The sequence below is a fragment of the Serratia quinivorans genome (assembly GCF_052113645.1).
In the GTDB taxonomy this organism is placed as follows: Bacteria; Pseudomonadota; Gammaproteobacteria; order Enterobacterales; family Enterobacteriaceae; genus Serratia; species Serratia quinivorans_B.
This window is the reverse complement of record NZ_JBIEIU010000011.1, coordinates 113,301-170,971: the sequence shown is the minus strand read 5'-3', so window position 1 is coordinate 170,971 and position 57,671 is coordinate 113,301. Positions and strand designations below refer to the sequence as shown.

51 protein-coding genes (1 of these 51 only partly in view) are annotated in these 57,671 nt (G+C 54.7%); 23 read left to right on the top strand and 28 right to left on the bottom strand.

Translation table 11 applies throughout. The features are described 5' to 3' along the window. Positions 1-90 precede the first annotated feature (90 nt). The gene (uspB, locus tag ACGS9J_RS19725) at positions 91-426 is read left to right on the top strand and encodes a universal stress protein UspB (protein ID WP_020837437.1); all 336 of its coding nucleotides are present in this window, start codon (positions 91-93) and stop codon (positions 424-426) included. 74 nt (positions 427-500) lie between these two features. Here the strand turns inward: uspB and pitA are convergent, their stop codons facing one another. Further along, entirely contained in the window at positions 501-2,003 is a 1,503-nt protein-coding gene (gene pitA / locus ACGS9J_RS19720) for an inorganic phosphate transporter PitA (RefSeq protein WP_442232472.1), read from the bottom strand. A 301-nt stretch (positions 2,004-2,304) separates the two neighbouring features. On the opposite strand from pitA, the gene ACGS9J_RS19715 reads away from it, so the two are divergent. Then, positions 2,305-3,507 (top strand): NAD(P)/FAD-dependent oxidoreductase, encoded by a 1,203-nt coding sequence (locus ACGS9J_RS19715; RefSeq protein WP_442232471.1) that lies wholly within the window; start codon positions 2,305-2,307, stop codon positions 3,505-3,507. A 102-nt stretch (positions 3,508-3,609) separates the two neighbouring features. Here the strand turns inward: ACGS9J_RS19715 and ACGS9J_RS19710 are convergent, their stop codons facing one another. Together ACGS9J_RS19710 and ACGS9J_RS19705 are read right to left on the bottom strand one after the other, a co-directional pair. Further along, positions 3,610-4,740, bottom strand: coding sequence for an ABC transporter substrate-binding protein (locus tag ACGS9J_RS19710; protein WP_442232528.1), 1,131 nt, complete (start codon positions 4,738-4,740; stop codon positions 3,610-3,612). A 224-nt stretch (positions 4,741-4,964) separates the two neighbouring features. Continuing rightward, a complete protein-coding gene (locus ACGS9J_RS19705; protein WP_442232470.1) occupies positions 4,965-6,170 on the bottom strand; it encodes an aldose 1-epimerase family protein in 1,206 nt (401 codons plus the stop codon). A gap of 642 nt (positions 6,171-6,812) precedes the next feature. On the opposite strand from ACGS9J_RS19705, the gene ACGS9J_RS19700 reads away from it, so the two are divergent. From ACGS9J_RS19700 to ACGS9J_RS19690, 3 genes are all read left to right on the top strand, one after another. Beyond that, positions 6,813-7,331, top strand: coding sequence for a hypothetical protein (locus tag ACGS9J_RS19700; RefSeq protein WP_442232469.1), 519 nt, complete (start codon positions 6,813-6,815; stop codon positions 7,329-7,331). A 9-nt stretch (positions 7,332-7,340) separates the two neighbouring features. Then, a complete protein-coding gene (locus tag ACGS9J_RS19695) occupies positions 7,341-7,781 on the top strand; it encodes a DUF421 domain-containing protein (protein WP_442232468.1) in 441 nt (146 codons plus the stop codon). Positions 7,782-7,961: 180 nt separating this feature from the next. Next, positions 7,962-8,453, top strand: coding sequence for a YciE/YciF ferroxidase family protein (locus ACGS9J_RS19690; protein WP_442232467.1), 492 nt, complete (start codon positions 7,962-7,964; stop codon positions 8,451-8,453). 448 nt (positions 8,454-8,901) lie between these two features. Here the strand turns inward: ACGS9J_RS19690 and ACGS9J_RS19685 are convergent, their stop codons facing one another. From ACGS9J_RS19685 to katE, 4 genes are all read right to left on the bottom strand, one after another. Then, positions 8,902-9,756 (bottom strand): SDR family oxidoreductase, encoded by an 855-nt coding sequence (locus tag ACGS9J_RS19685; protein WP_442232466.1) that lies wholly within the window; start codon positions 9,754-9,756, stop codon positions 8,902-8,904. A gap of 48 nt (positions 9,757-9,804) precedes the next feature. Further along, a complete protein-coding gene (locus tag ACGS9J_RS19680; protein WP_442232465.1) occupies positions 9,805-10,098 on the bottom strand; it encodes a hypothetical protein in 294 nt (97 codons plus the stop codon). Positions 10,099-10,177: 79 nt separating this feature from the next. Continuing rightward, positions 10,178-10,306 (bottom strand): hypothetical protein, encoded by a 129-nt coding sequence (locus ACGS9J_RS19675; protein ID WP_442232464.1) that lies wholly within the window; start codon positions 10,304-10,306, stop codon positions 10,178-10,180. A gap of 108 nt (positions 10,307-10,414) precedes the next feature. Continuing rightward, positions 10,415-12,691, bottom strand: coding sequence for a catalase HPII (katE, locus tag ACGS9J_RS19670; protein WP_442232463.1), 2,277 nt, complete (start codon positions 12,689-12,691; stop codon positions 10,415-10,417). 505 nt (positions 12,692-13,196) lie between these two features. On the opposite strand from katE, the gene ACGS9J_RS19665 reads away from it, so the two are divergent. Both ACGS9J_RS19665 and ACGS9J_RS19660 read left to right on the top strand, forming a co-directional pair. Next, positions 13,197-14,351 (top strand): YbdK family carboxylate-amine ligase, encoded by a 1,155-nt coding sequence (locus ACGS9J_RS19665; RefSeq protein ID WP_442232462.1) that lies wholly within the window; start codon positions 13,197-13,199, stop codon positions 14,349-14,351. Further along, a complete protein-coding gene (locus ACGS9J_RS19660) occupies positions 14,348-14,533 on the top strand; it encodes a hypothetical protein (protein ID WP_442232461.1) in 186 nt (61 codons plus the stop codon). The genes ACGS9J_RS19665 and ACGS9J_RS19660 overlap by 4 nt, the downstream gene beginning before the upstream one ends. A 93-nt stretch (positions 14,534-14,626) precedes the next feature. Here the strand turns inward: ACGS9J_RS19660 and ACGS9J_RS19655 are convergent, their stop codons facing one another. Continuing rightward, positions 14,627-15,997, bottom strand: coding sequence for a cation:proton antiporter (locus ACGS9J_RS19655; RefSeq protein ID WP_442232460.1), 1,371 nt, complete (start codon positions 15,995-15,997; stop codon positions 14,627-14,629). Positions 15,998-16,139: 142 nt separating this feature from the next. Here ACGS9J_RS19655 and ACGS9J_RS19650 point away from each other — a divergent pair, with 142 nt between their 5' ends. Next, the gene (locus ACGS9J_RS19650; RefSeq protein ID WP_442232459.1) at positions 16,140-16,646 is read left to right on the top strand and encodes a nicotinamide-nucleotide amidohydrolase family protein; all 507 of its coding nucleotides are present in this window, start codon (positions 16,140-16,142) and stop codon (positions 16,644-16,646) included. Between the two features lie 14 nt (positions 16,647-16,660). Here the strand turns inward: ACGS9J_RS19650 and ACGS9J_RS19645 are convergent, their stop codons facing one another. From ACGS9J_RS19645 to ACGS9J_RS19580, 14 genes are all read right to left on the bottom strand, one after another. Next, positions 16,661-16,888 carry a hypothetical protein gene (locus tag ACGS9J_RS19645; protein ID WP_442232458.1) on the bottom strand — a complete coding sequence of 76 codons (228 nt, stop codon included), beginning with the start codon at positions 16,886-16,888 and terminating at the stop codon, positions 16,661-16,663. 317 nt (positions 16,889-17,205) lie between these two features. Further along, positions 17,206-17,616, bottom strand: a complete 411-nt coding sequence (locus ACGS9J_RS19640; RefSeq protein ID WP_442232457.1) for a VOC family protein — start codon at positions 17,614-17,616, stop codon at positions 17,206-17,208. A 78-nt stretch (positions 17,617-17,694) separates the two neighbouring features. Next, complete coding sequence (locus ACGS9J_RS19635; protein ID WP_442232456.1) at positions 17,695-19,893, bottom strand: virulence factor SrfC family protein; 2,199 nt, start codon at positions 19,891-19,893, stop codon at positions 17,695-17,697. After that, the gene (locus tag ACGS9J_RS19630; protein ID WP_442232527.1) at positions 19,890-22,835 is read right to left on the bottom strand and encodes a virulence factor SrfB; all 2,946 of its coding nucleotides are present in this window, start codon (positions 22,833-22,835) and stop codon (positions 19,890-19,892) included. The genes ACGS9J_RS19635 and ACGS9J_RS19630 overlap by 4 nt, the downstream gene beginning before the upstream one ends. Next, a complete protein-coding gene (locus ACGS9J_RS19625; RefSeq protein ID WP_442232455.1) occupies positions 22,835-24,049 on the bottom strand; it encodes an SrfA family protein in 1,215 nt (404 codons plus the stop codon). Before ACGS9J_RS19625 ends, ACGS9J_RS19630 begins: the two co-directional genes overlap by 1 nt. Positions 24,050-24,313: 264 nt before the next feature. Further along, entirely contained in the window at positions 24,314-24,925 is a 612-nt protein-coding gene (locus tag ACGS9J_RS19620; RefSeq protein WP_442232454.1) for a LuxR C-terminal-related transcriptional regulator, read from the bottom strand. Between the two features lie 2 nt (positions 24,926-24,927). Beyond that, complete coding sequence (locus tag ACGS9J_RS19615; RefSeq protein ID WP_442232453.1) at positions 24,928-26,562, bottom strand: Wzy polymerase domain-containing protein; 1,635 nt, start codon at positions 26,560-26,562, stop codon at positions 24,928-24,930. A gap of 24 nt (positions 26,563-26,586) precedes the next feature. Then, positions 26,587-27,126 (bottom strand): fimbrial protein, encoded by a 540-nt coding sequence (locus tag ACGS9J_RS19610; RefSeq protein WP_442232452.1) that lies wholly within the window; start codon positions 27,124-27,126, stop codon positions 26,587-26,589. Between the two features lie 18 nt (positions 27,127-27,144). Continuing rightward, positions 27,145-28,149 (bottom strand): fimbrial protein, encoded by a 1,005-nt coding sequence (locus tag ACGS9J_RS19605; protein ID WP_442232451.1) that lies wholly within the window; start codon positions 28,147-28,149, stop codon positions 27,145-27,147. Positions 28,150-28,163: 14 nt separating this feature from the next. After that, positions 28,164-28,778 carry a fimbrial protein gene (locus ACGS9J_RS19600; protein WP_442232450.1) on the bottom strand — a complete coding sequence of 205 codons (615 nt, stop codon included), beginning with the start codon at positions 28,776-28,778 and terminating at the stop codon, positions 28,164-28,166. An 11-nt stretch (positions 28,779-28,789) separates the two neighbouring features. Then, positions 28,790-29,515 (bottom strand): fimbrial biogenesis chaperone, encoded by a 726-nt coding sequence (locus ACGS9J_RS19595; RefSeq protein WP_442232526.1) that lies wholly within the window; start codon positions 29,513-29,515, stop codon positions 28,790-28,792. Positions 29,516-29,564: 49 nt separating this feature from the next. Beyond that, on the bottom strand, positions 29,565-32,066 hold the full coding sequence (locus tag ACGS9J_RS19590; protein WP_442232449.1) for a fimbria/pilus outer membrane usher protein: 2,502 nt from the start codon (positions 32,064-32,066) through the stop codon (positions 29,565-29,567). A gap of 98 nt (positions 32,067-32,164) precedes the next feature. Then, positions 32,165-32,716 carry a fimbrial protein gene (locus ACGS9J_RS19585; protein WP_442232448.1) on the bottom strand — a complete coding sequence of 184 codons (552 nt, stop codon included), beginning with the start codon at positions 32,714-32,716 and terminating at the stop codon, positions 32,165-32,167. An 88-nt stretch (positions 32,717-32,804) separates the two neighbouring features. Next, a complete protein-coding gene (locus ACGS9J_RS19580) occupies positions 32,805-33,335 on the bottom strand; it encodes a fimbrial protein (RefSeq protein WP_442232447.1) in 531 nt (176 codons plus the stop codon). A 764-nt stretch (positions 33,336-34,099) separates the two neighbouring features. Between ACGS9J_RS19580 and ACGS9J_RS19575 the strand changes: the two genes are divergently transcribed. The 5 genes from ACGS9J_RS19575 to fetB all read left to right on the top strand — a co-directional run bounded on the left by ACGS9J_RS19575 (position 34,100) and on the right by fetB (position 37,580). After that, positions 34,100-34,513: a hypothetical protein gene (locus ACGS9J_RS19575; protein WP_442232446.1), complete on the top strand. Its 414-nt coding sequence runs from the start codon at positions 34,100-34,102 to the stop codon at positions 34,511-34,513. 2 nt (positions 34,514-34,515) lie between these two features. Further along, positions 34,516-35,682 carry an FKBP-type peptidyl-prolyl cis-trans isomerase N-terminal domain-containing protein gene (locus ACGS9J_RS19570; RefSeq protein WP_442232445.1) on the top strand — a complete coding sequence of 389 codons (1,167 nt, stop codon included), beginning with the start codon at positions 34,516-34,518 and terminating at the stop codon, positions 35,680-35,682. 15 nt (positions 35,683-35,697) lie between these two features. After that, complete coding sequence (locus ACGS9J_RS19565) at positions 35,698-35,979, top strand: FaeA/PapI family transcriptional regulator (RefSeq protein WP_442232444.1); 282 nt, start codon at positions 35,698-35,700, stop codon at positions 35,977-35,979. A gap of 163 nt (positions 35,980-36,142) precedes the next feature. Then, positions 36,143-36,820 (top strand): iron efflux ABC transporter ATP-binding subunit FetA, encoded by a 678-nt coding sequence (fetA, locus tag ACGS9J_RS19560; RefSeq protein ID WP_442232443.1) that lies wholly within the window; start codon positions 36,143-36,145, stop codon positions 36,818-36,820. After that, a complete protein-coding gene (gene fetB, locus ACGS9J_RS19555) occupies positions 36,807-37,580 on the top strand; it encodes an iron efflux ABC transporter permease subunit FetB (protein ID WP_085119887.1) in 774 nt (257 codons plus the stop codon). Before fetA ends, fetB begins: the two co-directional genes overlap by 14 nt. A 79-nt stretch (positions 37,581-37,659) precedes the next feature. Here the strand turns inward: fetB and ACGS9J_RS19550 are convergent, their stop codons facing one another. Then, positions 37,660-38,496: a TIM barrel protein gene (locus ACGS9J_RS19550; RefSeq protein ID WP_442232442.1), complete on the bottom strand. Its 837-nt coding sequence runs from the start codon at positions 38,494-38,496 to the stop codon at positions 37,660-37,662. A gap of 47 nt (positions 38,497-38,543) precedes the next feature. Then, complete coding sequence (locus tag ACGS9J_RS19545; protein WP_442232441.1) at positions 38,544-39,971, bottom strand: sugar porter family MFS transporter; 1,428 nt, start codon at positions 39,969-39,971, stop codon at positions 38,544-38,546. Between the two features lie 567 nt (positions 39,972-40,538). Here ACGS9J_RS19545 and ACGS9J_RS19540 point away from each other — a divergent pair. Both ACGS9J_RS19540 and iolB read left to right on the top strand, forming a co-directional pair. After that, on the top strand, positions 40,539-42,044 hold the full coding sequence (locus ACGS9J_RS19540) for a CoA-acylating methylmalonate-semialdehyde dehydrogenase (RefSeq protein ID WP_442232440.1): 1,506 nt from the start codon (positions 40,539-40,541) through the stop codon (positions 42,042-42,044). 270 nt (positions 42,045-42,314) lie between these two features. Continuing rightward, entirely contained in the window at positions 42,315-43,136 is an 822-nt protein-coding gene (gene iolB / locus ACGS9J_RS19535; protein ID WP_442232525.1) for a 5-deoxy-glucuronate isomerase, read from the top strand. Between the two features lie 117 nt (positions 43,137-43,253). Here iolB and ACGS9J_RS19530 read toward each other — a convergent pair whose 3' ends face one another. Beyond that, a complete protein-coding gene (locus ACGS9J_RS19530) occupies positions 43,254-44,090 on the bottom strand; it encodes a MurR/RpiR family transcriptional regulator (RefSeq protein WP_442232439.1) in 837 nt (278 codons plus the stop codon). A 197-nt stretch (positions 44,091-44,287) separates the two neighbouring features. After that, complete coding sequence (locus ACGS9J_RS19525) at positions 44,288-46,216, bottom strand: bifunctional 5-dehydro-2-deoxygluconokinase/5-dehydro-2-deoxyphosphogluconate aldolase (RefSeq protein WP_442232438.1); 1,929 nt, start codon at positions 46,214-46,216, stop codon at positions 44,288-44,290. A 534-nt stretch (positions 46,217-46,750) separates the two neighbouring features. Between ACGS9J_RS19525 and iolD the strand changes: the two genes are divergently transcribed. From iolD to iolE, 4 genes are all read left to right on the top strand, one after another. Then, positions 46,751-48,691, top strand: a complete 1,941-nt coding sequence (gene iolD / locus ACGS9J_RS19520) for a 3D-(3,5/4)-trihydroxycyclohexane-1,2-dione acylhydrolase (decyclizing) (protein WP_442232437.1) — start codon at positions 46,751-46,753, stop codon at positions 48,689-48,691. 65 nt (positions 48,692-48,756) lie between these two features. Then, positions 48,757-49,770, top strand: a complete 1,014-nt coding sequence (locus tag ACGS9J_RS19515) for a Gfo/Idh/MocA family protein (RefSeq protein ID WP_442232436.1) — start codon at positions 48,757-48,759, stop codon at positions 49,768-49,770. Positions 49,771-49,809: 39 nt separating this feature from the next. Then, positions 49,810-50,694, top strand: a complete 885-nt coding sequence (locus ACGS9J_RS19510) for a sugar phosphate isomerase/epimerase family protein (RefSeq protein ID WP_135318397.1) — start codon at positions 49,810-49,812, stop codon at positions 50,692-50,694. A 60-nt stretch (positions 50,695-50,754) separates the two neighbouring features. Then, positions 50,755-51,651 carry a myo-inosose-2 dehydratase gene (iolE, locus tag ACGS9J_RS19505; RefSeq protein WP_442232435.1) on the top strand — a complete coding sequence of 299 codons (897 nt, stop codon included), beginning with the start codon at positions 50,755-50,757 and terminating at the stop codon, positions 51,649-51,651. A gap of 61 nt (positions 51,652-51,712) precedes the next feature. Here the strand turns inward: iolE and ACGS9J_RS19500 are convergent, their stop codons facing one another. Next, the gene (locus tag ACGS9J_RS19500) at positions 51,713-52,891 is read right to left on the bottom strand and encodes a P1 family peptidase (RefSeq protein WP_442232434.1); all 1,179 of its coding nucleotides are present in this window, start codon (positions 52,889-52,891) and stop codon (positions 51,713-51,715) included. After that, a complete protein-coding gene (locus ACGS9J_RS19495; protein WP_442232433.1) occupies positions 52,884-53,405 on the bottom strand; it encodes a GNAT family N-acetyltransferase in 522 nt (173 codons plus the stop codon). The genes ACGS9J_RS19500 and ACGS9J_RS19495 overlap by 8 nt, the downstream gene beginning before the upstream one ends. A 386-nt stretch (positions 53,406-53,791) precedes the next feature. Between ACGS9J_RS19495 and ACGS9J_RS19490 the strand changes: the two genes are divergently transcribed. From ACGS9J_RS19490 to gntK, 4 genes are all read left to right on the top strand, one after another. Beyond that, positions 53,792-54,487 (top strand): pirin family protein, encoded by a 696-nt coding sequence (locus ACGS9J_RS19490; RefSeq protein WP_442232432.1) that lies wholly within the window; start codon positions 53,792-53,794, stop codon positions 54,485-54,487. A 130-nt stretch (positions 54,488-54,617) separates the two neighbouring features. Continuing rightward, on the top strand, positions 54,618-55,613 hold the full coding sequence (gntR, locus tag ACGS9J_RS19485) for a gluconate operon transcriptional repressor GntR (protein ID WP_442232431.1): 996 nt from the start codon (positions 54,618-54,620) through the stop codon (positions 55,611-55,613). Positions 55,614-55,978: 365 nt separating this feature from the next. Next, positions 55,979-57,295 (top strand): gluconate transporter, encoded by a 1,317-nt coding sequence (gntT, locus tag ACGS9J_RS19480; protein ID WP_046372451.1) that lies wholly within the window; start codon positions 55,979-55,981, stop codon positions 57,293-57,295. Positions 57,296-57,468: 173 nt separating this feature from the next. Further along, on the top strand, positions 57,469-57,671 hold the 5' portion of the coding sequence (gene gntK / locus ACGS9J_RS19475; protein ID WP_442232430.1) for a gluconokinase. 325 nt of this gene lie beyond the right edge of the window; only the first 203 of its 528 coding nucleotides appear in the window; its start codon is at positions 57,469-57,471; the stop codon falls past the right edge of the window.

Below are 57,671 nucleotides of genomic sequence, written 5' to 3'. Positions count from 1 at the left end.
GAGCGGTAGGCTCCAGCAGTAATGGGTATAGAGGTAGGGCAGTTGGACCCGGCGGAGCGCCGCGGATAACAACGCCTTGAGGAGGCAATCATGATCAGTACCGTCGCGCTGTTTTGGGCTCTGTGTGTGGTGTGTGTGTTAAACATGGTGCGGTATTACTCTTCTCTGCGCGCGCTGTTGGTGGTTTTGCGCGGCTGTGACCCGCTGCTGTATCAATATGTCGATGGTGGTGGCTTCTTTACCGCTCATGGCCAGCCGAGCAAACAGATACGGCTGGTGCGCTATATCTTCTCGCAGCGTTATGTCGAGCATCATGATCCGGAGTTTATCCGCCGCTGTGAGCGGGTGCGCGGGCAGTTTATGTTGACCTCAGCCCTGTGCGGACTGGTGGTGATCAGCCTGGTGGCGCTGATGATTTGGTATTAAATCCGGCCCATTCTCCCTGCAACAGACAAAGAAAAGGCGGCCACCAGGGCCGCCTTTTCCGTCAGGCAAACAGCTTAGATCACCTTAAGCGCCAACCAGTACAGCGAACCGGAAAGCAGAATCGAGATTGGCAGGGTTAACACCCAGGCCAACAAGATATTCTTCACGGTTTTGCTTTGCACGCCGCCGCCGTCCACGATCATCGTCCCAGCGACCGCCGAAGAGAGTACGTGGGTGGTGGAAACCGGCATGCCGGTATAGCTGGCAACGCCAATCGACAAGGCGGCGGTCATCTGAGCCGACACACCCTGAGAGTAGGTCATGCCCTTCTTACCGATTTTCTCGCCGATGGTGGTCGCTACACGACGCCAGCCGACCATGGTACCGAGTGACAACGCCAGAGCAACCGCGACGATAATCCAGATCGGTGCATACTCAACGGTTTGCAGCAGATCCTGACGCAGGTTTTTCAGGAAACGTTGGTCCTGGGACGAGGTTTCCGGCAGCTTGGCGATCTTGTCTGCCGTATCCGTTACGCACATCAGCAGGCGGCGCAGGTGACTGCGCTGTTCTACCGTCAGTTGATCGTAACTTTGCAGATTGTTCAGCAAGCCCTGAGTCAGCTCAATCGCCGGCATGGCGCGAGCGCTGTCACAGTGGAACTCGATAGGTTTATCCGGTGAGACGTCCTCATCCGGGCTTGGCACCAGTGGCGTCAGAGAGACCACGTGCGCCAGGGCGTCGCTGTGCTGCTGGTAATACTGCTGCAGGTGGGTCACGGCATCACGCGTACGGGTGATGTCATAACCGGTTGCATTCATATTGACCACGAAGCCGGCCGGCGCAACGCCGATCAGCACCAGCATGATCAGGCCGATACCTTTCTGGCCATCGTTGGCGCCGTGCGAGAAGCTAACGCCGATAGCAGACAGGATCAGTGCGATACGGGTCCAGAACGGCGGCTTGCGTTTGCCGTCGACCTTTTCACGTTCCGCAGGGGTCATGTGCATACGCTGGCGTTTCTTGGTGCCACTCCAATAGCGGCGCAAGGCAAACACCATCAACCCGGCGACCATCATGCCGACCAGCGGCGAGATGAGCAATGACAGGAAAATACCGATCATTTTCGGGACGTTAAGCGCATCCACCACCGAAGTGTGGGTCATCAGTGCGTTGGTTAAACCCACACCAATAATTGCGCCAATCAGCGTATGAGAACTGGAGGCCGGCAGACCGAAATACCAGGTGCCGAGGTTCCAGATGATAGCTGCCAGCAGCATGGAGAACACCATGGCTAATCCGTGTGCTGAACTGACGTTCAACAACAGATCGGTTGGCAACAGGTGAACAATGGCGTAAGCAACACTCAAACCGCCGAGCATAACGCCAAGAAAGTTGAACAAGCCAGCCATCACAACCGCAAGTTGCGAACGCATGGCACGGGTATAGATTACAGTAGCAACCGCATTGGCCGTATCATGAAAGCCGTTGATGGCTTCATAAAACAACACGAACAACAATGCGAGAATTAACATCAGGCCGGTATGGAAATCCAGGCCAGCGAACAAATGCAGCATAAGCGTTACGCCAGTTTGTGGACATGAACGCCGCGCATTATCAGTGACAACCGGGGCTGGGGAAAAGGAAAATATGACGTTTTTTTGATTTCGATATGACGAAATGGTGGCGCTGGTATGACAAATACACGAAATATCAGCGCGTTATGCTTTTTGGCCTGTTGTAATATTTTCTTACTATGGCGTTGGCGGCGGCATGGCTTTACAATCTGCCGCCGTAAAGTTGTCGGTTACCGGCAGCGATACGGCGTAAAATGGCGGCCTTTTGTCGCGATTGTGGTTTTTATTCAGAGAGGCGCAGGTGGAACAGTTTGATGTCGTGGTAATAGGTGCGGGCGCAGCGGGCATGTTTTGTGCGGCGCAGGCAGGGCAACTCGGCTGCCGGGTGCTGCTGCTCGACAACGGCAAAAAACCGGGCCGCAAAATCCTGATGTCCGGCGGCGGGCGCTGTAACTTTACCAATATGTACACCGAACCGGCTGCCTACCTGTCGAATAATCCGCATTTTTGCAAATCGGCACTGGCGCGTTACACCCAGTGGGATTTTATCGATCTGATCAACCGTTACGGTATCGCCTACCACGAAAAAACCTTGGGGCAACTGTTCTGCGACGACTCGGCGCAGCAGGTGGTCGAACTGTTGGTGAAAGAGTGCGAACTGGGTCAGGTCACAACTCGCCTGCGCAGCGAAGTGCTCGGCGTGGAGAAAACTGCGGAAGGCTTCGAGCTGGCGCTGAATGGCGAGAAAGTAAGCGCTCGCTCACTTGTGGTGGCCAGCGGTGGACTGTCGATGCCGGGCCTAGGCGCGACCCCGTTCGGTTATAAGCTGGCGGAGCAGTTTGGCCTGAAAGTGTTGCCGACACGCGCCGCGCTGGTGCCTTTCACGCTGCATAAACCGCTGCTGGAGCATCTGCAGACCCTGTCTGGCGTCTCGGTGCCGGCGGTGATCACCGCAGAAAACGGCGTCAGCTTCCGTGAAAGCATTCTGTTTACCCATCGCGGCCTGTCCGGCCCGGCAGTATTGCAGCTTTCCAGTTACTGGCAGCCTGGCGAGTTTGTGAGTGTTAACTTACTGCCTACGCTTGATCTGGCGGGCTTCCTCAATGAGCAACGGCAGGCACACCCTAATCAAAGCCTGAAAAATACCCTGGCGCTGCACCTGCCGAAGCGCTTGGTGGAATGCCTGCAAACGCTGGGACAACTGCCGGAAGCCACACTCAAGCAACTGAACCCGACGCAGCAGGCGGCGCTGGTCGAAACCTTGCAGAACTGGCGGGTGCAACCCAACGGCACCGAAGGCTACCGCACGGCGGAAGTGACGCTCGGTGGCGTCGACACCAAAGAGTTGTCCTCCAAAACCATGGAGACGGCCAAGGTGCCGGGCCTGTACTTTATCGGCGAAGTGGTGGACGTGACAGGGTGGTTGGGCGGCTATAACTTCCAGTGGGCCTGGAGCTCGGCCTGGGCTTGCGCTCAGGCACTGGCGGCTGTGCAGGGACAATAAAGCTTGAAAAATCAGCACTGAATTACATCTATTTTGTCATTATATCAATAGTTTGATGGTTTCTATGCGTGGGGCGACGCTGGTCGCCCCGGTAAGCAATGCTTATGATTTTGCAGGCAGTGAGACCCAATAGCCTGGCTGATAAGGGAGCGGCAGAAACTTTTCGTGAAACTCGCGAAATGTGGCTTCGGGGTCCAGGTCTTTAAACAGTTCAGGATGCAACCATTTGGCCATGACCTGAATAGCGATGAACTGATAAGGGCTGTCGTAGAATTGATGCCAAATAGCGTGAGCGTTACCGTTATGCGCCACCGGTAGGGTTTTGAAAGCGGATCGCATCATCAGCGCTTGTAAACGCCCCTTGGCAATTTCGGTATCTGCCCCTGGACCGACACCGACCCATTTTCCAACGGTATTGTAGTTTTTCCAGTTGGCTCCGGTCACAATCACCACTTCCGGCTTGCTGGCGACAATCTGCTCCGGATTCAATGTGCCGAATGTGCCGGGGATCACATCCCTTGCGATGTTCTTGCCACCGCTCATTTCGACCATTAGCCCGAAGTTCTCATTACCGAAAGACATACAACACTCTTCCGAATAGCCGCCGGCGCGGTCAATCAACACGCTGGGACGATGTCCTTGATAATGGACTAATCGCGAGGTCACGATATCAATCTGTTGTTGTCGGAAACGGATGATCTGTTCCGCTCGTTCTGACTTCCCCAGAATTTGTCCCATAATGCGGATACTTTTCTCTGCGTTTTCAATTGGGCTTTCGCGAAAATCAATAAATACGACGGGGATACCTAACTTTTGTAATTTATCGATCAGTTGCCCTTCGTCGGTCGCTGCTTTGGATTCCAGATTCATGAGCACCAGATCGGGTTTCAGCGTCAGTGCCTGTTCGACATTAAAAGTGCCGTCTTTAGCCCCGCCAAAGGTGGGTAGTTGCTTAATTTGCGGGTACTTTTCTTCATAAGCTTTATAACCGTCATAATCTGCTTTATGGAAGTCATCCCGCCAGCCTGCTACCCGTTTGAAGGGAGCATCGGTATCAAAAGCCGCCAATAAATAGATTTGGCGCCCCTCACCGAGGATGATCCGTTGGGCCTCTTTTGCCAGAGTAACCTGGCGACCGCTGACATCAGTGACAACAATCGGTGCTGCTGAGACCGATTGAGAAATAAATACTGCTAACCCTAACAATCCCAGACAGGCGCGCCATGCTTTCATTATGTGTGCTCGATTATGAATGATAATGATAATTGTTATCTTGAAGGGCGCTACTATGGCGTAACTTTTTGCGTTTGAAAAGGCCGGCGTATCGGTAAAAAAGAGGAAAGCAACGATGCGCGCGGCCGGAATTTGCTGGCCCACAGGGGCTCACACTGAAGTGATTTGAATGCGGGTCAAATACTGCAGAAGCCGGCGTCCGGGCCGGCTGTCAGCCTTGCTCGTTACTCTACGGCAATCGGTTTCTCCACCAGTTTGACCTCATTGTGGCCTTGCAATGTCTTAATCTGGTCCTGATATTTCTTCACCTGTTCAGCATTTTTCAGCAAGGTGTAAGTCAGCTCAAAATCGGTGCTCTGGCCAGGTTGAAGCTGCTTGATTCGCCCCTGTTCCCGCTCAATCTTCACCGGATAGGCGTAATTGGTGCCCGGTTCGATGCCGGTGACGTAGCCCTGGCGTTCGGTGTCGGTGTTTTTCCATAGCGTCAACAAAGGTAGCTGATGCGTATCAAACCCTATTGCTACGCCACGATCCCCCCGTTTATTGTTCAGCATTGCCAGCGTTTTACCTTGAGCATCTGCGTACGGCACTATATTAAACACCATTTCGTCAAAGCCCTTGGTGGGGCCTTGATAGCGGTGCCAGTCTTTCAGCCCAGACTTGGCGTAATCATTAAAAGGTGAAATTTCCTTGATGGGGGCACTGAAAACGGCACCATCTTCCAACAGGGGTTTGCCAAAGTTACTGTGATATATGATTTGATAATCACGAGGATAATCTGCCAGGTTGGTCAAGCGATCGTGCAGGGTAAACGCCGCTTCACCAGGGATGTAGCGTAATTCTGTCCAGGTTTCCAGATTGCTTTTCTTAAAGGTATTTTCTTTCAGCAGTCCGCGGATCCGTATTTGATGCGGCGCTTTTTCATCGATCTCCACCACCACCTTGGAGGCCGGCGTGTTACCGGCACGTCCATGCAATGTATACAGAGTGCCATTTTCGACACCCGGATGACCGGTCCATTCGTAACCGCAACGTACCAACATTTCATTAAAGCCATCCAGCCAGCCCAAACCATTGCGGCTTTCAAGGTTGATATAGGCTGGGTTTACCACCTCGGTAACCGGCGAATCCCAGCCCAGGCGAACCCCCGATCCGTTCACATGCAGAATATCCATTCCTCGCGTAGGACTCAGTGCGATGGTCAGCCCAGGACTGGTCAGGGTGATTACCCTGGAACCTTCTTGCTTACCTCCGTGCAGCACCTGCTGCCGTAAGCTGAAATTGGCACCCGTGATGTTCAGCTTTTGGTTGTCGGTCTGCCAATTACCTTGTTCAATGCCTTTTTCATTGTCAGTCAGCACAATAGTCTGCGCAAAAGCGCCCCAGGAAATCAAAGAGATAGAAATTGAAACGGCAATCAGTGTTTTCATTAACCTGTCCTTTTAGTTAGCTGAAAGGTTTTAGCTAATCCTATGAAAAGATAGAGCCCTGTAGGAAAGGGGAATGTGAAACAGGTCACTTTGTTTTTAAGAGCTGGAGAAAAAACACCAATTTCATGATGAAGTTCTTATTTTTATGTTTCTATAAAAATATTTTCATCTGATTTTTGTGATGAATGTCGGTTTACTAAGTGCGGGTGCTGAAATGTGTCAGCCAGAGGTTGGGGGATATCGAAATGGATGGTCAAGGTGCTTTCTTTAGCGGCGATGCTGTTGTCGGCCCATGACTGACGAGGCAGTCAAGCCGCTGAACAGCAAGATTGATAACGCCGCGAAAACGTGACCGGTTTCAGAGGGAAACAACCAACAGGAAGACTGTTCTCCTCCACTCAACTATTTCCTTGCCTTGATGATGTTATAAAAATTCACTCCGGGCATAAATATTCAAAAATAATTATCTATAATAAAGTCATAACTGATTTTATAAATCCTGTTTACCTGTCCAGTAATGTATAAACCAAACTAATAAAATTAGTCATAATAGGCTATAGTTATAAAAATCAGTAATATTATTCTGCTTGCATCCCCGTTTTATCTTTTAATTTCATTGGTTTCCTGTGCGGTGAGGATATTATGAAAACAAATCCCAATAATGAGAAGGAAAGTCGCAACACGCCTGTTGTCGAGCACATAAGTTTCCTAAGGCTTTCCTGGGTTTTGGAGAAGGTGGGTTACCTTATAATGTTTACGATTGTCATACTGGCCTTGCTTGGTTTTTTTTCAAATGGAATTTTAAGTCATCAGGAAATTGTAAGTAAAAACAAAACCGTAAAAATAACCTACGAGGGGTTCGCTCGTAATGGTACGCAAACACAATGGAAAATCATGGCCAAAGATAACGGTGTAGAACCGCTGGTTATCAGTATCACGGACGAGTTCGACAATTTCTATGTCATAGAAAATGTCGTTCCACAATCGTTGCAGGTGAGCCATAAGGGGAAAGTGATCTACTTCACTGTGCCGGATGGTTTAAAGAATCAATGGCATACGCTTACTTTTGTTTTGCGCTCCAAGGAATGGGGAGGATTCAAGGCAACGGTAAATGGGGCTGAGACCGAGTCAGTCAATATTCAACAGTGGATATACCCATAAGGAGTTGATATGGAAATAGTAATACGTACGGCTGCGATTTATTTCGCATTATATATCGTCCTGAAAATCGCCGGAAATCGTACCTTGCTGCGTATGACATCTTTTGATTTCATTTTGTTGCTCATTATCAGTGAAGCCACGCAGCAAGCCATGTTGCCTGATGATCTGTCGGTAACCTCCGCGATTATTGCTATTGTGACGTTATTCTGCATCGACATTATTTTCTCTTTAATTAAATCCTATATACCGATTATCGATAAGTTTCTTGATGGTTCACCCGTTATCCTGGTCGAAAATGGGAAGCTGCTACTTTGGCGCCTCAAAAAAGTCCATTTAACCCCTGATGATATTATGGAAATTGCCAGGAATAAGCAGGGCATAGAGTGTGTAAGTCAGATTAAATTTGCCATAATGGAAAAAAATGGTGATGTTTCAATTATTAAAAATTGAATTATTACTATTTATGCCGGTGTTAGTGTTATTCAAACAATAATATTAAGAATTTTCTTAATATCAATTTATTTATGCTTTCTATAAGTAAAATAATATAGGTCTACTATAATTATAAATTGAACATGTCAGTATGTTCATTGCGTAGCATCACACTCAATTGTAAATAGGAGTGCAACTATGTCAATTAAGACTTTAAACGAGCTCTTTATTCATGCGCTTTCTGATGTGTATAGCGCCGAGAAACAATTAACCAGAGCATTACCCAAATTAGCTCGAGCTGCCGATCAGGAAGATCTGGCTAATGCTTTCAAAACTCATTTGGAAGAAACACAAGGGCAGATTGAAAGGCTGGATAAACTGGTTGAGGTTACCCCGGACGTCCGGATAAAACGTATAAAATGTTTGGCCATGGAAGGGTTGATCGAGGAAGGTCAGGAGATTATCGACGGGATAGTCTCAGGGCCGGTCAGGGACGCCGGGTTAATTGCCGCAGCGCAAAAAGTTGAGCATTATGAAATTGCTACTTATGGCACCTTGTGTGCTTTAGCCGAAAAGCTGGGTTATACAAAAGCTAAAAATCTTTTAGGTGAAACCCTGGAAGAGGAAAAAAGTACCGATAAGAAACTTACGCTGATTGCTGAGCAAAAGGTCAATAAGCAAGCGGCTTAACTTAATACCTTGGGCGTCATTTTTTGGCCGGCTTAAACCGGCCTTTTTTAACTTTTTAAATGAGGTGTTTTATGTTTAAGAGAAATAATAAACCAGCCAGAGATCCGGCTTCAAAAAGTGGGGTAAAAGGCCCAAGGCCTTATCAAGGCTATGTCATTGCGCTAATTATATTACTTATTGTTATTTTTTATAGCGTTATGTATTGGTAATATGCTCCATCGATAGTTCAGGTTATCGAAATGTAGCCTGCAAATTTTCACCAACAATATGGACCACAAACAAAGTAAATGTTGAACGAAAAGCGACTTCACATAAATATGTGTAGGGGTAGGAGTTAATTAAAATTCTATCGATATCGAAGATATTCACCGGTTATATTCCCAGTGAGATGAATTCCTCGCCGGAAAAATTGAGCCCGACAGAAGTTTATCGGGCCCTTAATGTTAGGTTATCCATTTACGATTATGCCACCATTTATATGTAAGGTCTGGCCTGTCATGTAGGATGAATCATTACACGCCAGATAGACATAAGCGGCCGCCAGTTCGCAAGGCTGACCCGGCCGTTTCATGGGGGTATCCTTACCGAACTCTGCGACTTTGTCGGCGCTGAATGTTGATGGAATCAGCGGCGTCCAAATAGGTCCCGGTGCGACAGCATTGACCCGAATCTGCCGTTCGCTGAGCTTGATGGCCAATGAACGGGTAAATGCAGCGATCGCGCCTTTGGTAGAAGAATAATCGATCAGTGCCGGGTTACCGTGATAAGCGGTGACTGAGGAGGTGTTGATAATGGCACCCTCAGCCGGCAAATGTTCCAAAGCCGCCAGTGATAACGCAACCATGCTGAAGAAATTGGTTTGGAAGGTTTTTTCCAACTGCTGTTCGGTGATCATTTCTGGTTCTTCAACGGGGTGTTGTTCCCCGGCGTTATTGACCAGAATGTCCAGTCGGCCGAAGGTTTCCACGGTTTTATTAATCACTTCTCGTACAAAAACGCGGTCCCGTAAATCGCCCTTCAACAACAGTATGTCGCCGCCATATTTCGCTGCACTTTGCTGAGTTTCTTTAGCGTCTTGATCCTCATCCAGATAAATGACGGCCACTTTTGCACCTTCTTTGACAAAGGCTATGGCGGCGGCCCGACCGATGCCGCTATCGCCACCGGTAATGATCGCTACCTTGCCAGTGAGTTTCCCACTGGCACGATAAAGTGGATCGTCATATTTAGGTTCGGGCGTCATGTCACTTTCCAATCCGGGTTGGCGATCCTGATGCTGTGCCGGTTGAGTTGTCTGTTCCATGTATCCTCCTGTTCAAGACTTGAAACTATTTAGGCAGAATTGCCCCATTTACTTCTGTTGCTGATAAGGGATATCGGCATCGCTTTGCTCTTGCTCGGTTTTTAGAATGATGACATTGCGCTGCTGATCGAACTTTTCCACCTGGCAGCGAACGACCTCATCATTGACTTCGAACAGGATCTCTTCCCACTCGCTTAAGCTTTTTAATTTTTGGCTGAGCTCAGGTTCCTGATCGCAATATATCAGGATGCTGCTTTTGCAACTGCCATCCATAGGATGAGGTGGAGGTAATAACTCAGCCCCGGTTACTTCAATGTTCTGGTGTTTCACTATGTCAGCCATAATATTTCCTCTGTCTAACGCAATGAATAATTTCTCGAATACAGGGAGAGCGCCGTAACTGTGGCGCTACAGACTCTGATTATTTTTTGCTTAAATACGTTTGAGTAATAGACGGAATATTATCCAGCAACCAGTCCGCCACTGCCTGTTCTTCCATCGCATGCGCATCGCGCAACCAGGCAATAAAGTTTTCTCGGAAGTCGCTCATATCTACTCCTCGATATTGACTGCATGGCGGTATCCGAATAAAGGCACTATTCGGGTATTTATAATCCTGATATAAAAATACCTGTTTCATCTATAAAGTTATTTTTTCCTATGCCGGAACGGTTGCGGCTTTGTCACTGCGGCTCCAAATACGGTGGCCGGCCAATGCTTCAATAAAGCGCTCCATCATGACTTTTTTGACCGCTGGTGCTTCGATAATCCCGTCTTCGGCAGCGGTTTGCTCCTGCCATAAGGTTTTTAATCGGCTGGCATCACCACTGAGGCCAATAACCTTCAAATGTTTGTAGGCTTCCAGAAGGTAATGTTTCGCTTCGCCGCTTTGTAACAAGGCCTCAGCCGCGCCACCGGGAACGATAACGGCATCGAGCGTTATTGATGGCGCCCCGGCAAAAGTGGCATCCACCGGTATGGCCGAACCATCGCTTCCCAGGATCTCGCCTTGGGTTTGTGCCAGCAACTTGGTATGAACGCCGCGTTTTTTGAGTTCCTTCAGAATTGCCAATACGTCCGACGCCAACACATTATCCGCCAGCAACACTGCGACGATGCGGCCTTTTACGCTGCCGCCTGGCAAGGCGTACAGGCTAAGGGCAGGGTCTCGCTCGACACCGTTAACCGGTTTGGGTGGCAATATGTTCAAGATTTCGGAGGAGAGCTTAATACCCAGGTTGACGGCCACTTGTCCCGCCAGGGTGGTATCGATATGTGCCAGATGCTCCACGACTCGCTGACGAATGTAAGGACGCGCAACCTTGCCGAGTTCAAAAGAGAAAGCATCCACAATGTGCTGTTGTTCCGTCGGCGTCTGGCTGAGCCAAAACAGCCTGGGTTGTGAGTAATACTCAAGGAAGGATTCGCTTCTTTCACGAACTTTGTGGGCGTCAACCCGTTCTGCGTAGCTGGAGAACCCGCCGCCACTCGGTGCTGCGGGAGTTTCCCTTGGCCAGTTATTATTCAGTGAATTGGGGCTATAGCTCGCTGGGTTGGTGTCAATTTCTTGACGATGCATACCGTCACGTTGCAAGTTGTGATAGGGACAGGTGGGGCGATTGATAGGGATTTCATGAAAGTTCGGGCCGCCCAATCGGCTGATTTGAGTATCGGTGTAAGAGAAAAGCCGCCCCTGCAGCAACGGATCGTTGGTGAAATCGATGCCTGGCACGATATGGCCCGGATGAAAGGCGGCCTGCTCGGTTTCGGCAAAAAAGTTATCAGGGTTGCGATTTAACACCATCCTGCCAACCAACTGCACCGGCACCAACTCTTCCGGGATCAGCTTTGTCGCATCCAACAGATCAAAATCAAATTTAAACTCGTCTTCTTCTGGGATCAGCTGCAGGCCAAGCTGGTACTCGGGAAAATCTCCAGCCTCAATAGCTTCCCATAAATCACGGCGATGGAAATCAGCATCTTTACCCGCCAATTTCTGGGCTTCATCCCACAGCAAGGAGGCTTTTCCCGCTACCGGCTTCCAATGGAAGCGGACGAAGGTGGCTTTCCCTTGTGCATTGATTAAGCGGAAGGTATGTATGCCAAAGCCTTCCATCGTCCTGTAACTGCGAGGGATCCCGCGGTCGGACATCGCCCAGATGACGTTGTGCAAGGTTTCAGGCTGCAAAGAAACATAATCCCAGAAGCTGTCGTGAGCCGTGGCCCCCTGCGGGATCTCATTGTGAGGCTCCGGTTTTACCGCATGGACAAAATCAGGAAACTTGACGGCATCCTGAATAAAAAAGACCGGGGTATTGTTACCGACTAAATCGAAAATGCCTTCATCCGTGTAAAACTTCGTGGCCCATCCGCGGATATCACGCACCGTATCGGCGGAGCCACGAGAGCCTTGTACGGTAGAGAAACGCACAAATACCGGCGTTTTTTGGCCTTCATGCTGCAAAAAGTTGGCCTTCGTGATCGAAGCCAGGCTTTTGTACAGCTCAAAATAGCCATGTGCTGCAGATCCTCGAGCATGCACGATCCTCTCAGGGATCCGTTCATGGTCAAAATGCGTTATTTTCTCACGCATTATAAAATCTTCTAATAACGTTGGGCCACGCGAACCCATTTTAAGCGAATTTTGATCATCGGATACTTTGGTACCTTGATTCGTCGTTAGCGGCTGATTATTGTCATATTTCCGGTTATGTTCGAGTTGGCGTATTTTCTCACTTATTGCGCCATTTTTTTTCATGCAGCCAGGCCCGGTGGGTTGTTTTCCCGGTGGCGTAGGCTTGCTGTCAGGTAAATGGGAATTGTCTTCTGGGGCAGTATCATGCAGATGTAAAGATTGCTTTAATAACAATGAATCCTCTTCATTTAATACGTTGGATGCATCTTTGTTTTTCGAGGGTTTGTTTTTGTTAATCATCAGCATAACCTCATGCAATAGGGTTTGAATAATGCATTAAATAACTCTGTGTATATCTAAAGTCTAGAGCAGATAATATGAATTTCCAGTCATTTGCTTATTGCTTTGTTTTTGCTGGAACTTTCAGCGATACTATTATATTCAATGTGGATTTGGTTTTTAACGCATTATCTCAATTCGCTTTATTGGTGGTTAACACTTTGCTTTAATTATTGAAATCTTCAATTTTGTCATTAATCCCGCGCGATGTTACTTACAGGTTAACTTAATATTTCAAATTGTGTGCATTGGTTTTTTTATATTATATTCGCGTACTTTTTCTTGAGAATAATATAATTGAAGCTAGAGTTTAATTTGTAAGGATTGGCTTTTATTTGACTGGGATGAAATGTGAAATGGTAGCCATTATAAATGGTAACCTATCTTTAAATTAACCCTCTGAGGAGGATAATTTAATTCAGGGTCTTTCTCACCCTATGCATCATTTAATTTGTGAGGTTATGCTATGTTAGAACTTCCTTTTAAATCCTCGCCGACGAACAGCATAGGTGTGGAACTTGAACTGCAACTGATTGATTTGACCAGCGGTGATCTGTCGGACAAAGGCCTGGAGATCATCAGTCAATATAATGATGAACGTCATGTCAAAAAAGAACTGACATTGTCGACCATTGAAATGAACTCCTCGATTCATGCGACGCCATTTACGCTTTATGAAGAGTTGAACCACATTGCGCGAAAATTATCTGACATCGCCGCATGCAAAAATTGCGGTCTTTGTGGCGGTGGCCGGCATTTTAGCAATAACTGGAAAGATCAGGCCATTACGCCCACGGATCGTTATGAGGAAGTGCATCAGCATTTGGGGTTTCTGGCTAAATTGTCCTGTGTTTTTGGACAACATATTCATATTGGTGTGCAAAGCGGTGATGATGCTATCTATCTGAGCCATGCATTAATACCTTATCTGCCGCATTTTATTGCTCTGAGCGCTTCTTCACCCTATTACCAATCGGTCGATACCTTTTTTGCCAGTTCGAGGTTCAGTGCATTAAATTCATTCCACACTTTTGGTTATATCGAACATGATATTACTACCTGGAACGACTTTACCCATTATGTTGATGAAGGGATAAGATTAGGGGTCATCCAGTGTCTTAAGGATATTTACTGGGAAATCCGCCCCAAACCCGAGTTTGGCACTATCGAGATCCGTGTCTGCGATACGCCGTTAACCCTGTTCCATGCCGCCATGTTGGCGGGATACGCGCAGTTGCTGGTAAAACACCTGTTAAGAAAAAAACAGCCGATTGCGCAATTCTATGATTCGGTCACGCATTCGAACAATTTTAACGCGCAACGCTATGGTTTTAATGCGGATTACATTGATGCACGCCGTTCCTCGAAAATAAAATTAAACGCGCATATACAGCAAACTCTCGAAGAATTAAAAAAACAGGCCGATTCTAATGATATTAATGTGTTGCGTTATATCGAGGCTTATCTTAAGCAAGGCATTAATGATTCCGAACAACTGCGAAGAATGGCTCAGGCGGGCATGAGCGAATCGAGCATTATCAAAACCATGATGAATTTATTGGTGCCGGCGGAACATATTTCGTATACCGGTGTTCATCCTCTTCAGGAGGCTAACCCATGAAGCTTTACGAGCTGCTGGTGGGTAATTACTCGCTTTATATTGTGGCGGATAACGAGGAACATGCGAGACAACAACTGGCATCAATGAAAAGTGAGTGCTTCAAACGCTTGGCCGAGCCGCAGATTACAGGATCGGTGCTCTGTGAGGCACAGATGATACCTCTGGAGGAGCAGTATCATTGAAGCTGCGTTTGTCATTGTGCGTCGCGGCGGCAAGTAGGTTCACGGCCGATGATGGGGCCATTGCCCGCTTGCGTGGGACGGAAAACCTCAGGTTCAACTTGCCGGCTGGTTTTCACTGTCGTTTTTCTCCTGGCTGGGGCGGTTAAACCTGCGTGAGTTCAACAGGGGGGCCACCGTTAATCCATGGAGTATCACGCTGGTGACCACTAAGGTTAGCGCCATGTTTATCATTTCGGCTCCCGCTGTGCCTTGCAGGCCTTGTACATAGGCATAGGCAATATAATTAATACTGCCTATGCCTTTGATGCCGAACCAGCCGATTAATATGCGACGTGAGCGGGGGATATTGCTGCAAAAGCTGAACGCATACACCGTTGCCGGACGAATGATACAAAACAGCAGGAGTCCCAAATAGATCCCTCGCGGATCCCAATGTTGGGCTAAGGTGATCCCCAGAACAATGACGATAGCGGCAGCGAAAAGCCGCTCCAGGGTATTGCCGAAAGAGATCGCATCGCCCACGACCAAGCCGACAGATTTGACGGGGCCGTTGCTTTTCAGGTTGTGCCGCTCATTGGGGTTAACCAATTCTTCGGACGGTGGTGTTTCTTCTTTCCCTTCACTTTCACCCAGGGGATGTTGGGAAATGATATTTTTTTCTGCACGCCGCAACCCAACGCCGGCGGCAAAGGCGGCAAGAAAACCGGAAGCATCTATAAATTGGGCCGCAGCATAGCTTAGTGCAATCAAGGCCAGCGCGATTAAATCGTTAGGAGCGATGTCTTGATTAGCATGGCGCATACGTGCCGCCAGCATGCCGATCAGCCATCCTAGCGTATAGCCGACGAGCAAGCCTGCGCATAATGCCCATAACACATCGATAAGCCCCCATTTGGCGAAAAGTGACCAAGTGAACGATCCCTGTTGGTTGCCATATAACAGCAATGCCAACATTAAAAAAGGCAGCGCGGAGCCATCGTTGAGGCCTGCTTCAACAGAGAGCGAAGAACGCAGTGAGTCATCATCACGTGCATTGTTTACCGATATCAGGCTGGCAAGCACGGGGTCCGTTGGGGCGACGATAGCGCCAAATGCGAGTGAGAGCAGCCAGGGGAGCCCGGTAAGATAATGCACCGTTGCCATCATCGCCAGAACGGTCACCACCATCGTGGGAAAGGCCAGCAGGCCCCCAATGCGCCAGGCCTGTGTAGTGAAAGGTTGTCGGAGTTTTAAGCCGGTAATAAATAACGAAGCGGCCATGGCGATATCGGTAATTCGCCTCATCCATTCGGCATGGGTAACTATGTCTATTCGTATTAAATCTGCCACCCAAGGGCCACAGACAATGCCTGTCAGCAAATATAATCCAAATGAGGTAATGGGGCCGCGACGAAGCCAGGCCGAGGCCAGCGACATGCACAGAAATAGCCCTCCCGTTGCTGCTATCCAACCCAAAAAATTCATGCGAGATCCTTTTAATACCTCTACGTACTGATTAGCGTCATCAGAGTGAAACGATTTATTTATCAGACAGGTGATTCAACGAAGTCTCCTTAAATAGAATAGACTATAATTAACGTGGGTGTTTATTGTGGGGAAATATCTTATGCGTCAGGAATTAGTGGCTATTGCAGAGCGTGTTGGCGTGGTATTAAAGGAAAGAGAGTGGCGACTGACGACGGCGGAGTCCTGTACCGGCGGAGTAATTAGCATGGCCCTTTGTGCGACAAAAGACAGCGGCGATTTTTATACTGGCGGTTTTGTGACTTATACCAATAGGGCGAAGATAAAGTTATTACATGTACGTAAGGAAACTCTGGATAGGTATACTGCGGTGAGCCGAGAGACCGTGAGTGAAATGGCATTGGGAGCATTAAAAATTGCAGAGGAAGAGGTGAGTTTGGCCGTCAGTGGCTATGCGGGACTGGAAGGCGGCGCTGATGGCACGCCTGCCGGTACCCTGTGGTTTGCCTGGAGTATTTTGGATAATGTCATTGCGGTAGAATCAAAACAATTTCAGGGTGATGATGAAGAAGTGATTTATCAGTCAGCATGTTATGCTTTAGAAAACTTAATTTCTTTGATAAAAAAGCTGCCTCCTTCAAATGTATGATGCTTACTATCAGGTTATGCTGCCTCCTTTTTTTCAGTGGCCTCCGTTTCTTCGGCTGCTTCATCAGCCCTCGCCGCCGTATAACCGGACAGGTGGCCGACAATGTTCGCATAAATACTGATTATAATGACCCAAAGCACGCTGTCTTTCCACCAAATAACAGAAGGTATTGCTAATATTACCCATAGCAATGACATGAAAAGATGAGATTTTTTGATGAGTGAAGGGGTGATATATTTCATTTTCCATTCCTGTTTAGAACGTTAGGATAATTATAGTATGGAATTGAGCTTATATGCTTTTGCCAGTTGTTTTTTGATTGGCTTTGTGTAATAAAATGTAAGGAAACGGTTTTTTAATTTATGGTTGGGATATTGGCTGGTGTTTATAATGCATGCTGATTAATGTTTTATTTTATTTCCACGTTTAATTATTTAAGTGATGTTGATTTCAATGAAGGAATAATCAAATTGTCTTTATTTTTTATAGGGTAAATTACACATTACCTATAATTTTTCTCATATTTTCGAGTGAGAATACCGCGCTTTGACATGGCGCACTACGCCGCTGGGCCTTTAAGCTCCACGTGATTGCCGTCCGGATCGGTGAAATAGAGGGACGGCCCATCGCCTTCGGCACCGTATCTGGACTCGGCGGGATCGACGCTGATCCCCTGCGATCGCAAATAGGCCAGCAGTTCGCCCTCGTTGAAAGGTTCGATGCGCAGACAGAAGTGATCGACATTCTGTTGTCGGGCATCGGGAGGTTGGCCGCCTTTTTTCCCCAGCACGCCGTCGACGTCGACCAAATCCAGCATCGAAACCCCGGCGCGCAGATGCACCAGCCCCAGATCGGGACGCCGTCTGGCGATTTCACACCCCAGTATCCGGGTATAAAACTGAATGCTTTTTTCCAGGTCGGTGACACGCAGTACCAGGTGATCGATTTTTTTCAGGCTGAATGGACGCACAGGGATCTCCTCGGGCCGATGCTTAATTAACAGCATAATAGGCATCGGCCGATTTATCCTGGCCCGAGCCGGAATTTGTCAGCCCCGGTCACTGCCCGCCAGGGTTGCCACTATGCCTGCCAACGCGGCCCGCGGCGTTTCGGCCAGCGGACTCTCCGCCTGCGCATTTTCCTCCAGCAGTTTTTGCAGCCCAACCAGCCAGTCGTAAATATAAAAGGCCGCATTTTGTGCCGGCGTTGGCGCCAGTCTGGCCAAACGCTGCTGGTTGCCCCAGTCGACCGCCGGCTGCGGCGGCGGGGTAAAGATCGGCTGGCCGGGATTGATGCGGCTGGCAGGGCGCAAAGCCGCCTCGCGCTGCTGGAAACCCAGCCAGGCGACGAAATCGCTCAATACCGTCAGCGCCTGGCTGACCTGACGATCCTCTCCTTGTTCCGGCAGAGTGCCTGCTGCTAACGCATGCTCCAGCGTCGCGTCAATCTCCAACCGGCAGGCGGCATTAATCAACGCATCGACCAGCATCTCCAGGTGCGGTTTACCGACGCCCAAGAGGGCCGGCAGTTGGGCATTGTCCGGCAGGCCGCGCAGATGGTTAACCCAATCGGCGAACACCTTTTGGGCGAATGGCGAACGCCCATGTTCCACCGGAGTGGCCGCGGCGGTATCGCTGTCGCCAAACAGGTCAATCTCCAGGTTGAACGCAGACGCGGCGGCAACCGGTGCGGTCGAGGCGTGCTGTTGCTGCACCAACAGTTGGCGCAGCCTGTCGCGTTGCGGTAACAGCCACTCCAGCAATTCGCCGTGTGCCCCGGCCTGCGCCTGCAAAGCGCGCAACAACTGTTGAGTACGCTGCTGCAAGCGCTGCGGATCCGTTGCGGTAAGCCAGTTGCCGAGCAGGCTCTCACTCAGTTCGCGTTGCAGTTCCTGTTGCAGCTCAAGGATGCGTGCTTGTTTCAATGCCGGGCGTGCCTGAGTCATCAGGTAGTCCGTCATGCGGCGGCAATCTCGTTCATCCATGGCCAGCAGCGTTGCCCAGCTGTCGCCGGGCTCACCGACGTAGCGTTGAACGGCATCATCGGGGCGGGGTTTCCCTGCGCGATGCGTGTCGAATGGCGTGATCGCCCAGATTAAGCCGGGCTTGCGATGACCGCGCACTGCCGCACTTTCCCCTTGGGTGCGTTTAACCCAGTAGGCTAGCGCATGGCCGGTTCGGCCGGCATCTTGCGGCGCATCGGTGGCATCGCTGACCAGCAGCAAACTGGCCTGCGGGTTATCGGCATAGTGGGTCAGCAGATTGGCGCGTTTAGCCTGTTGCAGGCGGAATGTCAGTTTGCCGTCTGGGCAACGGCGGCTGGCCGGAATATCGAGGATCTCAACGTCGGCGGGGGCACCGACGGGCAAAGGCGTTGTCGCTTCGGCAGCCAGCCACGCCAAATCGGCCTGGGTGACGTCCACAACGGCACCGTTTTCCGTCAGTACGGAAAGTTTAACCTCGGCTGACGCAGTGACCGCGTGGGCACATTGAATGCCCGTGTCGGTGTCCAGAGCCTGACGAGAAGCCTGCACGCGCTCGCTGTAACCCAGCGTTTGCAGGCTATGCGCCCACTGACGATAGTGCGTTGTCAGCGCCGGATCCTCGCCCCAGAGCGGGGCGAACAGTCGGGCTCGGTCATCAATGCTCAGATAGGGCGCCAATGAGACGGCCTGCGGCCAGAAGTGCCGGTCCAACGCCGCTTGCCATTTGCCTGCGTGGTGACGAAGCGAGTCCCACAATGCCACGACGGCGTTGCTGTCCATGCCGTCGATCGCCATGGGTTGGCGATGGCGTTCCAATGTATGCAGGTGTGCGGCGATAGCGCGCGCATCCTCGTCCGGGCGAAAGCCGGCCATCAACGCAGCACTGGCCGTCATGGCGACCAGTTGCGCGTTATCGAGCAAGGTGATGGTCACTGGATACGCGGATGGGGTTGCGGCGGCGTGAGCGCAGTAACGTACCGTCAGTCCGGCCTCCTCTGCTAACAGCTCGGCACCGGGGGCCAACGCCGTCAAAAGATGAGCCTTGGCGGCGGCATTATGGCCATAAAGGCCGATGGCGACGCGGTCAGGCGCTGCGCTGGCTAATTTCCTCGCCCGGTTGTAGCTGCGGCGCAGGCGGACGGTCAGATGATCGGCTTCCCGGTTCAGGCGGGTGGACTGTTGCCGCGTGGCGGCGACCCAGTCAATGGCCTGAAGAATACCGTCGCTGAGGCGGCTGAGCGGGTTGGAAGTGATAGGTTTCATCGTTGGTAAATGCTCCCGCTGTCGATCCAGTAATGGGTTGCGCCAGAGGCGCTGGCAGCCAGGGTATTGAGTTTCAGTTGCAGCTGATGCGCGTGGACCGGGCTGCCGTCGGCCAGCAGGGCCTGGGCGATTTTAACGCCTTCGGCGCCTTGCTCTTCACTGCCGGTAATGGCCAACCGCAGGCTGATGACCTCATCGCCGGCCAGCTTGCGCGCCAACTGGGGATCGGTGAGGGTCAGCGTATACAGTGGCGATGCCGGCCAGCGTGGGTTATCCAACTGGCGGAACCCCAGGCGCAGAGGGCCGCGCAGCTGGAAGCAACCGGCGGGATCCAGCGCAAAATCGGCGCGATCCAGATCGATATCGCGATAGTAGACGTTATCGTCCGCCAGCATGTTATTGCCGTCCAGCATGCCCAGATGGCGAACGGTGGAATAGGGCTGGAAATCGCCGACGTTGAAATAAAAACTCTCGAGACGCAGGTCGATCGCCAGCAGGCACAGCATCGCTCCCACGGCTGCGGTGGATTTGGGGTTATCAATGCGTCCGTGTTTATTAAACGGATACCAGCTGCGGGTGTGGTAACCCTCGAGCGGTAAAATACGGCTGGCGGGCAGCGGCTGCAGGTGGCGCAGCAGGGCCTGAACCCCTGGAAAGCGTGCCGGGCGGCCGGTCAGCAGCAACACATCGCAGGCGTACAGCGCCACCACTTCGCACAGCAAGCGCAGGCAGTGGCCGATGCCGATCCGGTCAGACAAGAAGGCGGCGTGCAAGTCGCCCAGGCGGACGACCAGCGGCGTGTGCAGAATATCGAAGGCGCAAGCGCCGGTTTCGCGCTGAACCTCACCGTTGATAAACGCCAGCACCTGCGGGGTGGGCGCTTGCGGCAGCAGCTCACCCAGGCTGGCGGCCATTTCCGCCTGGGTGTCCAGCGGATCATACTCTTCATAGGCAGCCAGCAGTGCACGCCCGATGGGCATGAAGATCTGCAGCGTGGCCTGCTGACGCAGGGTGGAAAATCCGTCCATCCGCCCTTGGTTGCCGAAAAGCTTATCCATCACCGCCACCGGGGCCGCGACCCCAGCGTCTTCGATCGCCTGCTGTACGGCGGGCAAGATAAACAGCTGGATCACGTCCAGCAGAATATCGTCACCGGCGACCTTAAAGCCTTCGCGGAACAACAGGCGCGGGTTGATTTTGATGTTGTTGCCTACGCCGTCATCCAGTGTGTATTGGGTGATCGCCAGATCGGTGGTGCCGCCGCCGATGTCGATGGAGGCGATGCGCAGCGTTTTCCCGGCAGGTTCTCCGGGGGCCAAAGGCCGGTCTGGTCGGGCCATACTGGCAAAAAAGGCGTCGGTGCGGCCGGCGAAATTCACCTGGGTTTCGTTATACAGATAAACCATTTGGCCGCAGGTGGCTTCGTCCCATTCCATATGCACCTGCGGAACGGGGAAGCGAGTTTGTTCGCCGTCGAACGGCGCATCCAGCGGGTGCCAACCCATGGCTTTCCATACCAGGCCAATGGCCTCCCGCATGCGGCGCCGGAAAATCTCCCGCTCGGGTTTTGGCATCGCCGAAGGCAATGTCAGGATAATGGTGCGCAGGCGGCGCGGGGCGGCGGCGTTCGGCATTTTCGTCCGTTGGGCGACGCTGTTGATCTGCATCAGCGCCTGCGCCAGCAGTTCGGTCAGCATCAGGGTCATTACCGCGCTGCGGCTGTAATGGGCGGCAAATACCGGCAACCGCTCCGCTGGCGGCAGTGCGGAAAGCGGCACGCCTTCATCGTTGATCAAGGTGGTCAAGGGCGCGGCGGCGGCCATCGGTTCGTGTTTGCCGTTAAAGCGCCAGCCGGACGCATAGCGCTCTTCATCCCACAGATAGCGGCGGGGGCTGGAAATACCGGTGGTGCCTTCGCTGCCTTGCCGTTGCTGCGCCAGCTGTGCGGCCTCGCGACCCACGCGGGTGATGGCAGGCCAGACAAAGGCGTCTTCGCGCCCGCTCTGGAACGAGAGACTGGGTTTGCCAAACGAAACCTGAGAAAACTCAACCCGGCTTTCGAACAGCTCGTTGTAAACGCAGTGCGGCGCACTGAGCGAACGCAGTTGCAGTTCATAGGTCTGCTTCAGACCATTGCTTTCTTCCGGGTGGTCTTCGACCAGCACGCCGCAGGTGTGGGAATTGCCGACGTCCAGGATCATGTCCACATTGACCACGGGCTGCTGCAGTGTGGCGCCGAGGATTTTTATCTGCGGCACGGCCAACGACTCACCGAGCAGGTTCAACAGATTAAGGTAGTGCGCCTGATATTCGAAGGTTTTCAGCCCGGCATGCACCTGCGCCTCGGTGCGTTGTTCCAGCGTGGTGGCACTTTCGGTAAAGGTTTCGCGTAGCCAGCCATCCACCCAGGTCTGATCGAGGAACTCGCCCAGATCATGATTACGGTGGGCCAGCGCAAAGCTCAGCCCGGTGTTGAGATCGCTTTCGCTCGGGGCCAGTGCCTCCTGGCCCGCTGCGGCGATACGGGTATCAAATGCCAGCACCACCCGCAGCGAGTTGCCGTCCTGATCGGGCGTGTCCAACCGAAGGATCTGCATCCGCGCCCAGTTGTCCGGCCCGGCCAAAAAAGCGCCGGACGGGGTGTAGCGGAAGAACGGCAGCGGCAGCCAGGTTTTATCCAGCAGGTGCAAGGATTGCTGCAGGGGGTAACTGAACTCCGGGCGCACCACTTCATCGGCTTGCCCCGGCTGGGCGGGCAACAGGTATTTGCCGCTGTCGGCATGCCATTGCAGGCGCAGCAGCGGGCCGCTCGCCGTCTGGCGGACAAATTTGCCCGGAAAGTCGGCATCCAAAACCGGCGTCATGGCAAAGTCCAGAAATTGGATGCCGCTGTCCTGAATCAGCGTAATGGCGTTTTTATAGTCCGTAAGGGGAGCCAGCATCATTTACTCTCGCGCTTTAACGTCATGGGATAAACCGTGTCCGCAGCGTAACGGCCGCTGCATTCCGCCGGGCCAGTCTCACTTTGCTTGCAGACGATTTCCGGCAGAGGGTAGCGGCTGCCGTCGCTGCAACGCGCTTTGGTACGGCTGTTGATCACCAGATTGCCTGACTGCATCAGCCCGGCCTCTACCGGCACCCGGCAGGTGATGGCGTCGCCATAGGTGATGCTGGCGCTGCCTTTACCGTTATTGAGGCGGTATTGCAGGCTGGGCCGTTTGCCGGTCAGCGGGTCTTTCAGCGCCACCGTGGCGCGCCATTTGCCGTTGAGAAAACGGGTGGAACCGGCCTTGACCGCTTCAGCCGGCAGCACCAGCGAATTTTTGTCCGCCGGCGGCAGGACCACCGGGACGGGCGGCGGCGGCATCAGCGTGGCGTGCGCCAATGGCAGATGCAGCTTGGGGATCGGCTTGGCTACCGGGACAGGCGAAGGTGGTGGTGCCAGCACCGCCGGGGATGTGGCTGGTGGTGGATTCGTTTGACTCAGCCAACCCGCCAGCGAGGCCATGATGACTATCACTGGCGCCATCCACACATAGCGGCGCCACGGCCGGTGCACCAGCGCGGGGATAATTTCTGGCGTCAGGGCTTCGGGTTCAGCGGCGGGTTGCGGCTCGGGTAGCGCCACTACGCGCGGAGTGGCGGCAATTGGCGTCGGTTTTTCTGCCGGTTCCCCGGCTGGGCGCAGGCAGGCCAGTGGATCGTCCTGACATTGCGCCTGTGGCCTGATAAAGCCCCAAAAGGTCAGCACCGGTTTATCGTCGACCAGATAAACATGGTTTGGATCGGGTATTTGCATCGCCTTGCTTAACAAGGCGCCGAACAGGCGTTGGCTGGGATGGCTGCTGGCCTGCGCTTGCGCGATCAGGGCGTTGAAGGTCGCCAGGCTGCGCTCCAGCTCAAGCACCGCCTGAGTGCGTTGCGCCTCGCTGGCCGCCAGCCAGGAGGTGACTTTTCCGGGGAGAGGGGAATACCAATCAATGTGAGTGCCCGCCTCGTTAGGTTGAGGGATCGCCAGGCAATCGGCGGCCTGCTGCTGTTGGCGAATGCGCAAGGTTTCTCGCAGCTGCAGCGCGCAGGCGTAAACCGGCTGACCATTTTCGCCCAATGCAAGCACATCATCCAAACTGCCACTGCGTAAAAAGGGTTTTCCCACTGCCAAGCACCTTGTCCTGTTACCGATAAACGCATAAACGGACATGGTAACTCGCGAACTAAAGTGTCAAACGGCCAAGGACAGGCGTAAAAATGCACCTCTTGCTTTAATGGGCGAGGTAGAAAAGGCATAGGGCCTTTTCTGCGGGCCGCCACAATCGGCCCACTTATCACATCAACGTGATGCTGAGCGTCGGGGCGCGGTGCATGCTGGCGGAGATTTTCCTGCGAAGGAAGCTCGCACTGGCCTGAAGCCGCCGGTCGTTCAGTTTAATCCCAACTGATTCAGCAGCATTTTGTTTAATTCGATGCTTTTGTTGACGTTCAGTTTGCGCATCGCCGAGCGTTTATGGGCGCTGATGGTCTTCTGGCTGCGCTGCAACATACCGGCGATGGTACAGGCGGACATGCCGGAACTCATCAGCTTCAGCACCTTCTTTTCGCAGCTGCTCAGGGCGGCAATACGGCATTGTCGGCATTTCCAGATGCCGCTGGCATGCAGGGCCACCCAGGGCTGTTGGCAGAAACGCTCCAACGCCTGTTGCAGTTTGCTGCGGAGGGTGGCGTCATCATCGCGCCGATAAATGCAAAACAGCGCCGGATGCTTGTGCGCATAGTGGGCGTCGCGATCGTTGAGGATCAGCACCGTCATTTGCCGGTGGCGCGGTGTTTGATAGGGGCTTTGATAGCAGCGGGCGCAGCCGCAGCTGTCTTCCAGCGTGCGGAAGACGATTTCTATCGGCTCCAGATTCTGCAAATCGGCCGAAGATCCACGGCTGCTTGCATTCAGGTCATGAAGGTATTCCTCCACCAGCAGGCGCAGCCCGAGCTGATAAAAGTTATCGTTACCTAACAGGGTGAAGCGGATATTAAGCATAATTACTCCTCAAAGCGCGCATCGTGCGGAAACAGTCGCTTGGCCTGGCGTTGCAGATCGGCGGCTCGCTGGGGGTGTTGCAGCAATCGGCTGACCGCCATCAAATTGACGTAAATATTGGCGTCCGGCCGCACGCGGATTTCGTTTTCCGCCCAGTGTTGATAGCTCAGCAACGTAGCGGTATCGCGGGTTTGCGGATATTGCAGCAGTTGCCGCAGTTGGACGTCGTAGTCGTAGCGCACCTGCCAGGGCGTGGGCGTGATGACCCGACTCATGGGGCCGAATTGCCGCAGGGCGCTTTTTTCCACCGCGGTGATGATCAGCGCGCTGTGCAGGCCGTTGAGCAGGTAGGGCACCATCAATGCCGCGACGCCGGCCGTTACCCACCGCAGCGGTAACTGACAACGGGCGGGGAGCCGCAAACGGCAACGTACGTCGGCGGTGCGCAGGATCACCAGCAGCAGCACCGCGTGGGCGGCGGAAAGGTAAAGTGGATATTCCACCATCATATGCAGCAGGATCGGCAACGCCGCCAGCCAAGGCGCAGGCCGCAGCGGCAGGGCGCGGGTGCGCTGCAGCAAACGCCACAGTCCCCAACCGATCAGGGTGAGGCCGCTCAGGCTCAGCAGGCCGCCTTCGAGGCCCCACAGTAATATTTCGTTGTGCGGGTGGCTGATGGTGACGCTTTCCATACCACTGCTGTGGGTGGTGTAGAAGTGATGCAGAAAATCATGCTGAAAATGGCCGTAGCCCCAGCCCAGCCAAGGGCGCTCGGCGATCATGCGTAGCGCCTCTTGCCAGTAGGCCAGCCGATAGAAAATCGGCTCCACCACGGTGATTGCCCGCGTGGCACCGTTCAACATCACCAGCAATAATCCGGCAGCCACCCCGACAATCAGCAACAGCAGGGCGAAAGTGGCGCGGCGGCGATCAAGGCGGTACAGCATCCACAGCTGCAACGGCGAAAGCAGCAGGGCCGCCAACAGCCCGACGCGTGAGGCGATAACGATCAACAACAGGGGCGCCAGCAGCAGTATGGCTGCCGCCAGCCCTTGCAGAGTACGTGACAAAGGGCGACGGGTGCTCAGCAAATACAACGCCAGCGCCAGGCCGGTGGCCATAAAGCTGGCCATCAGGTTCCACTGTTGGAAGATACCGTAAGGGCGGTTTTTCAGGCTGTTGTAGCCCATCCAGTTGCCCGGTTGCAGCAGGCTGTATTGCACCAGGCCCAGCAAGGCTTCGATGACCGTCGCTGCCAGCAGCAGCATCAACAGCCTGCGTCGCCACAGGCGATCGAGCGGAATTTGCAGCAGCGCGAAGTAGGCCAGTACGCCAAGTATCAACCCGAGAGTGCGTGGCAAGGCTTCACTTAGCCAGGGCTGCTGTGTCCACAGCAGCGGCAACAACAAAATCAGGCCGCCCGGTGCCAGCCGGTTAAAAAAAACGGAGGAGGCCAGCGGTGGCCGACTGAACAGCATCGCACCGATAATCGTCAGGGCGATGAAGATCCCGCCGACCAGATTCCACGGCAGATAAAACCCGCTGCCGCCGCGATTGGGCCAGTAAATGTGCATGGCGATCAGGCAGTAAAAGGCCGCCAGCCCGAATAACCAGGCCGCTTTGGGTTTGGACATCATGAGGTGTTCCTGCAGGCGCCGGGCTTATTGGTAAGCCAGCACGAAATTGGCCACCGAGCTGAATTCACCCTCGGTAATGGTTTTATTCTGTATTGCGCTGGGGTGGCCCTGCACATAGGCGGTGAAATTCAGGATATTGGCGCCGTCCTGCAATGTCACCGCGCTGGTGGCCTGGTTCAAATCAATATCGGCGCCCTTGCTGTCAAACAGGGCGATGGCGGCGCCATTGCTGCCGTTATTGATCGCCAGTTTGCCCGGCAGCTCGCTGTCTTCGATACCGCTGAAGGTGACATTGACGGTTTTGAACACCGCGGTTTTACAGTCGGTCAGCTTGATGTTGAACGGCACCGGGTTGCTATGGCCGTAGCGGTACAGGGTTTTGACGATCACCGTGTCCATTTCCACCACCTGATCGGCCGACTGCGGTTCAATATTGCACGGCCGGCTCACCACGGTGCCGTGGAACTGCAGCGGTGAGCCGACCAGCTCGGTATCTGCCAGGGTCGGCAACGCCGAGAATAATAGCGGTGTGCAACTGAGCAGCGCTAAAGCACGTAAACGCATCGTCTGTTTCTCCCTGAATTAATCGAAGGCCGCCACAATGGTGGCAGAGGCGTTAAATTCCCCTTCCGCGATTTCCTTACCGCCGTTGGCCAACGGTGCGGCAACCAGATTCCAACTGCCGCCGTTACCGATATTCGGCACCGGATAAAACTCATTCGGGATCACCAACTGGCCGTTATGTTTAATCTCGATGCCGAGATCGGTTTTGTCGGTTTTAAACGCGTTATTGGTGAAGGGGGCCGGGGTGCCGGACACCGCCAGTTTGATATTCAGCGTGCCGTCCTCGAAACTGCCGCCTTCACACTGGAAGCGCACCGGGATGTTTTGCGGATAGCTGGCGCCGTCCAGGTTGCTGCCGCTGATTTCGCCGAATTCGACGTTGATCAGCTGGCCCTCATTCACCACGCATTTATCCGGCACGTAGAGGATGGCGGACTGAATAAACACCTGCGCCATAGGGTTGGAGCCGAAACCGGCATCGGTTGATCCCAGGCGACCATACATCTCGATGATTTGTCGGTCATTAATCTGCACGCCGTTGATGATTTTTTTGCGCACCCGGAAGGTGACCCGGCCTTTGGAGCCGCTTTCGTAGTTATTGACCTGCGTATAAGGCGGTTTACATGAATGCTGATTTAACTCATTAGACACGTTGTAAAAAGGTACGGTGACATAGGCTCTCTTATTGCCGGCGATCCAAACCTCGGCTTTTAAATCCAGGTAATCATTCAGTTTCAAATAGCCGTTGCCGTAGTCGGAGGCGGGCAATGCCGAATCCGACTTATAAAAGTGTGGGCCAAGGGGGATCGGCGTATCGCAATAGGCTTTGCCGGTATATTGGCCGCCTAACGAATAGGGAAACTCTTTGGTAAAACCGACCTTATTAGTGATGTTGCTTTCATTCAGGTCGATATAAAACTGTTTCGCCCCGCCGTCCGGCGTGACGTAGCCGTTGGCCCAGACAACCGGGGCCGTCAGCGCTAATGCCAGCGGCAGGCAAGCGTTAAGGTAGGGTTTTTTCATCACGTTTGTGAACCTCACAGGTAAATCACCTGAATGTGCGCCACGCCGGAAAAACCGGCCGCCATCACTGCCCGCTGCGTGGACTCCACGCTGGCGCTGAACCACAGCGTATTGCTGCCGGGCTGCAGAATGTAGGGCCGACTCTGCTGGTTGAGCGACAGGGCACGGCCCTGCTGATCTTTCAAGCGCAGGCCGATGCCGCGTACGCCGCCATTCAGTTTCAGCAGGTCGGGGTTGTCGACATCGCTTTCGCCGAGAAACACCAGCGTGGCGGCCTGTTCACCCTGCAAATAGAGCTGCCCGGCATCGCCGTTACGCTGCCCCGACGGGTTATCCGCCAGTGCCTTGGCCCCCAGCAGACAGTTGCGGAACGAGAGGCGAAAACGCACCGGCGTGCTCTGATCGCCGGCATTTTGGAAGTCGCGGGCGTTAACGTTGCCCAAATCAATCGACTGATCCTGGCTGTCCGGCGTCAGGCTGCACGGCGAGCTGAGCAGGCCGCCATAAAAGCTGACGGTGCCGGTAGTGCCTTGGATCACGCCCAGTGGCGTTGCCGCCGTCGCACTGCCGCTAATCAGCAGTGCGGCGATCAGCAGGGGCCGCAGGCGGCCGCCGGTGAATTCAGCCATGCGGAATCTCCTTATTTTTTGGTCTCGGGCACGGCGTTACAGACGCTGCCGTTACAGGCGAAGCGCAGCTCCGGGTGACCGCCGTAGTCATTGATATAGGTGACGACAAAGCTGTTGAGGCCGGTGTCGCGCACCTTGACGGTTTCGCTCGATTTCGGTTTCAGCATCACCGGTTGGAAGTCGCCCAGCGCGCCACCGCCCTGTTTTTGCGTTTGGCGGGTCATGCCGGTCAGGGTGATGTAAAACGGCGTGGGGTTTTCAACGGTGAAACCGCCGGCACTTTTGCGGAACACCAGCTTTTCCTGCCACACTTCGCCTTTCGGCGCGACGATGGCTTTCGGCCGGTAAAACAGTTTGATCTGGGTTTGCAGCGCCAACTGCATCACGTTGGTTTTGCTGCTTTTCGGCGGGATCTCGCGCAGGTTGAAATAGAACACCGATTCACGATCCTGCGGCAGACGGTCGGCCTCCGGCGTCTTGGTGATGCGTACCACGCTACGCTCGTTGGCCTCGACCCGCTGCAACGGCGGCAACACCACCAGCGGCGAGGTGATTTTCTGGTGCTGCTCGTTTTCCAGCCAGGACTGCGCCAGGAAGGGCAGTTCCTTATTTTCGTTGACGATATTCAGGCTGATGGATTTCGCGTCGCTAAGGTAGACGGCGCGGGTGCGATCCAGCGATATCGCTGCGTTGGCGGCCGGGACTGCAGCGCTCAAGGCCAGGCCCAGCGCGGCCATTTTTGCTAACGGGAAGTTGTTCATAATCATCAATTCTCTGCGTTACGGATTACAGTTTGGCGCACGGCAGCAGTAGCTGGTCCAGCAGCTTGGCGGCGCCCGGTATGACAATGCGGCACTGACGTTGGCCTTCCCAGGCGACGTCCAGTTGCTCTTGCGGCTGCACGCCGGTCAGGTAGACCGAGCCGCCGTCGTTCACGACGGCCACTTCGCGGCCTTTTTCGCTCAGTACCGTGGCACCGAACGGCGGTTCGCTGCCGTCGGCAAGCTTGATGGTGGCCAGCAGCTTGCTGCCTTTCACCACCTCAAAGTGGCGGTAGCCGATGGCACCTTCGGTCAGCGTGCCTTGCACCACCGCTCGGGTGGCCTCCACGTCGTCCGCCAGGGTATTGACGTCGATGCGGGTGTCGGTGTTGTAGTAGCTGGTGATGTCGGAGATCACCGCCAGGCCGAAGCGGTTGCTGTAGGCGCGGCCGTTGTTGATCGGTACCCCGGCGATGCCGTCGGTATCCAGCATCATCCGGCTGCCGCCGTTGCTGGAGTTCTGGTGGGCGGCGATGCCGTGTCGGGTGGCAGTAATGCCGCTGCGGAAGGTCCCGCCGATCGACGAATAGCTGTCCTGCTGGTAAGAGGCGCTGGCATTGAGTGAGCCAAACGAGGCGTTATGGCTGTAGTAGCCGCGGGCCAGTGATTTGCCGGACTGGTTAAAGCCGCCGCTGACCTGCCAGGTATTGTTCGGATCGGTGTAGTCGTTGTAGGACGCCATCTGCGTCACGTCGCTGTTGCTGGTTTGCAGCGAGTAACCCACCCGGCGACGATCGCCAATCGGCACGCTGAAATTCAGCATTACGCTGTCATCGGTGCGGCCGTGATAGGTGGTGCGATAGGCCGACAGCGACGCGGTCACGTTGCTGACATTGCCGACGTTGAACAATTTGCTGGCGGATAATCCGTAACGATCCTGCGCCCTGGCATCCCAATAGGTTTGGTGCGAATAGGTCAGGTAGGCGGTGATCGCTTTCGCGCTGTCTTCCGCCATAAAGGTTTTGCTGGCGGTAATGGTGTACAGCTCTTTTTGGCGGCCGTTGTAGCGTTCGTCGTAGTCGCTGTAGCGCTCTTGCAGATACTGCGACATGTTCATGAACTTGCGCTGTGAGAAGCGGTAGCCGGCGAAGGTGATCTGGCTGTTCAGCTCATCGAAGCGTTTGGCGTAGTTGACCTTGAACGACATGCCGCTGGCGGTAGGCTCATTGGGCAATCGGGCGATGGACTGCGTGACGTCCACCGACATGGCACCGAACAGGTTAAGATCGCGACCCAGGCCGAGCGCCCAGGCGTTGTAATCGCCGCCGAGCAGGGCGCCGCCGTACAGCGACCAGGCGCTGGTCAACCCCCAGGAGAAGTCACTGGCGGAGAACAGCGGCCCCTGCGTGCGGTGATCGTAAGCCGAAGGTTTACCCACCGCGACGTTGTAGCGGACATAGCCGGGGCGCGTCAGATAAGGGATGGTGGCGGTGTCGACCTGGAAGGTGGAGACGCTGCCGTCCTGCTCTTCCACTTTCACGTCCAACCGGCCACGTACCGAACTGTTGAGATCCTGTATGGCGAACGGCCCGGCAGGCACGGTGGTTTCATACAGCGTGCGGCCTTCTTGCGAGACGGTGATCTTGGCGTTGCTTTTGGCGATGCCGCGCACTTCCGGCGCATATCCCTGCAGGTTTGGCGGCAGCATGCGTTCGTCGCTGGCCAGGTTGAGGCCGGTAAAGCGGTAGGAGTCAAAGACCCCCGAGTCGAGAAAGATCTCACCGAGCGTCAGTTTGGCGGCCTGCATCGGCAGCGCGCGGTAGGCATAGATCTGGTTCCAGTCGAAGCTATTGTCGCGCTCGCCGGCCTGCTGATTGTAATTGGCCTGATAATCGGCGCGCAGACGCCAGGCACCCAGGTTGGCACCCACCGTCCCGTAGCTGCTGAGGTTTTCTGCGGTGTTGTTATTGTGGCTCTGCTTGCCCACCTGGCCGCTGATGCTGTAGTCGAGCAGCAGTCCGGGAATACCGTCGTCCCACTGTTCCGGTGGCGTCCAGTCCGGATCGGAATATTTCATCCAGGCCTGTGGGATGGTGATCGCCAGGACGCCGCCGCCGATGCGGTCGGAAATGGTCGCCCCTTTGATGCCGCTGATATCGGCGCAGCTGTTGTCGTGCCACAGGGTGATTTTTTTGACGACCTCTTCTTTCAGCGCCATTTTCGCAACCAGATCCGGCGGCAGGCAGACGCGTGAGCGATCCTTTTTATCCGGCGACGGGTAATATTGAATGCTGCGCTGCGGCAAGGTTTTCTGGTTGATTTTGATATCCAGCAGATAGGCGCCGGGCATGACGTAATCGGCGTCGGAAAAACGCGATAAATCCACTTTGCTGCGATCGCCAATATCCAATACGTCGGTATTAAATTCCGTGGCGGAAAAAGCCGAATGCACCCAGAGGAAAGATAGAATGACGGTAAGGGGTATTTTTTTCCGTGTCAGTAATGACGTCATAGAATAATCACTCATGGCAAATCCGCGCCCAATAGCAGGTCATCCTGTACGACCTGAATACGTAATACGTGATGTCATTCAGTGCCTGACGGCGGCACCCGCCTAACCAGGCGTTACAGATAAGACAGGGTGAATTTCGCCAGTGAGCTGAATCCGCCGGCTCTGGCCCTGTCGGGGTGAATGCGTAACTGAGCGCCAAAGCGCAGCGTATTGTCGCCGGCGACAATCTGGTAATCCGCCGTGGTGCTGCCCAGTGGGATCGGGATGCCGCTGGCGGTCAGCAGCTCAATGGCCACGCCCTGCGCTTCGCCATAAACCCCCAATAACTCGGGATCCCGACTGTCGGCGACGCCGTCGAAGGTGACGGTGGCCGCGCGGTAGATAAAGTCGGGTTTCACGATGCTGGCCAATTCGCAGTTCACCAGCTTGATTTCAAAGTTGCGGCGGCTGCCGATCAGCACCGGCTGCGCATCCAATGCCGCATCGGTCATCGAGATCAGCCCAAAATCAACGGTCTGGTCCAGGCTTTCACTGGCAATCCCACAAGGGGTTTCGACGATCTCGCCGCCCAGGCTGAGCTTGCCGTGGCCCTGATTTTTCGCCGTCGCCTCTGCACTGCAAAGGCTGAGCGCGATAAGCAGTACGCCCCAAATCCGGTGTGTCATGCTGGCGTCTCCCTGTAGCCGTTGGTCCCGTTACCCAATGTCCGTGCAGGTAAAACGGGAGCACCGAAAGGGTGCCCCCGAGAGGGGATTACAGGTATGCCAGAGTGAAGTTTGCCACGCTGGTGAATTCGCCTGGAACCACGGCGCCAGAAGCGCTGCTGCCTTGCAGATAGGCGGCGAATTTCAGGGAGTTGTTGCCTTCGGTCAGGCCCTGACCATCGGTCGCGGTGCCCAGCTCAACGTCTTTGGAGTGCAGGTTGTCATAGATCATGATACCGGCGCCGGTTGCGGTGCCGCTCAGGGCCAGCAGTTTGCTGTTATCCGGATCCGGCGTCCCGGTGAAGGTCACCTGAACGTTTTTCATGGTCGCGATGGAGCAGTCTTTCAATTCGATGCTGAATGGCTCAGAGCTGGATTTACCTTCGTTAGCCAGAAGACGGCTGCTGATTTGGCCCATAGGGACAGTCTGGTCAACAGATTCCGGTGCTACGCTGCATGGCGCATCAATAATTTCACCGGTAAAAGTCACTTTACCGCTGCCCTGGTTAGATGCGGCGTGAGCAACAGATGCAGAAGCGAAAGCAATCACGGTTGCCAGCATTAATTTATTCAGTTTCATTTCTCAAGTTCCTGTAGAGAGTATTTAAATAAAAAGAACAGCACATCTAAATCCCCCACAACAGCGGCAACGTCATGTCGCCGACGCCGTAGTTGGAGCCAGATCCTTTTGCTCTGGGCAATACGCCACCCTCCGTTATTCATGAGTGAATAACGAAATATTTTGGAAGTCGTACAAGCGAAATCCGTAAAAGAAAAAATAGGTATATCACCATAGCGTCTTGCTGGGATTATTCTTGCAAATAATAGGCGTGGTTGGAAATAGCTTTTATTAAGTTAAGTCAAATACAGAATATAAAACCAAAAGGAAAAAGAAATATATATGATTGAAAATCAATAGATCGTATACAAATATTATCCAGAATAAATGACTATATAAATAGCGATATGCGAGATATTAGATCGACAGAATTAGTGTTCGCACTACAATTAACAATATTGTTTTGATAATATCGCCATCAGACAGCAGATGATGAATTCTGCCTGTTAATCGCAGGTGAAAAGTTAACTCTTTGTTTTTGTGGATGAACAGGCCATTAATACGGGCTTGAGATGTGGCTTTCATTCATTGAGGCTACGATAATTCCTTTTTGTGTTTTAACAAAAATATAACAATGTGGCCGGGTGTCGGATTATTGCCAATGCCTGACCGTTGTTGTGCTTTTTTGTTATTTAACTCGTTAGGATTAATCAGGAGCGGTCAGATAAAACAGGGCTTCGCGACATAATAATGACCTAAGTGATAATTAAGGGATGATAAACGGAATGATTACCATAATTAATGATTCAACTCGCCGTTCTGCGGCCGCTACGGCCGTGCTGATAATGTCCTGTTTACTGCTTTCCGGTTGCGTAGGGAAAAATGGCACCGGTACTGTTGCCATGAAAAAAGTTTCACAGACTAATCCTAAGGAAAACACTGATGAGCAACGGATCGCGCTTTGTCAGCAGCGGGTCAATTCACTTAAGAATATTAATCCGCAAAGCTATCAGAAACGGATTGCTTATTTTAATGGGCTGTTATCCAACGCTTCCGGATATGCCGGCATTCGCAGTAATGTGGATGAAAGCACCCGTAAAGCCATAGATGCGCTTTATAAATATAAAACCGAGAAATTCTGCGCCGACGTCGAGCATGAGCTGATGTCCGATCTGTCGAACCGGGTGGAGAGCCTGTAACCATGAAAAAGTGCGCGGAAGGAGTCGCGGCTTTGATGCTGTTGTGGGTGTGGGGTGCCGCATCGGCGGCAGACATTGCGCCTGGCAAAGATGACGGTATCCCCGCGTTGCTGAAATTTGCCCAGCAACAGCAGGCTGCACCGAGGGTGGAAACCGTGCCGGCAGCCCCTGGGCCGGTGGCGGCCAAACCCAAAACCGCCGCCGTTACGCGTGCAGACAACGCCCGGCTGACGGCGCTGAATCAGGCGTTGCAGCGGCAAGCCGAGACTATTCGCCAACTGGAACAGCAACTGGCGACTCAGGCTCAACCGGCTGCGCCAATCCCCCAGGTAACACCCAAGCCGGCGCCTGTTGATATCCGGCCGCTGGTGGCGGCGTTAAAAGGGGTCCGTCAGGCCATCGTCATACCGCCAGACTTGATCGCCATGGCGGCGGCTCTGGCACGGCAGCAAAGGATCGCCACGCAGCAAGACCAGCGATTGCTGCAACTCCACCGTCAGCTGACTGCACAGCGGCAACCACCGGCGCTGGCCAGCGCTGCGGATAAACAGGCCTACGCTGCCGGGGTCTCATTGGGGCGAGACATCCTGCACTTGCAGGAAGAGAACCGCCGGTTGGGGATTGAAGCCGATCGGACCCGCTTGTTGGCGGGGATTGCCGATACGCTGGCGGGCCGAAAGCGACTGGACGACACCGCAATTGATAACGCGCTAAAGGCCGCAGACGCTGCACTGCAGCAGGCTCAGCAGCAACGACAACGGGCGATACGGGTGGACGGCAAAACCTATCTCGCCGATTTCGCCACGCAGCCAGGCGTGCAAAAAGATGCGCTAGGGTTTTATTACCGTGTGGATTATGCCGGCAGTGGGCAGATAAACGCCGATGACAACGTCGATATCGTGGTGCGCGAAAGCCTGCCCGATGGGCAAGTGATCAAGGATATGGACCTGGCCGGCACGACGATCTCTTTGCCTTTGGCGCAATACCCACCGCTGTTTCGTGCCGCCATCGGCAAGCTGAATAAACACGGATCCATGACGCTGGTGGTGCCGCCCGCTCTGGCGTATGGCGATAAGGGAAGTCCGCCCGCGATCCCGCCGGGCGCCACCATGATTTACACCTTGCGCGTGGCCGACGTGCTGCCGCAGGACAGGAGCAGGCAAAAGTAACCCAAGGAGTACGCGATGGCCAAGGCGCCGATAACATATGAAATCAGGAAGTCACATATGCTAAACGTGTTACGAAAACTCTGTATGGAACGCGCGACGGGAGCGGGGGAGCACCATCCCCCGGCCCCGGAACATTGGCCTAAAACCAGGGAGCTGGCGGACAAATGCGGCGAGAACATTTACACCACGCGCACGCTGTTATTAGCATTGGAAAAAGAAGGTAAAGTTCGTTGTACTCATCGCAGCATCAATAATTCGTTACGCTGGTATATTTGCGCATCAGCCAAAAAACCGTAATTCCTTTCCTGTTTCGTCATTTTGACTACCTTTCACAGCGGATCAACAGAGGGCTGACGGGGCGAAAAGCTCCTCAGCCCTGCAACTAATGACCCGCCATTGCCAGTGCAATTTTTGAAGCCGTATACTGGCGGCATATTTTCATAAGGGATGCGGGTTTATAATGAAGGAAAGCAAAGAAATACTGTTATTGGATGATATTCATTATCAAATAGGTGAGCAGGTTATTTTAGACTCCGTCTCCTTTGGCCTGGATCCGGGCGAATTTAAACTGATTACCGGCCCGTCCGGCTGCGGAAAAAGCACCCTGCTAAAAATTGTTTCGTCCCTGATCGACCCGACCCGAGGAAAAATTATCTTTGCCGGTAAGGCCATCACCGATATACCGCCGGAAGAATATCGCCAGCAGGTGTCTTACTGTTTTCAGACGCCTTCGCTGTTTGGCGACAGCGTGTATGACAATATCGCGCTGCCTTACCAGATCCGGAAACAAAAACCGGATCGGCAAAAGATGCTGGCCGACCTGGTGCGCTTTGGGCTGCCGGAAAATATGCTGGAGAAAAGCGTCAACGAATTATCGGGCGGAGAGAAGCAGCGGATTTCGTTGATCCGCAACCTGCAGTTTATGCCCAAGGTGCTGTTATTGGATGAAATCACCAGCGCGCTGGATGAAGATAACAAACGCAACGTTAATGAAATTATCCATCAACTGGTGGCGCAGCATGGCGTCGCGGTGTTGTGGGTCACGCATGATAAAGACGAAATCAAACATGCGGATGATGTGATTACCCTGAGTGCGCATGGCGCCCGGGCACAGGAGACGACCAATGAACCAGCATAATATCAGTAATGAATCTTTGGCTTTGTCGATGGTATTGGTGATTATCGCCATTTTAATCAGCCATAAAGAAAAGTTGGCGCTGGAAAAAGATATTATCTGGAGTATTTGCCGGGCGGTGGTGCAGCTGATTATTGTCGGCTACGTGCTGAAATATATCTTTGATGTCAATAACGCCATTCTGACGGTGCTGATGGTGCTGTTTATCTGCTTTAACGCCGCCTATAACGCGCAAAAGCGCAGTAAATACATCGGTCATGCGTTTATGACGTCGTTTATCGCCATTACCACCGGCGCGGTATTAACGCTGGTGGTGCTGGTGCTGACCGGCTCGATAGAGTTCACCCCGATGCAGGTGATCCCGATTTCCGGCATGGTGGCCGGCAATGCGATGGTGGCGGTCGGTTTGTGCTACAACAACCTGGGGCAGCGTTTCAAAAGCGATCAGCAGAAGATTCAGGAGATGCTGAGCTTGGGAGCCTCGCCGAAGTTTGCCTCGGCGGCGTTGATCCGCGACAGTATCCGCGCGTCGTTGATCCCTACGGTGGATTCGGCCAAAACCGTTGGGCTGGTCAGCCTGCCGGGCATGATGTCCGGACTGATTTTCGCCGGTATCGATCCGGTCAAGGCGATTAAGTACCAGATTATGGTGACCTTTATGCTGCTGTCGACCGCCAGCCTGTCGACCATCATCGCCTGCTACCTGGCCTACCGGAAGTTCTACAACGCCCGTCATCAACTGGTGGTCAGCACCTTGAAATAACGTTATATAAAAGTAGGGGCGCAGCATGCTGCGCCCGGTTAAATCGGGTCGAGCATGCTCGACCCCTACGCGACGGTGATTACCCTTGCAGCAGGGCGATGCTCTGGCGGATTTCACGTTCGATATCCGCTGCTGACCAAGTGTCCAGTTGCGAAGAGAACGGCTCGAAGGCGTAGATGCCGGTGTAGCCGAGGCGCTCCAGATTCTGCACCTGCTTTTTACTCTCCAGCCGATCTTTATCACTCAGCATGATGCGTTCTTCGTCGCTTAGCGCATTTTTAGCCAGCGGATCTTCCACCCCGGAAAGGTGTACCAGACCAATGCCGTCGATCTCAATCTGCGCATCAAACTCCGGCTGTGCCACGTCGCTTAAATAATGGTGGAAGGTATCCAGCACGATTTTGTACGGCGCGCCGGAATCACGGATCAGGGATTGCGTCAGCAGCGATGAGCGCAGTGAACTGATACCGAATCCCAGCGGTTCTACATAACCCTGTACGCCGTAGTGTTTGAACAACGGCGCCAGCAGTTTCAGAGCCGCCAGCGTATCGGTTTTTTTCTGCTCTTCACTGCGGTTATCGCTCGCGCTGCAATGTGGGCACAGCACCAGCGCCTTACTGTGGATAGCCTGAGCTTGCGATAGCAACGCCTCGGCGTTTTTCAGCAACGCGGCTTGATCGTCCAGCAGGTTAAACATACCGAGGGCGTTAATGGTGACGATTTCGATACCGTATTTTGCTGCCAACGCATTAACTTGATCGTTGCTCAGGTTATCGGTCACCTTGCCGCTCGGCATGTCGTTGCGCAGCTCTACTTTGCTGAGCCCGCACTTTTTCACCAGGCTGAAAAACTGTTCCAAATCGAGATTGGGTGCGATCTTGCGGTTGATGCAAAAACGGTCTGGCGCAATGGTCATGATGCATTACTCCTGAATGATGTGAGAAAAGCTGATATTTGCCGGGTTTACAGCGGCGTGCGTTGTGTTTCGGGTTGAGGTTGGCGATAGCGTTTTGCCATCACCACATCTTCCATTTTTTCCAGCGACACCCCTTTGGTTTCAGGAATATAGCGGCCGATAAACCAGTAACTGAACAGGCAGCAGGCGGCGAAGACCCACATCGGGAAGGCACCGTGGAAACTGGAGAACAGGTAAGGGTTGTCGTTGATCATCGGGAAGGTCTGCGACACGACAAAGTTGGCCAGCCACATACAGCCGACGGCGATGCTCATGCCCTGTGCGCGCATGCGGTTGGGGAAGATTTCTGACACCAGCACCCAGGCGCCCACACCCCAGGACAGCGCATAGAACACCATAAAGAACATCATGCCAAACAGCGCGAAGTAGCCGGTGGCTTGGGTATAGAGCGCGTAAGAGGTAATCAGCAACCCGGCCACGGCACCAAGAGTGCCATAGCGCATCAGTGGGATGCGTCCCATGCGATCCATCAGCATGGCGCCGATCACTGAGCCAACCAATTGCAGCACGCCGATCCAGATGGTTTGGAACAGCGCTTCCTGGGCGTTTTCGGTGACGGTTTTCAGCACCATCGGCGCGTAATACATCATCACGTTAACCCCGGTGACCTGCTGCAGCATGGCGATCATGCAGCCGACGAACAGAATGAAGCGCACCCGCACGTCGCCGTAATTCAGCTTTTGTTGGGTTTTTTGTTGGTCCTGACGCAGCGAGTCTTTGATTTCCTGCAGCACTTTTTTCGCATGTTCGGCATTGGACACTTTGGTCAGCATCGCCAGCGCCTGATCGTCGCGGCCGACCATGACGCTCCAGCGCGGCGATTCCGGGATGATGAACACCAATATCAGGAACAACATGCAGGGGATGACTTCCGACCCTATCATCCAGCGCCAGCCCATTTCTACCAGCCAGGCTTCACTGGCGATGCTGGCAATTTTGAAGTTAACGTAGAAGATCACGATTTGGCCGAACACGATGGCGAATTGTTGCATGCTGAGGGCTCGGCCACGCATGTCTTTCGGCGAGACTTCCGACATGTACATCGGTGAAACGGTAGCGGCGATGCCCACCGCCAAGCCGCCAATGATGCGATAAATCACAAACCAGGTGAAGGTATCAGCCAGGGCGGCACCGACCGCCGAGATGGTGAACAGCACCGCTGCCAGCATCAGGGCTTTCTTGCGGCCGTAGCGCGCTGCCAGAGGACCGGCACCAAATGCGCCGGCCACACAGCCAATCACCACGTTGGAAACCGCCCAGCCGGTTTCGATCGGGCTGAGGTCAAAATAGGTTTTCAGGGCATCGATCGCGCCGGAGATCACGGCGGTGTCGTAACCGAACAGAATGCCGCCGAGTGCTGCTATGCCGCATATTCGCAATATGTACCCGGTATTATGCTTACGCTGATATGACATATGTTGCTCCGATTTTTATCCTGGCTTCCACCCGCGCAGTAGGTTGTGTAGGGAAGAGGAGGCGGAAGGGTGTGGACCGTGCCTGTCATTAAGGCGGTGATAGTCGAGTTAATGCGTCGGTAAACAAGAACATTTATTTCATAATTAGTGAATAATGAAATATTGATTTTTAGATCCAGTTCAAAAAAAACCGCAAACGCCCAACAAGCGTTACCCGGCGATCCCTTCGCATCGGGCCGGATCGCTTTTCCCGACGGACAGCCTATTTCTGTATAAAAGTCAGGGGTAATTCCCGGCTGCGGGCGGGCGAGCTCAATGACCGCTTTTTTCCCGCCATGCAACGGCCTTGCATAATGTCGCGGTAAAACTGCGACCTTCCGCACTAAAAACAAATTTTCTAAAATAATTTATTTGAAACTTTTTTTTCAATGAAATAGAGTTTGCTTCATACGGTCAGGATTTAGCCTGCTTGTGGGAAGTCACCGGCAAGCGGTGTGATGAAAACGCCACGGCGTGCGGCAGTGCTGCAGGCGGTCAGGCGACAGCGGACTTAAAAGAGGGTGAGACATGAAAACCGTGGGTAACTTTATTGGCGGGCAGGTGTGCCTGAGCAGCAGTAATCAAACCGTCGACGTGCATAACCCCGCCTCCGGGCAGGTTGAGCGCCGCGTGACACAAAGCACCGCCGCCGAGGTGAAGCAGGCCATTGATGTGGCCCACCAGGCATTTGCCGACTGGTCGCGCACCACACCGCTGCGCCGGGCGCGCATCATGTTTAATTTTAAGGCGCTGCTGGAGCAGCATCGCGACGAGCTGGCGGCGCTGATTGTCAGTGAGCACGGCAAGGTTTATTCCGATGCGTTGGGCGAACTGACCCGCGGGATCGAAGTGGTCGAGTTTGCCTGCGGCATTCCGCATTTGATCAAGGGCGAGTATTCGGCGGACGTCGGCAGCGGCGTTGACAGCTTCTCGCTGATGCAGCCACTGGGCGTGGTCGCGGGCATCACCCCTTTCAACTTCCCGGCGATGGTGCCGATGTGGATGTTCCCTATCGCCCTGGCCTGCGGCAATACCTTTGTGCTCAAGCCACCGGCACTGGTGCCTTCGGCCTCGGTACGGATGGCGGAATTACTGAAAGAAGCCGGTCTGCCGGACGGCGTATTCAACGTCGTGCACTGCGCTAACGAAGAAGCCGCTCAGTTGTGCACCGATCCGCACATTCAGGCGGTGAGCTTTGTGGGTTCGTCCGCGGTGGCGGAACATATCTATACTACTGCCAGCGCCCACGGCAAGCGGGTGCAGGCCTTCGGCGCGGCGAAAAACCAGGCCATCATCATGCCGGACGCCGATCTGGACGCCACGGTCAATGCCCTGATGGGCGGTGCATTCGGCTCTGCCGGCGAACGTTGCATGGCGCTGCCGGTAGCGGTAGTAGTCGGTGACGACACCGCCGATAAACTGATCGCCAGACTGAAACCCCTGATCGCCCAACTGCGCGTGGGGCCAGGCATTCAACAGGGTGGCGAAGAAAACGAAATGGGGCCGCTGGTTTCCTCGGCGCACCAGAAGAAAGTTTTGGGTTATATCGATTTGGGTGTGGAAGAAGGTGCCACCCTGGTGGCCGATGGCCGCAACTATCAGGTGTCGGGCTACCCGGACGGTTACTACGTTGGCGGCACCCTGTTTGACCACGTCACGCCGAACATGCGTATCTATCGCGAAGAGATCTTCGGGCCGGTGTTGGGCATTGTCCGCGTCCCGGATTATCAGACCGCTATCGACACGGTGAACGGCCATGAGTTTGGCAACGGCAGCGCCATCTTCACCAGTAACGGCCACTATGCGCGCCAGTTCGTGCAGGAAGTGCAGGCCGGTATGGTGGGGGTCAACGTCCCGGTGCCCGTCCCTATGGCGTTTCACAGCTTCGGCGGTTGGAAGCGCTCGGTATTCGGTGCATTGAACGTTCACGGCACCGACGGCGTGCGTTTCTACACCCGCATGAAAACCGCCACCGCCCGCTGGCCAACCGGGCAGCAGACGGTGTCGGAATACAGTATGCCGACGCTGGGTTAGGGTATACCCGTGGTCTTTCAAGCCGCAGCGTTGTTACCTGCACTAATTCACCTCAGTCACTTACTTAAGTAAGCTCCGGAGGATGAATGAGCTGGGCGCCTAGCTGCAACTTGAAATCCATAGGGTATATGCATATACCCTTCATATTTGAAGCGGCATCTGTATCGGTTCCCCAGTCACTAAATTAGGTCACTGGGGAGGACGGCTCTTGCCGTCGTGATGCAACGCCAATTATTTGGGGTCTATTCATACTTCATTGGGAGAGTCATGATGTCTTCATTACTTGCCAAGTGTCAGCATCCGGATGGCCAGGGCCGCATCCAGCACGTCACCCCAGAGAATGCCGACTGGCGTTTTGTCGGGTTTGACGTCTATCGCCTGGAAGCCGGTCAGTCGCTGCAGTTGGAAAGCGGCGATAAAGAGCTGTGCCTGGTGCTGGTCGCCGGTATCGCTTCCGTCGCGACCCTGCGTGCGGAATACCCGAGCATCGGCAAACGCATGAGCCCGTTTGAGCGCACCCCGCCTTACGCGGTGTACGTGCCGCATCACGATCGAATTGAAGTCCGTGCGGAAAGCGCGCTGGAATTGGCAGTTTGCAGTGCACCGGGCAACGGGCATCTGCCATCACGGCTGATCACTCCGGCGGACGTGGGCGTAGAGCGGCGCGGCAAAGGGCGCAACCAGCGTCTGGTGCACAATATTCTGCCGGACAGCGAACCTGCCGACAGCCTGTTGGTGGTGGAAGTGTACACGGATGAGGGCAATACCAGCTCGTACCCCAGCCACAAGCATGATCAGGAAGACTCGCCGGATGAAACCTATCTGGAAGAGACCTACTATCACCGGATCCAACCGGAACAAGGCTTTTGCATGCAGCGGGTGTATACCGACGATCGTTCGCTGGACGAATGCATGCCGGTGTATAACCGCGATGTGGTTAAGGTGCCGCGCGGCTACCACCCAGTGGCGACGTTGGCCGGTTACGACAACTACTATCTCAACGTGATGGCCGGGCCGGTGCGGCTGTGGAAATTCACCTGGGAAAAAGACCACGCCTGGATCAACACCGACGGTTATCCCGCAGCTAAATAATTGCATATTTACGACGTTGCCAAGATGAGCGTCACCCTCTCCAGCGGGAGAGGGTCGGGGTGAGGGGATTTCACGCCACTATGCCTACCCTTTCTCAAGGGAAAGGGTAATTCTTCGTTACTCTTCTTTGGCGTTATTCAGCGCCAGCGAGACCGCCAGGGTTTGCGCCAGACACAATGAGGCGACCTGGGAGCGGAAACCGTCTACCTGCGCTTCACGCACCACAAAGCAAACGTCGCTGAACGCGGCCAGCGGGCTGACCTGGCTGTCGGTAATGGCGATCTGCTGCGCGCCGCGCTTGGCACCGAACTCCACCAATTCCAATGCTTCCTGCGCATACGGCGAATAACTGATGGCGATCACCACGTCGTTCGGTTTCACCATGCTTAACTGTTCGGTAAACATGCCGCCCAGCCCGTCGATCAGAAAGGCCCGGCGTTCCAGGTGGCGCAATGCGTAGGTGAGGTAAGAGGCGACGCTGAAAGAGCGACGCAGGCCAATCACGTAGATATTTTCGGCGTTATTCAGCATCTCAACCGCCCGGTCCAACTGCTCAGGGCTGGTTTGCATCGCCAACTGTTGCAGCGCCTGGGCGTTGACCATGGTGAAAACGTTAAGGATTTCAGCCGGTTTTTCCGGGGCGACATTATCGTCGGTGGAGGTCTGGCGGAACAGGCGCGCCCGTTCGGTATAGTTGACCGTTTCCTCCATCAGATGCTGGCGAAAAACCTGTTTCATTTCGTTGAAGCCGCTGAAACCAAAGGCGCTGGCGAAGCGGATCAGGGTCGAAGGCGGGACGCTGGCCTGTGCGGCGATGGAGGCGACGGTATCGAAAGCAATGCTGTTACTGTTATCCAAAATGTAACGCGCGACCTGTTTCAAACGCTTGCTCAGCGTTTCATAACGGTGGCGTATCTCGTCTTGTAACAGCGAAAGTTGAGTTGGGTTGTTCATCCATTCTGCTCGCAGTGTGGGCTAAGGCATATCCGCCTGACGCCTGAATTATTGACAGGTTATTCTAACAGACGGATTGGACATTTCATTTCATCAAAAAGCGATTTATTCGATCGCAAGTTGCGTTACTTCACAGAAAATAGGCAAAAAAATCCCCTTAAAGCGGCGAAAATCCGTTTAAGGGGCGATTTTGACGATTAATGCGAAGGTGTGGTTGGGCGATATTGACGCCAGAAATCAATCAGCGTCAGGTATTTTTGTTTCACCTGCTCGATTAACGCGGCGTCATCCAGCTCGCCCTGCAGCCAGCGGCGAGAAGGCTGGCCGAAGATGGTGCGACCGACGGCAAAGCCTTTCACCCAGCGGGCATCGGCAGCGGCGGCGAAACCGGCCTTCAGCGTTTCCTCCGGGGAATCCAGCCCCAGAATCAATACGCCGCGGCAGAACGGATCGTTAGCCTCGATCAACGCGCCGACCTGCTGCCAGTTCTCTGCGCTCAGCGGCGGCAATTTCCACCAGTCCGGTTTGATGCCCAGCTGATAAAAGTGCTGCAACATCTCCAGATAGTAGCTTTCACTCCTGTCGGGATTGCTTTCCGGCAGGATCACTTCCAGCAGCAGTTCGTGGCCGGACTTGCAGCAGCCGCGATACACGTCGCTAATCAGTTCATCCTGCTCGCGGCGCAGCTCGGCGGCGTCATGCGGGTGGTAAAACACCAGGCATTTCACCACGTGCTCCTGCGGCCAGTCGATCAGTTGCGAACCGATATTGCCGTGCTCCAGCCGCAATGGGCGTGAGCTGGGCAGCTCGATCGGTCGACCGATCCACCAGCCCTGGCCGGTGATGCTGTTCAGCGCTGTCTGGCCATAGGTGGTATCGGCCAGAATGCCGCTGTTGCCCCGCAGCCCGGCAACCTCGGCGGCCTGCTGTGCCGCCGTCAGCAGCAGGGTTTTCAGTTTGGGAATGCGTTCCTCGCTGACGTTGGCTTCTCGCGCCATCTCCGCCAACTGTTTGCGGTGGTCGAAGGCGAACACGCACAGTTCCGGCCACTGCTGTTTACGGGTTGTGACCCGGTGCAGGTGGTTAAGCCGTGCATCGCGGTCCGGGCGTTTCACTTCCTGTTCACGCTGTAAGTAGTCATCCAGTTCTTGTTTGGTCGGCATCGCCGGCGCACAACCGTGGCGTGAAACGACCAGCGCGCCGCAGGCATTGGCATAGCGACAGGCCTGATCCCAACCTTCATCGTTCAGATAGCCGCGCAGCAGGCCTGACATAAAGGCATCGCCGGCACCCAGCACATTGAGCACCTCCACCCGCACACCGGAATGCAGTTTGACCTGCTGCCAGTCGGTAGCAATCTCGCCTTCGAATACCGAGCAGCCTTGTGCGCCACGTTTACACACCAGCGTGGCCTGCGTCACTTTCCGAACGTTTTTCAGTGCGGTCAGGGTATCGGTACTGCCGCCGGCAATATGAAATTCTTCTTCGGTGCCGACGATCAGATCAAAGTGATGCAGCACTTCTTGCAGTTCGCGAGTCACTTTTTCTGACTCGACAAAGCGGGTTTCACCGTCGCCCAGTGACGTCAGCCCCCAGAGTACCGGCCGGTAGTCGATATCCAACGCGGTGCGCAAGCCATGACGGCGGGCGTATTCCAGCGCCTTTAACACGGCGGCGCGGGTATTCGGGTGCGACAGATGCGTGCCGGTAATGGCCAGCGCACGTGACGAGGCAATGTAGGACTCGTCGATATCGTCCGGCGTCAGCGCCATGTCGGCGCAATTGTCACGGTAGAAAATCAGCGGGAAGGTTTCCTGATCCTTGATGCCGAGGATCACCAGGCCGGTCAGGCGCTGGGAGTCGGTGATCAGGCTCTGGGTGTCGGCACCGACGCGTTGCAGTTCTTCGCGCAGGAATCGGCCCATATGCTCGTCGCCGACGCGGGCCAGCATGCCGGACTTCAGACCCTGAATGGCCGTGCCGTAGGCCACGTTGCCGGAAGAGCCGCCGAGATATTTTGAGAATGTGCTGGCATCTTCCAGACGCGCGCCGATCTGTTGTGCATAGAAATCGACGGCGATACGCCCGAGACAAATGACATCAAGCTGTTTTTCTTGTGTAGCCATAACCCGTTTCCTTCTGTTTAAGCCAAACTCCGACTGCGAAGTATGTTTTGGAGTATGAGGAATAAAAATTTCAATTTCAAGATTGAATGAAATTTACACCCCAAAAATGTGATGCATTTAAAACCGCGCGATGACCACGGTCGAAGGCGCTGCAAACCGCGCCCGGCCTGACCGGAAAACCGCGGTTGTCGGCAGGGGGATGCCGGGTGTCACAGGCTGCTGATACCAAGGGTTACGGCGAATTTGGACGCGCCAGACCGGTGGCGCCAGGGAAAGAAAGGCCGGCTAAGTCAGTGAATTCTAAAGGCATGGATGAAACAGGGTTTTCATCATTATGCGATCTTTATCGCAAAATGAAATGTTTCTTCTGTAATGTGATTTTATGAAAAATATATTTGTTTATAATCGCAACACGTTTCACGTTGTCGCCTTAAGCGCAGCAATACGCTTGCCGGCAACGAGTATCACACAGCTTCTCAGGTTCGGCATGCGGTCAGTGCCGGCGCGGCGAGACTAATCTAAAAGGGTGAGTAAATGGGCAAGATCCGGTTAACCATGGCACAGGCACTCGTCAGGTTCCTCGACAACCAGTATCTGTTGGTCGACGGCGTGGAAACCAAATTCGTCAAAGGCATCTTTGCGATTTTCGGCCACGGCAACGTTCTCGGTCTGGGGCAGGCGCTGGAACAGGACAGCGGCGAGCTGGTGGTGCATCAGGGGCGTAACGAGCAGGGCATGGCTCATGCGGCGACCGGCTTCGCCAAGCAGAAGCTGCGTCAGCAGATCTACGCCTGTACCTCTTCCGTCGGCCCCGGTGCCGCCAACATGATCACCGCCGCTGCGACCGCCACCGCCAACCGCATTCCTTTATTACTGCTGCCGGGCGATGTTTACGCCTCACGCCAGCCGGACCCGGTGTTGCAGCAGATTGAGCAAACTTACGATCTCAGCATCAGCACCAATGACGCCTTTCGCGCGGTGAGCAAATATTGGGACCGCATTGTGCGGCCGGAACAGTTAATGAGCGCCTGCATCAACGCGATGCGTGTGTTGACCGATCCGGCGGAAACCGGCGCGGTGACGCTGTGCTTGCCGCAGGACGTGCAGGGCGAAGCCTATGACTATCCGGACTATTTCTTCCAGAAACGTGTGCATCGGCTCGATCGCCGACCGGCGACCGAAGGCATGCTGGCGGATGCGCTGGCGCTGCTGACTGCCAAACGTCGCCCACTGCTGGTGTGCGGCGGCGGGGTAAAATATTCGCAGGCAGGTCAGGCGCTGCGTGACTTCGCCGAACGTTTCCATATCCCCTTTGCCGAAACCCAGGCGGGTAAAGGCACGGTGCCGAGCAGCCATGAATTTAACCTGGGTGGCATCGGTGAAACCGGCTGCCTGGCAGCGAATACGCTGGCCCGACAGGCCGATCTGGTGATTGGCGTGGGGACGCGCTACACCGACTTTACTACCTCGTCAAAATGGCTGTTCCAGAACCCGGACGTCGATTTCCTCAATATCAACGTTAGTGCCTTTGATGCCGGCAAACTCGACGGCGTGCAGGTGTTGGCCGATGCCCGTGAAGCGTTGTCCGCCCTGAGCGCGTTGTTGACGCAGGCTGATTACCGCGCCGGCTGGGGCGATGCCATTTTTGATGCGCGCAGCGCGCAGCAAAAGGAAACGGCCCGCGTTTATGCGGTGGAATATACCGGCGAAGGCTTTGTGCCGGAAATTGACGACCACCTCGATCGCGACAGCGTATTCGCCGAATTTATTGAACAGACCGACTCCTTCCTGACCCAAAGCCGGGTGCTGGGCGTGTTGAATGAGCACCTGCCGCAGGACAGCGTGATCGTCGCCGCCGCCGGTAGCCTGCCGGGCGACCTGCAGCGTGTGTGGCACAACCACGGCGAACAGGGTTATCACGTGGAATATGGCTATTCCTGCATGGGTTACGAGGTCAATGCCGCGCTGGGGGTCAAACTGGCCGAGCCGCAGCGTGAGGTCTACGTCATGGTCGGTGACGGCGCCTTTATGATGTTGCACTCCGAACTGGTGACCACAATCCAGGAGGGCTGCAAAATCAACGTGGTGCTGCTCGACAATATGACCAATGGCTGTATCAACAACCTGCAAATGGAACACGGCATGGACAGCTACACCACCGAGTTCCGTTTCCGCAACCCGCAGGGCGGCAAACTCGACGGCAAGCTGGTACCGGTCAACTTCGCCATGCTGGCTGCGGCTTATGGCTGCAAGACCTACAGCGTGACCACCGAACAGCAACTGATTGAAGCGCTGGCCGATGCCCGTCTGCAAACCGTGTCGACCCTGCTGGACATCAAAGTGCTGCCAAAAACCATGGTGCACAAATATCTCAGCTGGTGGCGCGTGGGCGGTGCCCAGGTCGCCGACAGTGAAAAAATTGTCGCGGTGGCCCGCAAGCTGCAGGAAAACATCGACAAGGCCCGCGACTACTAATAACGACCTGGCTTGAATACCCAGACCTTGCGTCTGCCGCAACTATATTGAAGAGGATAACGAAAATGACATTGAACATTGGGGTTATTGGCACCGGCGCAATCGGTCGGGATCACATTCGCCGCTGCAGCAAAGTGTTGCAGGGCAGCCGCGTCGTGGCGGTCAACGACATCAACCGTGACAGCGCCGCCAAGGTAGTGAGCGACCTGAAGCTGGACGCCAAGGTGTATGACAATGGCCACGATCTGGTCAAGGCGGCAGACGTGCAGGCGGTGCTGGTGACCTCCTGGGGCCCGAGCCACGAAGAGTTCGTGCTGGCCGCGATTGCCGCCGGTAAGCCGGTATTCTGTGAAAAACCGCTGGCGGTCACCGCTCAGGGTTGTAAAAACATCGTCGAGGCCGAAGCAAAACACGGCAAGCGCCTGGTGCAGGTGGGCTTTATGCGCCCTTACGATCAGGGCTACCGTGCGTTGAAGCAGGTACTGACCAGCGGACAGATCGGCGAACCACTGATGCTGCACTGTGCGCACCGCAACCCAACCGTCGGCGAAGCTTACACCACGGACATGGCGATCACCGACACCCTGATCCACGAGATCGACGTGCTGCGCTGGCTGCTGGACGATGATTATGTCTCGGTACAGGTCGTGTTCCCGCGCAAAAGCCCCAAGGCGTTCCCGCACCTGAAAGATCCGCAGATTGTGCTGTTCGAAACGGCCAAAGGCACGCGCATCGATGTCGAAATTTTCGTTAACTGCCAGTACGGCTATGACATCCAGTGTGAAGTGGTGGGCGAGACCGGCATAGCCAAGCTGCCGGAGCCGTCTTCGGTACAGATGCGCAGCGGCGCCAAACTCTCTACCGAAATTCTGACCGACTGGAAAGACCGCTTTATCGATGCTTATGACGTTGAGCTGCAAGGCTTTATCAATGACGTGTTGGCCGGCAAGTTGACCGGGCCTTCCGCCTGGGACGGCTATGCGGCTTCCGTCACTGCCGATGCCTGCGTGGCTGCGCAGCTCAGCGGCGAGATTGTGCCGGTGACCCTGCCGCCGCGTCCGGCGTTTTACGGCAAGTAATGGGCTGAGCGCCGCACTCACGTTTAAAGAGGAATCACCATGAAGATCGCTTTTGATGTGGATGTCATCAGGGACCTGGGCATCACCAAGATGGTTCAGCAGGTGGCAGACTGGGGTTATCAGTATATTGAGCAGTCACCGCACCCGCAGATCAATCCGTTCTACAAGCACCCGAAAGCCGGGCGCGAAGTGATGGCGGAATACAAAAATGCGCTGAAGGCCACCGGCGTGGAAATTTCCTCGTTTATCGTGGTGTACCGCTGGTCCGGCCCGGGTGAGGATCGCCGCCAGGCGGCGGTCAAAAACTGGCGTCGGATGATCGAAATCGCGGTGGAAATGGGCGTACAGGTGATTAACACCGAGCTGGCGGGCAACCCTAATGAGCCGGAGATCTGCGAGGAGTTGTGGTATCGCTCAATGGAAGAGCTGTTGCCGATTATCGAGCGTGAAGGCATCCGCATGGAGATCCAGTCACACCCGTGGGATTTCTGCGAATTGAGCAACGAAACTGCCGATATCGTCAAGTCGCTGCGCAGCGATCACGTTAAGTATCTCTACAGCGTGCCGCACACCTTCTACTACGACAAAGGCCAGGGCGACGTGGCCGGCATGCTGAAATATGCCGGTGACGATCTTTCGCACGTGTTGATCGCCGACACCATGAATCACACCAAACACTGTCGCTATATCGTCAACCCACCGGGTGTAGACGCCGCCGTGCACCAGCATATGGGCATCGGCGAAGGAGAGGTGGATTTCGATACCCTGTTCCAGACGCTGCGCGATATGGAGTTTGCCAACCGCAACTTTAAGGTCGGTGGCGAATCGATTATCTGCACCTCGCTGTTTGGTTATCCGGAAAGAATGAAGACCCAGGCGGTGGCGACCCGCGAGCGCATCGAAAAAGAGCTGTTGGGCAAATAAATTCCTCGGCTGCGCGGGTGTGATATCAGCGGCGCGCAGCCCCTATGATTGAGGCTGAAAATGAATAAAGACAATGTAAAACTGGCCATCGCCCCGATTGGCTGGACCAATGACGATATGCCTGACCTGGGCAAAGAGAACACTTTCCAACAGTGCGTCAGTGAAATGGCGCTGGCCGGGTTCACCGGCAGCGAAGTGGGCAGCAAGTATCCGCGCGATCCGGCGGTGCTCAAGCCGATGCTGGATATCCGCGGCATTCAAATCTGCAACGCCTGGTTCAGCACCTTCTTCGCCGATGGTCAGAAAGAAAAAACCATCGATGAATTTATTAACCATATGAATTTCCTGCATGCGATGGGCGCCAAAGTGATTGGCTGCTCCGAGCAGAGCAAAAGCATTCAGGGCACCACCAAAGGGGTGTTCGAAGAGAAGCCGTATTTCAGCGACGAAGAGTGGCAGCGGGTGGCCGATGGCTACAATGAATTGGCGAAGATTGCCGCCGCTAAGGGGATGCAGGTCTGTCTGCATCACCATATGGGTACCGGCATCCAGACCACTGCAGAGATCGACCGCTACATGAGCATGGTGAACGACGACGTCTACCTGCTGTTTGATACCGGCCATGCTTACTACTCTGAAGGCAGCCAGCAGGCGATGATGGCAATACTGGAAAAATACTTGCCGCGCATCAATCATGTACACCTGAAAGACGTGCGCGACGAGGTGGTGGCTGAGGTGAAGGCCCACAAGCTGAGCTTCCTCGATGGCGTGAAGAAAGGCACCTTCACCGTGCCGGGCGATGGGGTCATTGACTTCCGTCCGGTATTTAAACTGCTGGATGAACGCGGTTACCAAGGTTGGATGGTGGTGGAAGCCGAGCAGGATCCGGCGTTGGCCAACCCGTTTGAGTATGCGGTGAAGGCGCGCCGTTATATTAAAGAGACCGCAGGCATTTAATCCGCAGGCGATCGGCAAGGGGCGCTTGAGCAATCAATGCGCCCCTTTTTTATTGGCGGCGTCAGGCGAGGGTTTTCCAGGTGGTTACCTGTCCGCCGGGCCATGGGGTCGCCGCATAGACGCCCCGGGCGATGGCTCGTGCCAGGGTGTCCGCCGCCAGTGCGCCAATCTGCAATACCGCCAGCTCTCGGCTGCCCTCCACCTCGCGCAGCCCGGTGGATAAGGCAAACACCACATCGCCGTCGAACGGGCTGTGCAGCGGGCGGATAGCGCGCGCCATGCCGTCCTGAGCCATCATGGCCACGCGTTTCAATTCCACCCGGGTCAACGCCAGATCGGTGGCGATACAGGCCAGAGTGGTGTTTTTCCTGCCGCCTGTCGGTTCTTCGGGCATCCAGTCCTCGCCCTGGCCGTGCAGTTGCGCCAGTGCCGCTGCTCCCCCGTTGCCAAACTCGCCGTTGATTTCATAAGGCGTCGCCCAAAAGGCGCGGGTGCCGGGGGCGACGACCGACCCCAGGCTGTTGACCGCCACCAGTGCGCCGACGGTAGCACCATGGGTCGCCACGATCGACGCCGAACCCAGGCCGCCTTTCAGCTTGCCCATGCCGGTCATGGCGCCATAACCGGCACCCACGGTGCCTAGCGGGAAGTCGTGGCCCACCTTGCTGGCGGCTTCTATTCCCAATTGGCGATAGGGCGGGTCGAGCTGCCAATTTTTGTCGCCGGCGTTGCTTAAATCGTACAGGCAGGCGGTGGGTACGATCGGCGAGACCGGCACGCCCGGTGCCGGACGCAGGGCATAGCCTCGGCCCTGTTGCCCCAGCCAGGCCGCCACGCCATCTGCCGCCGCCAGGCCATACACCGAGCCGCCGCTCAGCACCAGCGCATCCAGAGTTTGCACCAGGTTATCTTCCCCCAGCGCATCGGTTTCGCGGGTTGCCGGGCCGCCGCCGCGCACATCGACTGCGGCGATCGCCGGGCGATCCGGCAGGATCACCGTGGTGCCGGTACGCACCCGGCTGTCTTGGGCGACCCCGACTTTCAGGCCGGGTACGTCGGTAATCAGGTTACGGGCGCCGGTTCGTACGGCAGGAGAGGTTGGCATTGCAGCCCCCAGGAAGGTGGTGGGAGAGAGGATGCCGATAGCACCCGTGACGCAGGCCAGCGTTTGCACGAAGGTGCGACGGCTGACGGTGAAGGGGCGGTTTGCCGCCCCTGATCCACTTTTTATCTCACTCATGATGCTGGTTTTTCTGCTGTTCGCTGCGAAAGCGCGCCATATGATAAGAATCTACCAGCACGCCGTCGCGCATGGCATAAGCGCGGCTGGTGCCTTCAATTTCAAAGCCGAACTTGCGGTACAGCGCGATGGCCGCCTGATTATCGGTAAACACCGTCAGTTCGATGCGCTCGATGCCCGCCCAGTTATCGCAAAGGTCAATCATCGCCTTCATCAGGCTGCTGCCGACGCCTTTACCGTGGTAGCGCGAATCGACGCCAATGCCGAAGGTCGCCACATGGCGGCGGCGCACGCGTTGGTTCAATATCACGCCCATCTGGCCGACGATCTGCCCGTCGATGCAGGCCACCAGGCTGTGGTTGCCCGGCTCTGGATTGGCAAGGCGCTTGTGCCATAACTCGACTGAGGGTAGCGGGAGATGTAGCGTGTCACGGTAAGCCTGTGGCTGAGAATAAAGTTGATGCAGGGCCTGTGCATCTGCCGTTTCCACGTGACGAACTACGATTTCACTCATTACGCTGCTCCTTTGGCTTACCGGTTGAATAACCTCTGAATTTATCGGTTTATCGTGTCGAGTCAATATTATTACGGATGGGTAAAAAAAACGCTTTACAGGTGCGAATGATAATGATTATTATTGCGATGCGTTCCGGAGAGAGTATCAACCTTTGATACCCTCGCTGCGAAGGCACGACATTGCTCACATTGCTTCCAAGTATTACTTAGCCAGCTCGGGTGCTGGCTTTTTTTTTGCCTGTTTTCAGCCTGCCCGCCTTCAACAAATTCCCTGCCAATGGCTTTGCAACTCCATCTAAATTTTTGAACAGAGGGATGAGTTTTTTACGCTTTCATATTCTGCTGCCAGGACTAGACTGTAAAAAACATTGAGGAGAGTTGAATATGATTTATTTACGTAAGGCAGAAGATCGCGGTCATGCCAACCATGGTTGGCTGGATAGCTGGCATACCTTCTCCTTTGCCAACTATTACGATGCTGATTTTATGGGGTTCTCGGCGCTGCGAGTGATCAACGAAGATATGATCGACGCAGGGCAGGGCTTTGGTACTCATCCGCATAAAGACATGGAAATCCTGACCTACGTGCTGAGCGGCACGGTAGAACATCAGGACAGCATGGGCAATAAAGAGCAGATCCAGGCCGGTGAGTTCCAGATCATGAGTGCCGGCACCGGGGTGCGTCACTCCGAGTACAACGGCAACAACGATCGTCCGTTGCACCTGTACCAGATTTGGATCATTCCCAATCAGGTCGGGCTGGAGCCACGCTATGAGCAGCGCATGTTCGATGCGCCGCAGGGCCGCCAACTGGTGCTGTCGCCGGATGCGCGCGAAGGCTCGCTGAAAGTGTTCCAGGACATGACGTTGTCCCGCTGGGCGTTGAAGCAAGGCGAACAGGCAGAATGCCCGATTGAAGCCGGGCGTCGCGTCTGGATCCAGGTGGTACGCGGCAAAGTGGTGGTTAACGGTCAGCAGGCCGGCACCAGCGATGCGTTCGCGGTGTGGGATGAAACGGCGCTGTCGATTCATGCCGATGAAGACAGTGAAATTCTGCTGTTCGATCTGCCGCCGGTCTGATTAAGCGGTAAATATGGAGGGCTCACACAGTGAGCCCTTTTTGCATTGTGCCCCCCATAACCAACAATATCGGCAGCGGTTTTTTTTTGCTAAAATGAGCGCCCATTCACGGTTAGCCAGTTCATTGATAATGAAGAAAAAACGGCCGGTACTTCAAGATGTCGCAGACAAGGTTGGCGTTACCAAGATGACGGTGAGCCGTTATCTGCGTAATCCCGAGCAGGTTTCTGCCATCTTGCAGCAAAAAATTGCCGTCGCGCTTGATGAGCTGGGCTACATTCCCAACCGTGCGCCGGATATCCTTTCCAACTCCACCAGTCGTGCCATTGGCGTGTTGCTGCCGTCGTTGACCAACCAGGTGTTCGCCGAAGTGCTGCGCGGCATCGAGAGCGTCACCGATGCGCACAATTACCAGACCATGCTGGCGCACTACGGCTATTTGCCGGAGCGTGAAGAACAGCGCCTGACCTCGCTGCTGTCGTACAACATTGATGGGCTGATCCTGTCTGAGCGCCACCATACGCCGCGCACCATGAAGATGATTGAGGTGGCGGGGATCCCGGTGGTGGAGCTGATGGACTGCGTTTCACCCTGTATCGATCTGGCTGTGGGCTTCAATAACTTTGAGGCGGCGCGTCAGATGACTCAGCAAATCATCGCGCACGGTCATCGCCACGTGGTGTATTTCGGGGCGCGTCAGGATGAACGTACCATTATCAAACAGCAGGGCTATGAACAGGCGATGCGCGAATCCGGTCTGGAGCCGTACAGCGTCATGACCGCCCGTTCGTCGTCCTATTCCGCCGGCGGCGAACTGCTGCGTCAGGCACAGCGCGATTATCCGCAGATTGACAGTATTTTCTGCACCAACGATGACCTGGCGATTGGCGCCACCTTCGAGTGCCAGCGCCAAGGCCTGTCGATCCCCAATGATATGGCGATTGCCGGTTTCCACGGCCACGATATCGGCCAGGTGATGGTGCCAAAACTGGCGAGCGTCCTGACGCCGCGTGAACGCATGGGGCAGATCGGGGCCGAACGCCTGTTGGCGCGTCTGCGGGGTGAAACGGTCAGCCCGCGCATGGTCGACGTCGGTTTCACCGTGATCCCCGGTGGCAGCATCTGATCGCGTTTAACTCATTGTTTCAGCAATTTTAATTTTAAAAGCGCGCCGCCTGGCGCGTTTTGCTATTCATCTGTAAGCCCACCGCGCGTTACCCCCATAAGTTTGATCTCTATCCCAGAACGTGAATTTTAGCCCGTTACCCGGTTCCGACACTCCCGTTGTTACCGGTATCATGATACCGGTAACAATGAGGTCAATGACCTTGTGGCGGCGCGGTAGGGCCGCTACAGGGAGGAATAGAACCCTTGACTCAGCACCACCTACTGCTCGTCTTCTAACACCGGGAAGAGCCTAAAAATACAACAAACGCGCGCTTTACGACCTATCGTAAAGAGAGTCTGCGATAAAAAGGTTGGAGAAAAATTATGCCATTAGTGATTGTTGCAGGCGGCGTCGCGCTGCTGTTGCTGCTGATGATCCGCTTTAAGCTGAACGGCTTTATCTCTCTGGTTCTGGTTGCTCTGGCGGTAGGTATCGCTCAGGGGATGCCAGTCGATAAAGTGATCGGCTCCATCAAGGCTGGCGTGGGCGGCACCTTGGGCAGCCTGGCGCTGATCATGGGCTTCGGTGCCATGCTCGGCAAGCTGCTGGCGGACTGCGGCGGTGCCCAGCGCATCGCCACCACGCTTATCGAAAAGTTCGGCCAAAAATACATTCAATGGGCGGTGGTGCTGACCGGTTTTACCGTCGGCTTTGCCCTGTTCTATGAAGTTGGCTTCGTGCTGCTGCTGCCGCTGGTCTTCAGTATCGCCGCTTCTGCGCGCGTGCCTTTGCTGTATGTCGGCGTGCCGATGGCGGCTGCGCTGTCGGTGACCCACGGTTTCCTGCCGCCGCACCCAGGCCCAACGGCGATCGCCACCATCTTCCATGCCGACATGGGTAAAACCCTGCTGTACGGCACGCTGCTGGCCATCCCGACGGTGATCCTGGCCGGCCCGGTTTATGCCCGCTTCCTGAAAGGTATCGACAAGCCGGTACCTGAAGGCCTGTATAACCCAAAAATCTTCACCGAAGAAGAAATGCCAAGTTTCGGCATCAGCGTTGCCACCTCTTTGGTGCCGGTGATCCTGATGGCGCTGCGTGCGGTAGCGGAAATGGTGCTGCCGAAGGGCCATAGCCTGCTGCGCTTTGCCGAGTTCTTCGGCGATCCGGTGATGGCGACGCTGATTGCCGTGCTGATCGCAATCTTCACCTTTGGTCTGAACCGTGGTCGCACCATGGATGAAGTGATGGGGACCATCACCGACTCCATCAAAATTATCGCCATGATGCTGTTGATCATCGGGGGTGGCGGGGCGTTCAAACAGGTGCTGGTCGACAGCGGCGTAGAGAAATACATTGCCGCTCTGATGGAAGGCAGTAACGTATCGCCTATCCTGATGGCCTGGTCGATTGCCGCCGCGCTGCGCCTGGCGTTGGGCTCCGCAACCGTGGCGGCGATCACCGCCGGCGGTATCGTTGCCCCGTTGATCGCCACCACCGGCGTCAGCCCTGAGCTGATGGTGATTGCGGTCGGTTCGGGCAGCGTGATTTTCTCTCACGTCAACGATCCGGGTTTCTGGCTGTTCAAGGAGTATTTCAACCTGAGCATCATGGAAACCATCAAATCCTGGTCGGTGCTGGAAACCATCATCTCAGTCTGCGGCCTGGTAGGCTGTTTGCTGCTGGCGACGGTCGTTTAACTTCCCTGTCGCCTTTCAGGTCGAGCTGTCACTGGAAAGGCAGAGGGAATGGCGAGGTTATCCGGCACCCCGCGGGGTGTCGGACATTATTTTGAGTTTGGGGCGCATTTGATGGCGCAGGCGACGTAACCCGTTGCCAGAACGTACATCTGACTCCATAAGGGCATGACATTATGAGTAATCCACAGCACCACGTCTTTATTTTGATGGGCGTTTCAGGCAGCGGAAAATCTGCCGTAGCCAGCGCCGTAGCCCATGAAGCCAATGCCGCCATGCTGGACGGAGACTACCTGCACCCACGTGCCAACATCAACAAAATGGCCGCCGGGCATGCGCTGGACGATAACGATCGCGCTCCCTGGTTGGCCGCATTGAA

What these genes read in the sequence shown, in the direction of transcription:
- uspB (WP_020837437.1), top strand. Translation starts at nt 91, where the DNA reads ATGATCAGTACCGTCGCGCTGTTTTGGGCTCTGTGTGTGGTGTGTGTG.
- pitA (WP_442232472.1), bottom strand. Translation starts at nt 2,003, where the DNA reads ATGCTGCATTTGTTCGCTGGCCTGGATTTCCATACCGGCCTGATGTTA.
- ACGS9J_RS19710 (WP_442232528.1), bottom strand. Translation starts at nt 4,740, where the DNA reads ATGAAAGCATGGCGCGCCTGTCTGGGATTGTTAGGGTTAGCAGTATTT.
- ACGS9J_RS19705 (WP_442232470.1), bottom strand. Translation starts at nt 6,170, where the DNA reads ATGAAAACACTGATTGCCGTTTCAATTTCTATCTCTTTGATTTCCTGG.
- ACGS9J_RS19700 (WP_442232469.1), top strand. Translation starts at nt 6,813, where the DNA reads ATGAAAACAAATCCCAATAATGAGAAGGAAAGTCGCAACACGCCTGTT.
- ACGS9J_RS19695 (WP_442232468.1), top strand. Translation starts at nt 7,341, where the DNA reads ATGGAAATAGTAATACGTACGGCTGCGATTTATTTCGCATTATATATC.
- ACGS9J_RS19690 (WP_442232467.1), top strand. Translation starts at nt 7,962, where the DNA reads ATGTCAATTAAGACTTTAAACGAGCTCTTTATTCATGCGCTTTCTGAT.
- ACGS9J_RS19685 (WP_442232466.1), bottom strand. Translation starts at nt 9,756, where the DNA reads ATGGAACAGACAACTCAACCGGCACAGCATCAGGATCGCCAACCCGGA.
- ACGS9J_RS19680 (WP_442232465.1), bottom strand. Translation starts at nt 10,098, where the DNA reads ATGGCTGACATAGTGAAACACCAGAACATTGAAGTAACCGGGGCTGAG.
- ACGS9J_RS19675 (WP_442232464.1), bottom strand. Translation starts at nt 10,306, where the DNA reads ATGAGCGACTTCCGAGAAAACTTTATTGCCTGGTTGCGCGATGCGCAT.
- katE (WP_442232463.1), bottom strand. Translation starts at nt 12,691, where the DNA reads ATGATTAACAAAAACAAACCCTCGAAAAACAAAGATGCATCCAACGTA.
- ACGS9J_RS19665 (WP_442232462.1), top strand. Translation starts at nt 13,197, where the DNA reads ATGTTAGAACTTCCTTTTAAATCCTCGCCGACGAACAGCATAGGTGTG.
- ACGS9J_RS19660 (WP_442232461.1), top strand. Translation starts at nt 14,348, where the DNA reads ATGAAGCTTTACGAGCTGCTGGTGGGTAATTACTCGCTTTATATTGTG.
- ACGS9J_RS19655 (WP_442232460.1), bottom strand. Translation starts at nt 15,997, where the DNA reads ATGAATTTTTTGGGTTGGATAGCAGCAACGGGAGGGCTATTTCTGTGC.
- ACGS9J_RS19650 (WP_442232459.1), top strand. Translation starts at nt 16,140, where the DNA reads ATGCGTCAGGAATTAGTGGCTATTGCAGAGCGTGTTGGCGTGGTATTA.
- ACGS9J_RS19645 (WP_442232458.1), bottom strand. Translation starts at nt 16,888, where the DNA reads ATGAAATATATCACCCCTTCACTCATCAAAAAATCTCATCTTTTCATG.
- ACGS9J_RS19635 (WP_442232456.1), bottom strand. Translation starts at nt 19,893, where the DNA reads ATGAAACCTATCACTTCCAACCCGCTCAGCCGCCTCAGCGACGGTATT.
- ACGS9J_RS19630 (WP_442232527.1), bottom strand. Translation starts at nt 22,835, where the DNA reads ATGCTGGCTCCCCTTACGGACTATAAAAACGCCATTACGCTGATTCAG.
- ACGS9J_RS19620 (WP_442232454.1), bottom strand. Translation starts at nt 24,925, where the DNA reads ATGCTTAATATCCGCTTCACCCTGTTAGGTAACGATAACTTTTATCAG.
- ACGS9J_RS19615 (WP_442232453.1), bottom strand. Translation starts at nt 26,562, where the DNA reads ATGATGTCCAAACCCAAAGCGGCCTGGTTATTCGGGCTGGCGGCCTTT.
- ACGS9J_RS19610 (WP_442232452.1), bottom strand. Translation starts at nt 27,126, where the DNA reads ATGCGTTTACGTGCTTTAGCGCTGCTCAGTTGCACACCGCTATTATTC.
- ACGS9J_RS19605 (WP_442232451.1), bottom strand. Translation starts at nt 28,149, where the DNA reads ATGAAAAAACCCTACCTTAACGCTTGCCTGCCGCTGGCATTAGCGCTG.
- ACGS9J_RS19600 (WP_442232450.1), bottom strand. Translation starts at nt 28,778, where the DNA reads ATGGCTGAATTCACCGGCGGCCGCCTGCGGCCCCTGCTGATCGCCGCA.
- ACGS9J_RS19595 (WP_442232526.1), bottom strand. Translation starts at nt 29,515, where the DNA reads ATGGCCGCGCTGGGCCTGGCCTTGAGCGCTGCAGTCCCGGCCGCCAAC.
- ACGS9J_RS19590 (WP_442232449.1), bottom strand. Translation starts at nt 32,066, where the DNA reads ATGAGTGATTATTCTATGACGTCATTACTGACACGGAAAAAAATACCC.
- ACGS9J_RS19585 (WP_442232448.1), bottom strand. Translation starts at nt 32,716, where the DNA reads ATGACACACCGGATTTGGGGCGTACTGCTTATCGCGCTCAGCCTTTGC.
- ACGS9J_RS19580 (WP_442232447.1), bottom strand. Translation starts at nt 33,335, where the DNA reads ATGAAACTGAATAAATTAATGCTGGCAACCGTGATTGCTTTCGCTTCT.
- ACGS9J_RS19575 (WP_442232446.1), top strand. Translation starts at nt 34,100, where the DNA reads ATGATTACCATAATTAATGATTCAACTCGCCGTTCTGCGGCCGCTACG.
- ACGS9J_RS19570 (WP_442232445.1), top strand. Translation starts at nt 34,516, where the DNA reads ATGAAAAAGTGCGCGGAAGGAGTCGCGGCTTTGATGCTGTTGTGGGTG.
- ACGS9J_RS19565 (WP_442232444.1), top strand. Translation starts at nt 35,698, where the DNA reads ATGGCCAAGGCGCCGATAACATATGAAATCAGGAAGTCACATATGCTA.
- fetA (WP_442232443.1), top strand. Translation starts at nt 36,143, where the DNA reads ATGAAGGAAAGCAAAGAAATACTGTTATTGGATGATATTCATTATCAA.
- fetB (WP_085119887.1), top strand. Translation starts at nt 36,807, where the DNA reads ATGAACCAGCATAATATCAGTAATGAATCTTTGGCTTTGTCGATGGTA.
- ACGS9J_RS19550 (WP_442232442.1), bottom strand. Translation starts at nt 38,496, where the DNA reads ATGACCATTGCGCCAGACCGTTTTTGCATCAACCGCAAGATCGCACCC.
- ACGS9J_RS19545 (WP_442232441.1), bottom strand. Translation starts at nt 39,971, where the DNA reads ATGTCATATCAGCGTAAGCATAATACCGGGTACATATTGCGAATATGC.
- ACGS9J_RS19540 (WP_442232440.1), top strand. Translation starts at nt 40,539, where the DNA reads ATGAAAACCGTGGGTAACTTTATTGGCGGGCAGGTGTGCCTGAGCAGC.
- iolB (WP_442232525.1), top strand. Translation starts at nt 42,315, where the DNA reads ATGTCTTCATTACTTGCCAAGTGTCAGCATCCGGATGGCCAGGGCCGC.
- ACGS9J_RS19530 (WP_442232439.1), bottom strand. Translation starts at nt 44,090, where the DNA reads ATGAACAACCCAACTCAACTTTCGCTGTTACAAGACGAGATACGCCAC.
- ACGS9J_RS19525 (WP_442232438.1), bottom strand. Translation starts at nt 46,216, where the DNA reads ATGGCTACACAAGAAAAACAGCTTGATGTCATTTGTCTCGGGCGTATC.
- iolD (WP_442232437.1), top strand. Translation starts at nt 46,751, where the DNA reads ATGGGCAAGATCCGGTTAACCATGGCACAGGCACTCGTCAGGTTCCTC.
- ACGS9J_RS19515 (WP_442232436.1), top strand. Translation starts at nt 48,757, where the DNA reads ATGACATTGAACATTGGGGTTATTGGCACCGGCGCAATCGGTCGGGAT.
- ACGS9J_RS19510 (WP_135318397.1), top strand. Translation starts at nt 49,810, where the DNA reads ATGAAGATCGCTTTTGATGTGGATGTCATCAGGGACCTGGGCATCACC.
- iolE (WP_442232435.1), top strand. Translation starts at nt 50,755, where the DNA reads ATGAATAAAGACAATGTAAAACTGGCCATCGCCCCGATTGGCTGGACC.
- ACGS9J_RS19500 (WP_442232434.1), bottom strand. Translation starts at nt 52,891, where the DNA reads ATGAGTGAGATAAAAAGTGGATCAGGGGCGGCAAACCGCCCCTTCACC.
- ACGS9J_RS19495 (WP_442232433.1), bottom strand. Translation starts at nt 53,405, where the DNA reads ATGAGTGAAATCGTAGTTCGTCACGTGGAAACGGCAGATGCACAGGCC.
- ACGS9J_RS19490 (WP_442232432.1), top strand. Translation starts at nt 53,792, where the DNA reads ATGATTTATTTACGTAAGGCAGAAGATCGCGGTCATGCCAACCATGGT.
- gntR (WP_442232431.1), top strand. Translation starts at nt 54,618, where the DNA reads ATGAAGAAAAAACGGCCGGTACTTCAAGATGTCGCAGACAAGGTTGGC.
- gntT (WP_046372451.1), top strand. Translation starts at nt 55,979, where the DNA reads ATGCCATTAGTGATTGTTGCAGGCGGCGTCGCGCTGCTGTTGCTGCTG.